Consider the following 44,817-nt stretch of genomic DNA (forward strand, 5'->3'; position numbering starts at 1 on the left):
CCATGGTTTAGCTTTATTTAGTTCTAGCTGAGAAGAGAGCTTTTCTTTTTGCTTAGCTAACGCATCGAGGGAAAAAGAGAAATACGGCGCGCGTGGTTCAACAATTTTGATACCTTGGTCTGTCAAAAACGCTCGGATAAGGTCTAGGTTGTATTCATATTCTGGCTTAGCACTTTGCGAGCGCTTTTGTTTGATACGTTTGTTATAGAAGATTTGCGCCAGCTTAGTTGCAGGGGCGAGTCGGTATGGGATTTTTGCTTTCCAAACCAATAAAGCGTTATATGTCGTTGAGAATAAATTAATCGATGCATCGAACTTCGCACCTTTCAAGGTATTCACGAGTGTCGCCTGAGTGCGTTTATCCGCCTTGTCTCCACAATCAATAATCACTTCATCAATCCACGGACAAGCTTTGGCTAAAGCGACAGTATAGCTTGGTACAAGCGCAGTAATACGGCATTCCGGCATAGACGCTTTGAGCATCGCAAAGCTCGGCCAGGCCAACATAAAATCACCGATTTTATCGTTTCGAACTACCAGAATGTTTTTCATGTGATCTTTCTCTTTATCTCGTATACCTAGCGACTCAAGGATAATAGCAAGTCATTGGATTAATGATAACTGTTGCGTGTCTGTTTGTTCGCATCTATAAAATGTTACACTGAACAAAATTTCTTACTAGAGCAAACATTGTGACCCAAAAGCGTTTATCTCGAGTTATCTACCCTGGTACATTTGACCCTATCACCAATGGCCACCTTGACCTTATTGAACGAGCGGCCACCATGTTTGATGAAGTGATCATCGCGATTGCCGCAAGCCCGAGTAAGAACACCATGTTTACACTTGATGAGCGTGTTGAATTCGCCCAAGAGGTGACCCAGCATTTGGACAATGTCTCTGTCAAAGGGTTTTCCGGCCTCTTGGTCAACTTTGCTGAAGACGAAAAAGCCAATGTGCTTATTCGTGGTTTACGAACCACTGTCGACTTTGAATATGAGTTCGGGTTGACCAATATGTACCGACGTTTGCTACCTGGTTTAGAGAGTGTATTTCTTACACCAGCAGAAGAGCATGCGTTCATCTCTTCGACCTTGGTTCGAGAAGTGGCCATACATGGTGGCGATGTCAGTCAATTTGTACCACCTCTGATTGAAGCTGCACTTCAAACTAAGAAAGTCGTTTAACATTTGAATTTTGTTTATAAAATTACACTCCCTAACAATAGATTGATTGCCAATTTATTGACCTACACTTAAAGAATGTGTGAGACTTCGTGAGTTTTTATTTGGCAGGATGATATAGCTATCATCCTGTTTTGTTTGTAACAGAAATCCTGTTATCTGTTTTGGCGACAAGTTGGAGCTAACAAAATGATTAATAAAGAGCGAGCGCTGTGGACCTTGCTGATTGGTGCGTTGCTCATCCGCCTACTTTCTCTTGGACTTTATCCTCTTATGGATACGACCGAGTCACGTTATGGAGAAATGGCGAGAATGATGGTGGAAACCGGAAACTGGTTAACACCTCTATTTGATTATGGCGTGCCTTTCTGGGGCAAACCGCCGCTATTCACTTGGATGAGTGCTGCGAGCGTTGAGCTGTTTGGTTTGTCTGAGTTTACGTTACGTCTTCCACACTGGATTGCTGGTGTGTTAGTGGTCTGGGCAGCAGCTTGGTTTGCTAAAAAGAATGGTTATAATCCACTTGTTGCAGCCGTTGTGTTATCGACAACTCTAGTATTCTCTATATCTGCTGGCGCTGTGATGACGGATATGGCGCTCACTGTAGGTCTAACACTAGCAATGATAGGCTTCTATCAATGCTGGCGCGGTGAGACACTATGGGGTTACGTTGGCTTTGTAGGCTTAGCGATAGGTTTGCTAGCTAAAGGGCCGGTTGCCATCGTATTGTTTGGTTTGGCTGTGTTCCCTTGGATGGTGATTCAGCACGGTATTATCGGTGCATTTGTTGAACTATGGCGTCGATTCCCCATCATAAAGGGCACATTGTTAATGCTCGCTATCGCCTTACCTTGGTACATCATGGCAGAGCGTGCTACGCCAGGTTTCATTGATTACTTTATTGTTGGTGAGCACTACAAGCGTTTTGTAGAGCCTGGTTGGACGGGCGATCTTTACGGCTCTGGTCATCAAGAGCCAAAAGGTAAAATCTGGTTCTTCTGGTTGCTAGCGGTTTTACCGTGGTCGATCATTCTGCCAATTTTGATGTTGGTTCGCGCTAAATTTGGTTGGGAACAAGCAAAGCAGAATCACGGTTTTACCAGTTTTGCAATTTGGTGGGCGTTGTCTCCGCTGATTCTATTTACTATGTCGAGCAATATCTTGCCAACCTATGTTCTCCCAGGCACGCCAGCTATCGGTCTTTTGTTGGCTATTTTCTGGAAGAAAAAGGACACCATTTGGTTAGCTATGGCATCACTAATCGTTCCAGTGGCGCTGATTGCAGCAACTTACATGTTGGCAACAGGAAAGGTTGCTGATAATAGTGATAAGGCGATCTTTGAAACTATCGATCCTAATGTACGTACTTTCTACGTCTACCCAAGGTCATACTCAGGTCAGTACTACAGTAACGGTCAAGCTAAGGTGTTTGAATCGGATGACCAAGTGAAAGGGTTAAACGAGTTCTACATCATTTCATTCAAAGATAGGCAACGTGACTTTATTCCATTTAAGGAAAAGTACGACTGTAGCAAGCAAGCTGTAGCCGAGAGTCACGATAGAATGGCGTTGCTTTGTAAAATAAAGCCAAGTAACTAAAAATAAAAAGGGTCGGTATGCAAACATACCGACCCTTTTTTAACTTTGCTATTGGTTAGATACCGTACTCAGCACGATAGGCTCTCACCGCCTCTAAGTGCTCAGCGTTATCACCTTTCTCTTCAAGGAAGGTCACAAGGTCAGTTAAGCTTACAATCGAAATGACCGCACAACCGAAGTCACGTTCTACTTCTTGAATCGCTGATAGCTCGCCTTTACCCTTTTCTTGACGGTCAATAGCAACAAGTACGCCTGCTAGATCTGCGCCGTTAGCTTTAATGATTTCCATCGACTCGCGAATCGCTGTTCCGGCGGTAATTACATCATCAACCAACATAATGCGGCCTTCTAATGGGCTGCCAACCAAGTTACCACCCTCACCATGGTCTTTTGCTTCTTTACGGTTGAAACAGTATGGAGTATCCACATCGTGGTGGTCAGCCAGCGCAACTGCCGTCGTTGTCGCAATAGGGATACCTTTATATGCCGGGCCAAACAGCACGTCATAGTCAATGTCAGAATCTGCTAACGCTGCTGCATAGAAACGACCTAAACGTGCAAGGTCGCGGCCAGTATTGAAAAGCCCAGCGTTGAAGAAATAAGGGCTTTTACGACCAGATTTAAGGGTAAATTCGCCAAATTTTAGAACTTCTTTTTCTAGTGCAAATTCAATAAATTCACGCTGGTATGCTTTCATTTTTCTCTCTCTTTAATTTTATTCACAATGTACGTCGCGTCACCCACGCAGTACAATCGTCATCCCCTTGAAAAAGGGAATCTCGTGCAACAAGTGACTCACATAATTTGAACACAGCACTCGCAGACAAAGATCTTCACTTTCGTGAGGATTACGTTTTTTTGATTAGTGTTTTCTTTACTCAAAAAAATAGCCCCCTTACGGGAGCTATCAATCAATCTTCTAATGCCAGCTTCTGAGCTGTCACGATCTCGGCAATACCTTTATTTGCTGACTCCAGCAATGCCATTAATTCTTTGTGGGTGAACGGTTCGCCTTCAGCGGTCCCCTGAATCTCAATCATTCGGCCGTCTTCAGTCATTACCACGTTCATATCAGTATCAGCAGCAGAGTCTTCGGTGTACTCCAGATCACATAGGATATCTTCGCCTAAGATACCAACCGATACCGCAGCAACATGGCCTTTCATTGGGTTCGCTTTTAGTTTGCCTTTAGCGACTAAATGAGCGAACGCATCCGCCATTGCCACACTTGCACCCGAAATAGACGCCGTACGTGTACCACCGTCTGCTTGAATCACATCGCAATCAACAGTGACCATGATTTCACCCATAGCCTCTAAATCAACAACAGCGCGAAGGCTGCGGGCGACTAGGCGTTGGATTTCCATAGTACGGCCGCCTTGCTTACCACTTGCTGCTTCGCGACGCATTCTCGAATGCGTTGAGCGTGGTAGCATGCCGTATTCTGCCGTTACCCAGCCTTTACCTTGGCCTTTTAGCCAACGAGGGACATTTTCCTCAACCGTTGCATTACACAACACTTTGGTATTGCCGAACTCGACTAATACAGAACCTTCTGCATAAGCGGTATAGTTGCGAGTAATTTTTATTGGGCGCACTTGGTCTGCTGCGCGATCATTTGGACGCATGGACATTACCTTTGTTGGGGAAGAGGATTTGGTTGGGCGAGGATTATAGCGAAGATGGCTTTACGGGTCTAGCATCCTAAGTGCTAGGGACAATTCAAAACATCTACCATTGGATATCTCAACGTGTATGACTTAGCGCACCTCACTATGCTAACATGAAGACAGTTTGAACAATTTATCAATCCAAGGAAATCAATCCATGATCTACAGCATGACCGCATACGCGCGTAAAGAAGTCAAAGGTGACTGGGGTAGCGCAGTATGGGAAATCCGCTCAGTAAACCAACGTTATCTAGAAACTTACTTCCGTCTTCCTGAGCAGTTTCGTGGTCTAGAACCTGTACTTCGTGAACGTTTCCGTAAACGCCTAGCACGCGGTAAAGTCGAATGCCACTTGCGCTTCGAAGCAAACCCTGCTGCAAAAGGTGAGCTAAGCATCAACGAGACACTGGCTCAGCAAGTGATTGGTGCAGCAAAGCAAGTTATGACAATGACAGGTGAAGATAGCCGCCTAAATCCATTCCAAGTGATGCAATGGCCAGGTGTAATGGAAACACCAGAGCAAGATATGGATACCATCAATAAAGCACTGCTTGAGGGTTTCGAACAAGGTCTTAGCGACTTCATCGATGCTCGTGCTAGTGAAGGTGAAAATATGAAGGCGCTAATCGTCCAGCGTCTTGAAGCGATCGCTACTGAAGTAGTTAAAGTCCGTGCTCGCATGCCAGAAATCCTTGAGTGGCAACGTGAACGCCTACTGAGCAAGTTTGAAGAAGCAAAAATCGAGCTTGATGCCTCACGCGTAGAGCAAGAACTCATTCTACTGGCGCAGAAATCAGACGTTGCTGAGGAACTGGATCGCTTAGACTCTCACGTAAAAGAGACAACCAACATCTTGAAGAAAGGAGGCTCTGTAGGTCGTCGTCTTGATTTCATGATGCAAGAGTTCAACCGTGAGTCGAACACACTGGCGTCTAAATCTATCAGTACAGATATCACCGCGTCGGGGGTTGAACTTAAAGTTTTGATTGAGCAGATGCGTGAACAAATTCAAAATATCGAGTAATATTAGCTTAAAGCTGACCCCATAAATAAACAGGCACAGATAATGAAAAATGTAGTTTACTCCACCACCCGTCAGTGGAATCCGGGAGATGAGTTTATCCTAATGGGTACCCAGTACTTACTTGAAAAGGTTATCGGTAAACACAACCCAATCATTTTTAATCGTAACCCACAGATTAGACGAGCTCGAAAATACGATTTCATCAAAAAAATCGATAACACCTTAGGCAAAGACTTTGTTGAAAAGTTTTTAGATAACTCGGTAAAAGATCGTATGCCTATGGACTACGCTGACTTTGCTGTCTTCGCAGGTTCACCAGAATGGCGAGGCTTAAGGACGAGAAAACTGTATCGTTCTATTTTAGAATATGATGTGCCAACCCTTTTTATGGGATTAGGTACAAGTAGTCCCGTTCACTTTGGAGATGAGAGCTTCTCTGAGGACGAACAAAAAGTCTTTAAGAAGGCAAAATTAATTACTTGTCGTGATAATGATAGTTACAACGGACTTAAAGAAATTGGCGGCCATCAATTACCATGCCCTGCGCTCTTTTCAAGTCGAGATTATAGAAAAGTAAACAAGGTCAAGAAAATTGGCATACTTTATGGTACAGCAAGTGCAGTTGCATGTAACAATGTCTCTCAGACAACCTATGATTTCATGATGAAGAGTTACCGAGCTATTCTAGAAAAGTATAGTCAAGATTATGAAATCGAGTTTGTAGCGCATTATATTGATGAGCTTTCCGAGTTTAAGAAAGATTTTCCTAATGAGACCCTTAGATACTCGTTTGATGCCAAAGACTATCGCGATATCTTCTCTGAGTACGACTTGATGATTGGCTATCGTGTTCATGGCATCGGAATGTGTGCCTCACAAGGTACTCCAGGAATTATGATTGCGCACGATCCACGAGCAAGCACTGTTAAAGGTTTTCTAGCAGAAATGGTTGATCTGAGTATCAGTACAGATGACTTCCTCAAGCTTATTGATTCTACAATAGAGAATATCGCAGATAAGAGTGAAGCATTATTGAAACATAGACACAATGTCGAAGAACAATATATCCAGCTCTTGACTAAGGCAATAGGCACAGAAGCTTAATCGATATCGAAAAGTCCCAGTTAACCAAAACGCCCTTTGCCCGCATAGGGCGTTTTGACATATTGAATTTGATTTGACAATAATTGAGCGAATCCTGTCTATTGTACTAAATCTGAGAGCTTAGTGTGCAGCATCCTCCCTACAACAGACACTTCTCTTTTTTCGATATTTCCACACCATAAGTGGAAATTGTTGTGGCCCACTCTCCTTTGTTTTCACTAAGAGCATATGAAACGAGAAAATCTAGATATCCGATTCCACCCCATAAATTGGTTTATGAATGGGACATTACTCAGCGCTATCGTGCGGTCAGTTTTTGTGAGCCTATTATTGGTTATTGCTGAAGCACTAGTAAGAGCCCATTATGATATTGTTCCAATAGGCGAACCTTACAATATCCCTTTGTTTGTTCTTATATTCGGTTTACTAATTAGCTACTCACGCTCCTGGTTTGCTGCAAGCATTTTAGGTGGATTCTTATTTTTATCTTATGCAATTCAGCTATTTAGCATCTCTAACTATGGTTATTTCATAACGCCAATAAAGCTGTGGTTGTTATTCGAGAAATTTCTGGAAGTACTAATATCTGGAAAAGATGCGGCTAAAACGATGGGGGTAACATTCTTCGCTATCTTTCTAGTCTTTTCGGGACTCGTTTTGTTATTTATGGGTCGTAAAAATATCCAAAATAAGAAACGCTGGGTAAGTATCATTGCAGTTGCTATCGTCCTTTTTTATCCCGTTCGACAGAGCATTAACCAATCTAACACTCTCGGTAGATTGCCAGTTATGTACCACTCCACTATAAAGAGCTCATTTTACACTTGGGGGTATTTCGCCGCCCGAGTGGTGCCAGAAGAAGTTTTTGGACTTTCTAGAGTAAAACCGTTTAAAAGCGAAGCACCGTCCTATGTTTCAAGCGGCAGCGCTCATAATATAGTCGTTATTATGGGCGAAAGTCTATCATCCGAATACATGAGCGTTTACGGCTATTCGGAACCTACAACACCATGGCTTGAAGAACAATCGAAGCAAACTAATCGCTTCATTGCAGAAGGTTACTCTGGAGGGCTCTTTACCGACGTTAGCCTGCCATTTTTCTTTAATGCTATAGCCAAACCGAATGGTGTGAAACAAATTGGTAGCGGCGATACCAACATCTTCCGTCTAGCAAAAGAAAATGGTTACCACACTCACTTCTATTCTACACAGGCAAATTATGGCTTAAGTTTAATGTCTTTACTTGGTAGAGGTTGGATCGATCATTATGATGACTCTTACAGCATAACGAGCAACAGTTATAAAGGGGTACTGGACGACGAATTATTGAATTGGTTAGATGGTGTGGACCTAAATGAAAAGAACCTCATTATTCTTCATCAAACGGGTTCACATATGCCATATGCAGAGAGAACGCCAGACAGCTACAAGCCTTTTGGATCTGATACTGACTATGCAGAATATATGAATAGTGTTCATTATACAGACGATCTGATTAAACAAATTCAAACTCGCCTAGAGCAAAAGGCTCCCGAAGATTGGGTACTTATCATGACATCAGATCATGGTCAGTACGTGACTAAGAGCACTGCTGGTCACGGAAACTTTAACCACGAGTCTAATTACAAAGTTCCAATCTACATTTCCTCAGATAAAAAGAGCAATATTGACTTGGCTGAAGTAACCTTAGCCAAATGCGATAGAGTCTTTCAGATTCAACTTTCTTACTATCTAACTGAGATGATAGGTTATAGCTATCCAGCCCCTCCGAGCTGTTCAAAAGGTTACGTTGCAGGTTCTCGTTTGACTGGCGATAACGGCTTCCTTAGAGTTGACAACAAAGGCGAGGAAGAATCAAAAATCGTGTTTGAGTAAACACCATCGAACCAACACATTATTTAATTAACAAAGCAGGCGTAATTGCCTGCTTTTTTTGCTAACTATGCTTGAAGAGTAATTATAACAACACCAAATACGCCATAAACACCACAGACAACACATAAATCACAGGATGCACCTGTTTCCCTTTCCCTGCCACAACCATACTAAATGCATAACTGATAAAGCCCATCGCCATACCGTTTGCTGGTGAGAAGCTTAATACGGTAAACATAATGGTGAAAAAGGCAGCGATGCGAGACTCTTTCTTTTCCCATTTAATATCGCCTAAGCGACCAATCATATAGATACCAACCACGACCATAGCTGGCGCTACCATTGCCGCAGAGAATAACGAGAACAACGGGTATAGGAAGAGTGATAACAGGAACAGACCCGCTACAACAACTGCCGCTAAGCCAGTTTTTGCACCTTGCGATGAGGCAATACCAGACTCTGAGAATGCCGTGACTGATGTGGTACCAAACATTGAACCCATTACTGTACCACCTGCATCAGCAATTAGCGCTGAGCGTGCATTAGGCACCTTACCGTCTTTATCAATGATGCCCGCATCACGACCTACCCCTACGATAGTACTGAGTCCATCGAAGAAATCGACAATCAAAAAGATGATCATAATAAACAGCAGATCAAACATCTTTTCTGCGGTAATTCCTGAGAAATCAAAGATGGCACCAAAGCTGCTCGCCATGCTTGGTGGCATTGCCACGAGTTGCTCTGGGATCGGTGCATTGTTGGTTCCCATAAAGGTATCAGCTAGAATCGTAAGCACGATGGCGGACACAAAAGAGATAAATGTCGCCAACTTAATATCGCGAACCATACAGCCTAATGCGATAAAGATACTGATATACGCGATGATGACTTTCGGATCAGAAATATCGCCCATACTGACGAGAATAATTGGGTTAGATATGATAATGCCCGCATTCTTGAGGCCAAGAAACGCAATAAACAAACCAAGAGAAACGGTAATAGCGAGTTTCAAATCTTCTGGAATCGACTCAATCATTGCTTTGCGTATTTTAGTTAGCGATAAAATGAGATAGATAACGCCCGAGAAGAAGATGCCAAGCAGCGCTTCATGCCAAACCAATGCCACTGAACCACTGAGCAACATACCTTTAAAGAAACCGTTCATGCTCATGCCGGGGGCAAGCATCACTGGGTAGTTACCGAAAATACCCATGATTAGCGTAGCGAAGGCCGCAGCCAAAGCCGTTGCCGTAAATACAGCGCCACGCTCCATTCCAGGTATATCACCCAAAATGGCTGGGTTTACCGCCAAAATGTAGCTCATAGCAAGGAAAGTGATAAAGCCAGCGTATACTTCGGTACCGATAGTGGACTTACGCTCACTCACTTTGAAGGTGGATTCGATGATAGAAGGGCTAGCTTGGCGTTGCCCGGTTAATTCTGCACTCACAGTAGGACCTATAGCGATAAAATGGGGGACGCAAACGTATGCGCGATGAAAATATTGGCGCGAATTCTAATCAGACTCAGGAATAAATCAATGCTTTTGTGAGTTATTTTTATCTCTTTAAAAACAAGGTGTTGATATTTAAGCAAACGTTTGCCCGCCAATCAAAAAGCACAGCATGCTTCTGCGATGTTATGCTCCCTTTTTAAATGCAGCCGCTCGTTACCTGAGCACTCACCGGATGACTTGTCGAGCTCCTAGTAAACATGATACTCTTCGCCTCCATTTTTCTGGCCGATTTTTAAACGTTTTGGTCAGTGAACGTATAGAATAGAAGTATCAAAGAACGATATTCTCTACCCCTTCAACCCAAGATGTGGACTCTGAAAAATGATAGGTAAAGGTACGCTTTATATCGTGTCAGCACCAAGCGGCGCTGGTAAATCGAGCTTAATTTCAGCAATGTTGGAAAAAAACCCGACATACGCAATGAAAGTATCAGTGTCTCACACGACTCGTGGTATACGTCCTGGTGAAGAAGATGGCGTTCATTATCACTTTGTTGAGAAAACCGATTTTGAATCGTTGATCGAGCAAGGTGCGTTTTTGGAATACGCCGAAGTCTTCGGAAACTATTACGGTACCTCTCGTCTATGGATTGAAGAGACACTAGAAAAAGGCATCGATGTATTCTTGGATATCGACTGGCAAGGTGCTCGTCAAATCCGTGAACAAATGCCAGAAGCGAAAAGTGTCTTTATTTTGCCACCATCTAACAGTGAGTTAGAGCGTCGCTTGAACGTACGTGGCCAAGACAGTGATGAAGTGATCGCCAAACGCATGAGCGAAGCGAAGTCAGAAATGTCTCACTACAATGAATACGACTACGTCATTGTCAACGACGACTTCGACGGCGCACTTGTCGATTTTAAAGCTATTTTGCGTGCTGAGCGTCTTAAACAAGACAAACAAGCGGTGAAATACAAAGGTATGTTGGACGCCCTACTCGCCGAGTAAGGTGGTTTTAACCACTTCCTTGCAAAGTGAGGCTCGAAATAGGGCCTCACCCTAAGCAAATAATGCAATAAACCAGAAGTAACAGTAGCTAATAGGATCATTTGTGATCTAGAATCTAAACGTAATAGCCTGTATACTTTCTCGTCATCAAAAATTTAGTTAACTATTGGAGTTCTTATGGCACGCGTAACTGTTCAAGACGCTGTTGAAAAAGTTGGTAACCGTTTCGACCTAGTTCTTATTTCGGCTCGCCGCGCACGTCAGATGCAAATCGGTGGTAAAGATGCATTAGTGCCAGAAGAAAATGATAAGCCAACGGTTATCGCACTTCGCGAAATCGAAGAAGGCTTGATCACTAAAGAAGTACTAGATGCACGTGAACGTCAAGAGCAGCAAGAGCAAGAAGCTGCAGAACTAGCGGCAGTAAGCAGCATTGCTCACACCCGTTAATTTCTAGTACCTAATCAGAGTTCCATCGACTTTCGGGCCTAAAATTTGTACCTATTCGATAGCCTTAAAGACGTTGCCCAAGAATACCTAACAGAGCCTCAAATTGAGGCTCTGCGTCAATCTTATGTGGTAGCAAGAGATGCCCATGAAGGGCAGACCCGCTCTAGCGGTGAACCATACATCATCCACCCAGTTGCTGTAGCTCGTATCCTCGCGGAAATGCGTCTGGATATTGAAACGCTACAAGCGGCACTGTTGCATGATGTTATTGAAGATACGGAAGTCACCAAAGAAGAGCTAGAAGAACAATTCGGTACGACGGTGGCGGAACTCGTCGACGGCGTATCTAAGCTCGATAAGCTTAAATTCCGCGATCGTAAAGAAGCCCAAGCAGAGAACTTCCGTAAAATGGTTCTCGCTATGGTGCAGGACATTCGCGTTATCCTTATTAAGCTGAGTGACCGTACCCACAACATGCGCACGCTTGGGGCTCTTCGTCCTGACAAGAAGCGTCGCATTGCTCGTGAAACCCTTGAAATCTATGCGCCACTTGCGCACCGATTAGGTATTCACAACATCAAAACCGAGCTTGAAGAGCTTGGCTTTGAAGCGCTTTACCCAAACCGTTATCGCGTACTAAAAGAAGTAGTGAAATCGGCACGTGGTAATCGTAAAGAGATGATTCAGCGAATCCATAGCGAGATTGAAGGACGACTGAATGAAGTTGGCCTCAACGTTCGCGTATTGGGACGTGAGAAAAACCTCTTCTCTATCTACAACAAGATGAAAACCAAAGAGCAGCGATTCCATACCATCATGGATATCTATGCTTTCCGCGTCATCGTAGATACTGCAGACACTTGTTATAGAGTTCTTGGTCAAGTCCACAGCCTGTATAAGCCACGTCCTGGTCGCATGAAAGATTACATTGCGGTACCAAAAGCGAACGGTTATCAATCCTTACACACCTCAATGGTGGGCCCTCACGGTGTTCCAGTAGAAGTACAAATTCGTACTGAAGACATGGATCAAATGGCGGATAAAGGTGTAGCAGCACACTGGGCATACAAGGGTAATGGCGACCGTACTGGCACCACTGCACAAATTAAAGCGCAGCGCTGGATGCAAAGCCTACTTGAGCTACAACAAAGTGCTGGTAACTCCTTTGAATTCATTGAAAACGTAAAATCGGATCTGTTCCCAGACGAAATTTACGTGTTCACACCAAAAGGTCGTATCGTTGAACTGCCGCTTGGCGCAACCGCAGTAGACTTTGCTTACGCCGTCCATACCGATGTGGGTAACACCTGTGTGGGTGCGCGAGTGGATCGTAATCCATATCCACTTAGCAAGGCACTGAAAAACGGCCAAACCGTCGAAATCATCAGCGCCCCAGGGGCAAGACCTAATGCTGCATGGCTTAACTATGTGGTGACTTCACGTGCCCGCACTAAGATCCGTCAGGTTCTGAAGACAATGCGCCGTGAAGAATCTGTAGTTTTAGGACGCCGCCTGCTGAACCATGCTCTAGGCCGTCACTCTGTTGATACTATCTACCCAGAAAACATCAACGAAGTGCTGACCGATCTCAAACTGGGCAGCATTGATGACCTGCTAGCCGCTATTGGTCTTGGTGAGTTGATGAGTATCGTTATTGCTCGTCGTCTACTTGGCGATACCGATGAACTGACACAAACCAGTTCAGTGCCAACGTCGGGTAAACGCTTACCGATCCGTGGTGCAGAAGGTATCTTGCTGACATTTGCGAACTGCTGTCACCCTATTCCAGATGATCACATCATCGCACACGTTTCTCCGGGCCGCGGCTTGGTGGTACACAGAGAAACTTGCCCGAACGTTCGTGGTCACCAGAAAGAGCCAGATAAGTACATGGCGGTTGAATGGAGTGACGATTACGAGCAAGAGTTTACTGCTGAGCTAAAAGTTGACCTGCAGAATCACCAAGGCGCGCTCGCAGAGCTGACCAACGTGATTGCTAAGACGGGCTCAAATATTCACGGTATCTCTACAGAAGAACGCGATGGCCGTTTGTACACCGTCACTGTACTGCTGACGACCAAAGATCGTGTTCACCTAGCTGGTATTATGAAGCGCATTCGCGTGATGCCACATGCACTGCGTGTTAGACGTCGTAAGAACTAGCACAACTGCTTGATCTAATACGGGTTCGATAATTATCGAGCCCGTTTTATTTGGAACCTATTGATGAACTTAGAACGCTACACTCGTATCCAAGAAGTGCTTAAGGCACGCCAACCTGACCTGACTTTACTGCTAGAACAAGTCCATAAGCCCAATAATGTCTCAGCGGTCATTCGTACTGCCGATGCTGCTGGGGTGCATAAGGTTCATGCTGTTTGGCCGGATGAGAAAATGCGCACTTTAAGTCACACCTCCGCTGGCGCTAGAAACTGGGTTGAGGTTGAAACTCACGATACTGTGGCTGATGCCGTTCTCACGTTAAAATCTCAAGGTATGCAGGTACTGGCCACTAACCTTTCCGAAAATGCTGTCGACTTTCGTGATATCGACTACACCAAGCCAACCGCGATTATTCTTGGTGGTGAGAAGCACGGTATCACTCAAGATGCGCTCACCGAAGCGGATCAAGACATCATTATCCCTATGGTAGGCATGGTGCAGTCCTTAAACGTTTCAGTCGCCAGTGCACTGATTTTGTTTGAAGCTCAAAGACAGCGCCAGAATGCCGGCCTGTACGATCGCGATGTCAGTGCTCTGCCCGAAGAAACAATCCATCGAATCCTATTCGAACGCGGCCACCCCGTACTAGCGAAAGTTGCCAAGAAAAAACGCCTCCCTTATCCACCACTCGATGACCAAGGCCAAATTGTGGCGACAGAAGAGTGGTGGCAGGAAATGCAGAAAAAATAGAACTGAGTATGGTTTAAGGCTGGTTTTATAGTTCCTTTGAAGCGCTTCGGCAATCACACACCAGACCTCGCTAAAAACTGTACAAAAAGACAGTAAAATGCTTGAATATCTGCATATAACATTTTGATGGATGGTAAATATGGCTCAGCTGTTATCGGCAATTTCTCTTTCTTCGCTTTCTGGCGTAGGAGCTAAAGTCGCTGAAAAACTGGCGAAAGTCGGCTTACACTCGGTTCAAGATTTACTGTTTCACTTACCTCACCGTTATGAAGATCGTACTCGTATCTATCCGATCGTTCGTTTGCATCCTGGCCTTTGGGGATCGGTGCAAGGGAAAGTCATGAGTAGTGATGTGGCTTTCGGGCGTCGCAAGATGTTGACGGTTAAAGTGAGCGATGGCAACGGTACTATTACACTACGCTTCTTCAATTTTACCGCAGCGATGAAGAACAACTTCTCTGAAGGTCGCCTTATAGTCGCTTATGGTGAAGTAAAGCGTGGCAACCATGGTCTTGAAATTATCCATCCAGAATACAAATTTCAAACCGAAGGTAAAGCACCAAAGTTAGAGCAAACCTTAACCCCTGTTTACCCAACCACAGAAGGATTAAGGCAGCTCACACTGCGTAATCTCACAGACCAAGCGCTTGAGCTCATGGACAAAGCAGCAGTAGACGAATTGCTTCCAAGTGGTCTGTATAACCAACAAATAACCCTCGCCGAGGCGCTACACACCATCCATCGTCCACCACCAACGATTAATTTGGACGACTTTGATGAAGGTAAGCACCCTGCTCAGCAGCGACTGATTATTGAAGAGTTGATGGCGCAAAACCTTTCTATGCTAGCGGTGCGCAGTAAAGGTCAACAAGATACAGCCATTGGCTTAGCGCCTGTTGAAAAACTGAAAGATCAACTTCTTGAACAATTGCCTTTCTCCCCTACGGGTGCGCAATCACGAGTGGTGCAAGAAATCGAAACTGACCTTGCTAAACCTATTCCCATGATGCGCCTAGTTCAAGGTGATGTGGGTTCAGGTAAAACCTTGGTAGCTGCGCTCGCTGCTGTTCGTGCGATAGAACATGGCTATCAAGTGGCTATGATGGCACCGACCGAATTACTTGCAGAGCAGCATGCCATAAACTTTGCAGGTTGGTTTGAAGCCATGGGGATACAAGTTGGTTGGTTATCAGGAAAACAAAAAGGCAAAGCTAAGGAAGCAGAGTTGGCACGTATTGCCAGCGGTGAAGCTCAAATGGTCGTAGGGACGCACGCCCTATTCCAGGAGTCGGTTGATTTTCACAACCTTGCGCTGGTTATTATTGATGAGCAACACCGTTTTGGTGTCCACCAGCGCTTAGAGCTGCGTGAAAAAGGTGCTAAACAAGGTTTCTACCCTCATCAGTTAATTATGACTGCCACGCCAATCCCAAGAACCTTAGCCATGACGGCATATGCCGACTTGGAAACCTCGGTAATCGACGAACTGCCACCGGGAAGAACCCCAATTCAAACCGTCGCCATTCCAGATACAAAACGCGACGACATCATTGAGCGTGTCAAAAATGCTTGCTTACACGAGGGTAAACAAGCGTATTGGGTTTGTACATTGATCGACGAGTCAGAGGTATTGGAAGCACAAGCGGCCGCTGAGACCGCCGAAGATCTGCAACGTAAACTGCCTGACCTGAAAATCGGTCTGGTTCATGGCCGAATGAAACCGGCTGAAAAACAACAAGTGATGAAGCAGTTTAAAAACAACGAACTACACCTTCTTGTTGCAACCACCGTCATTGAAGTCGGTGTGGATGTCCCTAACTCCAGTTTAATGATCATCGAAAACCCAGAGCGCCTTGGTCTCGCTCAATTGCATCAGCTACGGGGCCGTGTTGGCCGTGGTAGTGTGGCAAGTCATTGTGTACTGTTGTATCACTCCCCACTCTCTAAAACCGCTCAGAAGCGCTTAGGCGTACTGAGGGAAAGTAATGACGGCTTTGTTATTGCCCAAAAAGATCTAGAGATTCGTGGCCCTGGTGAGCTACTTGGCACCAAACAAACTGGACTGGCTGACTTTAAGATTGCTGATTTAGTGCGGGACCAAAGATTAGTACCGGAAGTTCAACGAATTGCGCGACATGTGCACGAACAGTACCCCGAGAATGCCAAGAAAATTATAGATCGCTGGTTAGGAGACAGAGAGTTTTACGCCAAAGCATAAGACGCCTGCTCTCTATATCATCGCCACTCTACAAAATAACGCCGTCATCCCCTTGAAAAAGGGGATCTTCTTCAGCACGCCGCTTACGTAAAGCAAACCTTCTGCACAACCTAGAAGTCCTCTACCTCAAACCATTCTTAGCTACAGGGAAACTTACTTGTGCCTTCAGTCCACCAGCACTGCGATTCGAAATACTCACTGAGCCGTGATGCTGACTAATAATCCGCTTCACAATCGCCAGCCCTAGACCTGTCCCTTCACTGCCTCGTGCGGTATCACCTCGTGTGAAAGGTTCGAATAGACGACCTATTTGGCTCTCTTCGATACCAGGACCATTATCTTCAATAGTGACCCAAGCCAGTTTGTTGTCCGCCGTCATACCTGTGGTTACTTTCACCCAACCATTGCCGTAACGAACCGCATTAACCACCAAGTTGGTAATAGCACGTTTAATCGCAATTGGACTGCCTTCAATATCTTTGATAGTTGCCATTGGGGCATATTCTATCTGGATCTCATATCCGCCTTCTGATGAGACAATATCAGAAGAAATGTCATTCAGGCTCATCGGTTCAAATGACTGAGTATTAACCGGTTTTAGGTAATCCATAAACTGGCCAATGATTTCATTACACTCTTCAGTGTCGCTGATGATGCCCTCTGCTAAATAGCTGTCTTCGGGCGACATCATTTCTGTCGCAAGGCGAATTCGCGTTAATGGGGTGCGAATATCATGGCTGATGCCCGCCATTAATAAGGTACGGTCTTGCTCAAGCTCTTGAATACCTTTTGCCATTTGGTTAAAGGCTCGCGTAACTGAGCGAATCTCCGACGCCCCCTTCTCAGGCAAAGGTGGCGGGATTTCCCCTTTACCTACCAAATTAGCGGCATTTTCGAGTGCGGTAAGTGGCCGGTTTTGCAAGCGGATGAATAGCCAGCCACCCGCAATCACCAATAGAGCCATAATCAAACTGTTTCTAAACAGCGGCGCAAAGTCTTCTTCCTGCAACTCTGACAGCGGAATGCGTATCAACGAGTTGGGTAGTGCATCTATCTTCATCCAGAGGATGTAGCTTTCAGCTCCAAGAATCAGCCTAACCTCAGTTTTTGAATCCAGCTCATCACTCATCTCCTCGCTCATCAGGTCGATAGGCATCGCATGGTTAAACTCGTTCGCCATCGCGCTGTCATCAGCATGAATAGTGACACCCAACTGCTCCAATACACGTCGGCGTAAAGGAGCATCCATTTCAAGCTGCTCATCAATCGCTTCATTGTCTTCCAAGAAAAACGATAGCTCATGCGCCAGTATCTTATTGAACTGCTGCAAACTAGGTACAAGAGCGTAGTTGTACACGGCGTAATAAGAAAAAACTTGGCTAGCAATCAAGAGTGTAAAAAACAGCAGAATGGATTGCGTGAAGGAGCTACGAAATCGCATAGGTTTTCCTTAGAGAGCGAAGATGAGAAGAATCTGAGGTAGATAATAAACAAAAGGCCCTGAATCCATCCAGAGCCTTATCGACATTTCTGATTATGCTTCTTTGCCGTCCGGCACAAACACATAACCTAGACCCCACACTGTTTGAATGTAGCGAGGTTTGCTTGGGTCGATTTCCAGCATGCGACGCAGACGAGAAATCTGTACGTCGATAGAGCGTTCCATTGCCGAGTATTCACGACCACGAGCCATGTTCATCAGCTTATCGCGGGACATCGGCTCACGTGCGTTGGTCACCAAGGCTTTTAGTACTGCAAATTCACCAGATGTTAGAGGCATTGCCTCTTCACCACGGAACATTTCACGTGTACCCAGGTTCAAACGGAAATCACCGAACTCAACCACTGACTCTTCTTGGCTTGGCGCGCCAGGAGCTTCAATAGTTTGACGACGTAATACCGCTTTAATGCGAGCAAGTAGCTCACGAGGGTTAAATGGTTTCGGTAGATAGTCATCCGCACCGACCTCTAGGCCGACAATACGGTCAACTTCATCACCTTTGGCTGTCAGCATCAGAATCGGCAACATGTTGTTGGCGTTACGTAAACGACGACAAATCGACAGGCCATCTTCACCTGGTAGCATTAAATCCAATACCATAAGGTGAAAGTTTTCACGGGTTAACAGGCGGTCCATCTGCTCACTGTTAGCAACACTGCGTACTTGGAATCCTTGCTCTGATAAGTAACGCTCTAGTAATGCACGTAGACGTGCATCATCATCAACAACTAAAATCTTGTGATTTTCTTGCATATTCGATTCCACCACTAAAAAGCAATTTACCGACCCCTCCGTCAACAAAAAGTGTGTCAGAAGAGTATCTGCACTAAATGTAACATTTCATGGCCAATAATTGCGCAGAGAATTGTTAACGTTTATTAATTATGGCTCATATCAGACACATTCGTCACTGCTCTAAGTGATATAAGTGATGTATATCTAATGTTGCCTAATTTTACTTGCTGCAACTTCGTTAACCTGTACGCTAACTATTCAACGTCTACTAACCCTTTGTAACGTTTTAAAATATGCTTTTGTGCGCCCCACCAAGCCCATGTCATATAACCTAAGTAAACTATCACTAGTTTATCGAGCTCAAGGAGAGATTATGACATTTGAAGCACAATCAGAGAGTCCGTTTTCACGCGATAACTTCGCACAAGCACTGAAGTATTGGCGCAATTTTAATGGCATGTCTCAATTGGAACTGGTTGAAGCGCTGAGCTTGTCCCATCGAGCATTTCAAGGGATAAACCAGCCAATGCTCAGTAAGTGGGAACATGGCAACGGACAGCCTTCATTGATGCGCCGAATCGGGGTCGCTACGTTTTTCCAGCAAAGTTACCATTATTCAGAAGATGAACGTCGTATCATTCAAGGGGTCGAAAAATATGACGACTTCTTTAGAGGGTTTGACACACTCTACCCTTATACGATTGATACATATGAAAACTATCGTTGGGATAATCTGCCAGAGCTTTATCGAGAGCAAATCGTCTACGCGCAAGAGCACTATCGCTTTATCACGTTTCAAGAGCTGATAGACGTCATGTCCATTCAAGAGATCAACGTGGTTCTTGCTAAGCACCGGGACGCAGTGGTTGGTCATATTGTGCATGGTAAGGATATAAACGGGCAGAACTGCCTACTTAGCTATGTCGCGCTTAATAAAGACTTGCATCGATTAGTGCATAACTACGCGTGTGAGTTGTTTGAAGGTAAAACCTTACTGATCACCGCGATCAAGCCTTACGCTAAAACTCTGATCTCGGATATCTATATTCCTGAAAAGTACCAAAGCGGTCATATTACTGTGTATGAATGCCAAGTCGACACGCTAGCCGCCAATCCGTTTTTCGACCAAATTCACGATGAAGGGCGAATCCTAACGTTACTGAGCCATCATCAGAAGATTCAACGTAACCGCCGCTCGGCACCCACACACAAAACGGACGAGTTAGCTTTGTCATAAATCACAGCACGCAATTTGAGCTCTCAAAGACATACCACTTTAGGAGCTCAAATCGCTCTATCTATTCAGAATGCTGTTGGTAAGTGATGGAGTTAATAAACCACTCTCTGTCTCCTTGAGGGGTCTTCACTACTACCTCATCATCCACTTGTTTTTTTAGCAGCGCCCTCGCCATCGGAGAATCAATCGATATATAACCTTTTGCATCACCGTAAATCTCTTCGGGACCAACAATCCGGAAATGCATGGTTTCACCTTCTTCATTTTCAATCTCCACCCAGGCACCGAAAAAGACCTTCCCTTCTTGTTGAGGTGAATAATCAACGATGGTGACCTCAGGTAAGAACTTGCGCAGAAAGCGAACACGGCGATCGATTTGGCGAAGCAAACGCTTATTGAAGGTATAGTCGGCGTTTTCAGAGCGATCACCTAGACTCGCCGCCCACGTCACTATCTTAGTGACTTCAGGACGTCGCTCATTCCAGAGGTAATCATGTTCTTGTTTCAGTTTGTTGTAGCCTTCACGCGTGATCAATTTGGTCTTCATTTTGCTCTCTATTAATAGCAACTGCTGCTGAGAGATTATAACGAACTATTTGACTTTGTATGAACCCAAAATCCTCCCTCCTTGTACACCAGCGAATTGCTGAAATGATAGTAAACCGTCAAAACACCATTTTAAACCACCTAATTATCAACATGGTTACCCAATGATTTATATCGTTTTTATTTTTTATTAGGACTTATTCTTTTACTTACCCCCTTGACTAATACCAATAATGAATTCTCAACGCATCACTTTCGAACATTCACTGTTAAGGAAAACATCATGTTTAGAAATAAAGCCTCTTTTCTACCTCCACTTAAACTTACCAAAAGAGATCTTCAATTAGAGGATATGGAGCAATTAGGCGTACATTTTGTTCATGGCACTAATTCAAGCGCTTTAGAAGGGTTGGTAAAATTCCGAGCGTTATTATCGGCTGAGGATATAGACTGTACCCCTTGGTTCCATCGAGCCGACGGACCAAAATCTGGAGAAAGGGGGAATACATTTAACAACTTGTATCGCAATCAACCCATAAGCCAAGGGGTTAGCCTTCATTACACTCGCAACTACCACGAATGTCTTAATCATTATGCCAAACTCGGATTACTCGGCGAGGACAACTATGAAGTACTAATCGGTTTAGACTCATTTGTCCCGCTGCGTGCTAAGTTTACCTCACATCCCGTTAGTATCGGTGGTATTAGCATAATGCGAATCTGCGCAATTTATGTTCCTGCACAATATGTTTCAGACGTAAGAGAGATGTTCCAAACAATTCCCTCTTTAGTCACCAAAGTACGAAGTTTTAGATAGTTGACCAACACTTTCGTGAAGATAAACCCCATAGAGTGCTGAAGATATCACTTCGCTTGGCACTCTTTCTTAAAAAGTCATTGACTTCTTTTTATTTATCAACTTTAGAAGCATCTTTCAAATAAACCCGCCAACCAACAACTAATCCAATTGTTGAAAAACCTCTCATATCAAACCACAAACTAATACCAAATTCTAATATTTAACTTTCAGTAGTTTCTCTCTCAAGTTTGTTTATTTTAGTGCAATAGGCTCTACAGCTGGCGAAAAGCTCAACATCAACAAGAATTAGTGCTGTATAAAAATACAATAGAAATTATAACCAACTGATATAGCTAACTTTTTATTTTTTATAATCATTTATTAGTTAACTAGGTTCCAAAAAAACAATAAATTCCATCTCGAATCAGAACACACTGACATTCATATTTAACTCATCTCAATTAACAAACTATTTAATCTGGAAAATAACTTATGACTTTCAACCTAAAAAAACAAACTCTAGCTAGCAGTGTTGGCCTTGTACTAGTGCTAAGTACATCATCAGCAATGGCTGTAGACCAATATGCGTTCAAAGAAGATTTATATGGTTCTCACGACAAAATAAATACTCGAAACGAGGAAAGTAAAGACATTGAATTAAACATCACAGCAAATGTTCAGTATGAAGGCGCTATTTGTTCATTTGATTTTGATAGTGGTGCCGGATTTGATGTTAATTTTGGCGATGTGACACTCAATAATGGAGAAGACAATACTCTTGATACTCGAGAAACAGGATTACAATTAACTGGTAATGGCTGTGAAATGGCATTTTTTAATATTGAAAATACATCAATGAAAGGAAAAAGTGCAGAAGAAGGGAAATTCGCCTGGCCCGTTGAAAATGCCTATTGGAAAGAAAATGGTCAGACTTGGTATGCACTAGGGGACGATATTGGTGTCTGGTTTACAACGGTTATCAAGAAACAAGACAGCGAGATTACAGCATCTATTGATGGCAATAAAAAAGTCAAGATTGAGAATGGCTATAAGATTGTAAAAGCAGGAGAAAAATCAGAATGGCACCGACTGAAAGACTTTGCTAAAGATAACACTCTTACATTAACAACGATTATGCATATTGACCATAGAAAGTACGCTATTTGGAATCACACGGCAGATAAAAAAGTCGATAAAGTGATGTCTTTTACTGCAAAGATTCAATAAAACTTATTTAATTCCTATCTTTGGAGTATTTATATACTCCAAAGATATAGAGATGTAAAAAATGAAAAAATATATATTACTAATGCTAATACTACCAAATATTTGCTGTGCTATTGCTATTCCCGGATCCAGGGTCGTTTATATTGAAGGGAATAAATACTTTCAAGGTGAAATCGTTAATAACTCAGATTCTGCGACATTAGTACAGCTTTCTATATTAGATGACAGCTTTGATGAAGAGAAGCTGCCGATAATAACACCGAATATCATTCTATCTAAAGCAGATAGTCGCTCAGGATTCAGAATCTATAATTTAGAGTCAGTAATGGACTCTAATGAAGTAGAAACATATCGGACTCTTAGTGCTGTCTCTATAAAAGAGCAGTCAGACACTCCATCAGATGTCGTTGCTGGCATGGATATGCATTACAAGTTATTTATCAGACCGAAATCTATTGCAACTCTAACCATGGCCGATGCAGTAAAGAAACTCGTCATTAACAAACAAGGCGATGATTTTGCAGTAAAAAATGAGTCTCCATTACACATCACGCTCATCTCTATTGAACAAAGAAAAGAAGAGACGATGGTAGTACAAATGATTGCCCCTTATCAGGAGATTACATTTACTAAACGTAGCAATTTTAACCCCAACAATTCTTTTGAATTAAATTACATCGACGACATTGGGTTACTTGCTAAAGATAAACGCTCGCTATAGATATATTACCCATGTTACGTTCCTTAATTCTGTTCATTCTGACTGCTCCCTTACTATCTTTTGCGGGAGGTTTTGATCTTTCTCTCCTTAATGGCATCTCTAAAGATGCCTCTCTCGGCAGCTTGGTTAATCACATCCCTGATGGTAACTATGACTTTAAAATTACCGTCAATAAAAGGCGAACGTATTTTGAATCCATTCTCTTCTACAGCAATGAGCAAGGAGAAAGCACGCCATGCTTCTCAGAACAACAATTAAGTGAGTTCGGCATTAAACCGGATATCAACTTAACACAAGGCGCATGTGTGCTAAGCAGCGAAATTGGCTTGGATATTGATTTTGGCAGTTTCGAAATAGCCATGAACATCCCTTCCAGATTTTTGCTGTCAGAAAAACAGTATGCTCTGACTCATTATGATGATGGCATCACAGCATTAATGTTGCCATATTCGGCTGGAATGACGACTAAGTTTGACGATAACTACAGAGCTTACGGTTCAGCAAGCCCACAATTCAATGTGGGACGGTTTCGCTTCAAGAGTAGCCTCTCGGCTTCTATGATGAATCAAGAGACGACAGTATCCAATGGATATCTCTATGGATATACCAACATTCCTTCACTGCGCAGCAAGTTTATGTTTGGTGAACTAAGTCAAAGCACAGCAGTCATGGGGGCGGTCGATATGCAAGGCGTTAGCTTGAGCAGTAATAGCCGTTTATATCAATCAGGGCAAATGACGGACACCACAACCATTCGTGCCAATGCGGAAACGAATGCCGAAGTGCGTGTTTATCAAGACAACGAACTGATTCACACTGAATACGTGGCGGCCGGCGAATTTACTATTAACGATATGAACATTCGCTCCAATAGTGATTTCGTGGTCAGCATTAAAGAAGAAGATGGACGTGAAGCGGTTTTTTCAGTTCCTAGTCAATTGGTACTCAGTGTCCTAAAGCAAGGCACTAGCGAACATAGCTTATTTACAGGGCTACAACGAACCAACTCACACGCCTTTTTAGGAGGAGAGTTGGTCTATGGTCTGACGGATACTCAATCTTTAACTACTGGGCTTTTCGTCGAGCGCGACTATAGCAACCTATCTGTGGCTAGTACGATGAATTTCGACCTATTAGGTGGTGTTCGCTTGTCGGCTGCCCATTCTACTTACCTTCCAACGGGTCAATCGGGGACTAAAATCAATTCAAGCTTAACCAAAAGCTTGCCATTCTGGTCGCTGAATTTTCAGACCTCTCTGAGTCATTTTTTGGGAAATGGGTACCGAGATATCAATAGTAGCCATATTGCCGATATGGTTAGAAAAGGCTATCAGTTTTCTACGTCAGCGAGTAGCGGCCTGCCCTTTCAACTTGGAAGCGTCAGTCTGTTTCAGTCTCTGGGAGGATCAGACAAAGCACAATTCCAAAGCTTTGGCTTAGGATACTCATTTGGTAATGAACACTATCGGTACTCCGTTAGCGCACTAAAAGCCTATTCTAAAGAGAGTAATCAGAATGACTTTGCCGTCGACAATCGCCTCTCGATGAATTTTTCGATGCCACTCAACTGGGGAAAATCGCGCGTAAGCCTATCTCGCTCACACAGCAGTGGTCGCCCTGCCAGTACCTCGTTGTCTAGTGGTATGCGGTTCGGCGACAGTAGCTCCGTATCAGGCTCTCTGCGTTTCGATGATAAGAAGGGCATTGTTGGGCATGGTTTGTCTTTATCAAGCAATAGTGAATATAACGATTATTCTCTGCAATACTCAAACTCTCAATCGGGTTCACAGGTTAGAGGCACCGTAAAAGGTGGCTTGGTCGTTGCTGAAAATACCGTGCTTCCAACTCGGCGTCTCTCCGACACCAATATATTGGTCAGAGTTGACGATGTTGAAGGGTTAAAAATAAGAAATGCCGGTAAAACAAACGCGGATGGCTTTGCGCTCATCCCTTCAGCCTCTGCGTACAGTCAAAATCGAGTTTCAGTCGAATCCAAGTCGATTCCTGATGGAGTCTACCTTGACAATACCGTCGCAAATACGATTCCAAGTGAAGGCGCTCTCACCTTAGTCACTTACAACGTTAAAAAAGGGCGCGACACCATGCTTAAGCTGAGGCAAGAGGTTTCATTAGGAACTAAGCTTTATAGTAATGATGCCCCGATTAGTAGCTACTTTGACAGTGATGGCCGTGTATTTATTGCGGCATTTGACAAAAATGAGGAACACCTAAGTGTTCCTATGCTCAGCTGTGACGTAAACATTATTGAAGACAGCTATATCGATATGTCTGGCTTAGATTATTATGAAGCCGAGTGTCTGTCCCCAAGTAATAGAAGCTAAATCATGACACCAACCACAAATATAACCTTGAACCCGAATAATGGTCACCTGGCGGAAGACGGGCTTACTATCGCCAAATTAAACAGCAGTGAGCGACTTATCCTAGAAGCTCTTTGCAATGCCCAAGGGCACCCATTAACCAAGCAACAGTTATTGGACGTTGGCTGGCCTGGCAAGATTGTTGTCGCTAATTCGCTCAATGTCGCCATCCGAAATATTCGGACAGCGTTGGATAAAGTTGGCTTAGTGATGTGCTTAGAAACCGTTCCAACTATTGGTTTTCGGTTAGACCCTAATGTCATTTTGATCACCAATGACGTGCCTTTTGTCAGCGTGAACGTAGGTTCAACCAACGCTAAGGCTAATGATGCTAGCTCTTCTGAACTAACCGCTCAGCCCGTCGAAGAATGCCCTTCACCTAACGACGCAGTTGCGACACCAACTCGGTTTGAGTTAGTCAAAAAGGTGCCTTTAATGGCACTTTATGCCGCCTTGTTGTTTTGTGCTTTAGTGATTTTTTACGTGTCATCGATAAAGCCAAGTATGCACACCTATAAGCGTGGCGACACCACTTTAATCGGTTCATTCTCTCTGCCAGATAACACGGTACACGCCCTGTCTCAAGAGACGGAGGGTCATGTGGTGTATTTTCGGGATACTTCTGATGAAGATGGCATTATTCGCTTGGTCCCAATAACACACTGAACCGAGATTTTAGCTTCGAATAGTAAGGAATACTGAATGCGCTCTACCAATGCTATGGCCAACCTGCGAACAATAGCGACATCAAAATGCTTCGTTGCTTTGCTGCTAATGGTTTCTGTTGTTTGGCTATTGTATCCCTTCGTTAATGGCTTGGGATGTAGCTATAGGTTTACTCATGATGGTGAGCTCAATTTGCAAAAAGGCAAATGCCGCTCAGGCGTGTTGTCTGTGTATATTGAAAATAAAGCCAGCGGGAGGGTCATTAATAAAACCATGCTTTGGGGTAAACGAGGGTCGGAGATTTACACGTTGTTTATCAGTCAGAGAGAGGTAAAACCTGCAGTGGCCGTCGATAATCAAGCGCTGTATGCCGATACGTTTTATGATAACCAGCTGTTGATTGTTGGGCTGCTGCTCGAGACAAAACAGCCTAATCAGTACGTCTCTGTGTTTGATTACCCATTTGATATCGGCTACGACATCGCCTTGTTTGGCAAGACCAGTTTTTTTGATTAAGACGAGAAGGTATTGAGTTTAGTTTGGTCGTTCTCAGGCTGGTCGTGGAAAACTTACCTGAGAACGCACTTTTCTATCCTGAAGGCGTACGCTAGATACTTACACCAATGTTACTGACTCCCTCTTCCTTAAGCTCAAGGCGAAGATCTTTAATCAGCTCTATATCACGCTCAGTGCAATCACGTAGTGGACGGAAAATAGCCCACTGAACATCCCACTCTTCACACACAGCTTCGTTTTCTTTTTGGTTCTCATTGGTGATTTCCACACCGGTTTCTGCTTGTTCAAGCTGAGCCACAGTCGCGACAGACTGTTGACTGATCTTAAGCGTTGATTCCAGTAAGTAATCACGATCGAGCAAACCATGCAATAGAGTCGATAAGGCAAAACACGCATCAATCGCTGGATAGACGCCGTAGATATCGAAATCTTCCGAATTCGGAATGACCTCTTCTAGCTTTTCAAGCTGCTTTTCGAAGTTGATTTTGGCGGTTTTCACCGTCAGCAGTTCCCATACTGCATCCAAAATATTGCGGTACACACGCGCTTCAGCAAACTCGGTTTGCTCACAGAACATAGCGAAGTTGGGGTACATACGCTCGCACAAACAGGTCATAAAAGTGATATGCTGCCAAGGCTCAAATTTTTCGATACGTACCTGAATAGGGTTCTTTAACATGGTCGCTCTGCCGTAGTGAATATAGTCTGCGGAAGTGTAACCAAACGGATAGGGAATAGCCAGAAATGACGACGCAAAAGCATCGCTTAGCACTTGTGACAGACAACAATGAACACTACCTGCCACTGCTCGAAGCAAGACAATTGCCTGATTTGGAGATTATCTCTGAGTTGAGTAATGCCACTATTGTGCTGGCAGCGCCGCCAAAGCTTGCTTCCGAACTCGATAGTGCTGAGCAGTTACAGTGGGTTCAATCTACCTATGCTGGCATTGATGCCTTACTTGGCGAATCTCTGCGTAAAGACTACAAGCTCACTAACGTAAAAGGCATTTTTGGTCAGCAGATCAGTGAGTATGTGCTGGGTTACGCCATCAATTACTTCCGTCATTTCGATCTCTATAAACAACAGCAGCAAAAACGTGACTGGCAGCCACACAGCTATCAATCGCTGATTGGCAAACGTATGGTGATTTTTGGTACGGGTGCGATTGGTAGTCATCTGGCGAATACCGTCAAAGTACTGGGTATTGTGCCTATCGGTGTTAATCGCACTGGCATTCCTCCTCGCCAAAGTGCGTTTGCAGAAACTTTTCATATCAATGAAGCAGAAAAAGCGCTGGAGCAAGCGGATATTATCGTCAATACCTTGCCCAACACCCCGACGACAAATGGACTGTTCAACGAACAACTCTTTGCAGCCTGCCGTCATGCTTTATTCTTCAATGTTGGTAGAGGCCAAACCGTTGATAGTAATGCCCTGCTTAGTGCGTTGGATAAAGGTCACTTGGTCCACGCTTTCTTGGACGTATTTATCAACGAGCCTATTTCTCAAGAGTGCCCTTACTGGCACAACCCAAATGTCACCGTAACCCCACACATTGCTGCAATCAGTTTTCCTGAGCAAGTGGTCGAGATTTTTGCCGAGAACTATTTGCGCTGGCGTGATGGGTTTCAGTTGCAGAATTTGGTGGATTTTGAGCGTGGGTATTAAGGGGGGATGCTTTAGTTTTATCAAGCATCATTCTCAAAAAGTTGTCACTCCTGCGAAGGCAGGAGTCCTCTCAACGCACGCACCAAGCCTCAAGTAGATTCCTGCCTGCGTAAGCGCACGGCTAGTGGAATGACGTAAGCTGTTGGTTCATCAAAGTCAAAATAGTCGTCACTCCTGCGTAGGCAGGAGTCTTCTCAACTCGCGCACCAAGCCTCTAGTAGATTTCTGCCTGCGCAGGCGCACGGCTAGTGGAATGACGTATGTGGTAAGCCCACCAGCCACAGATAAACTATCTCGTAGGGTATTCTTCAAACATCTTGTGCACCTGTTCTTGCACAAACACATTTCTATCCGCTGGCTCCATGGTTTCGGTCAATTGGCGCTGTGACACCGAGCGCCACACCACATCGTTCGATTTGGCATCAATAAGCTCAACGCTCAGTTTACCGAACTTCTTCTCTTTCACTCGAGTTGGCGTCCTTACCCCTACTCCATAAGCACTGTTGTACCCACCTGACCCGATACCGATACCGAAACTTGGCCCGTCCGCTAACAACTCTGTGCCCTCTAGGATGTCATAATGCACCAACACATCGGCATCTTTCTCCACCAACGTCAGTCCTCGCAATGCCATTTCATTGTCGACCGCTTTTTTGATGCGAGCTCCATCAAGGCTAACAGGATCTGCACTGTTTTCTTGATATTGATAAGTCTTGAATGCTGAGAAGTTAGTACTTGAGTCGTAATCCGTCGCCACGTCGGAGGCGCAACCAATGAGGAAGAACAGCGAAGTAAGGAATGGGGTGACCGCTTTAAACATAGTCAGTCCTCTTAACGAGTGCCTCTGTTTAGCTTAGTCAAAAATAGAAAAAAAGCCGTCATCTACTTAAGATGACGGCTTTATAAAAAACATTAACTCGATTTACTTGTGATACGGTTTAGATAACTCGTGCACCGCTTCAACAAATACACCTGCATTTTCAGGTGGAACATCTAGATGAATACCATGGCCTAAGTTGAAAACATGACCAGTGCCACCATCACCGAAGCCTTCCAGAATGGTCGCAACTTCTTCACGAATGCGCTCTGGCTGAGCGTAAAGCATTGATGGGTCCATGTTACCTTGCAGTGCCACTTTGTCGCCGATACGTACTTTAGCGTCCGCGATATTGATCGTCCAGTCTAGACCTACTGCATCACAGCCTGTTGCTGCGATTTGTTCAAGCCACATGCCGCCATTCTTAGTAAATAGTGTCACTGGAACGCGACGACCGTCGTTTTCACGAATAAGACCATCAACGATCTTGTGCATGTACTGTAGTGAGAACAGGTTGTAATCACGAGGCGTCAATACGCCACCCCATGTATCAAATACCATGACCGATTGCGCACCCGCTTTAATTTGGGCGTTAAGGTACTCAATAACACTGTCCGCTAACTTATCCAGTAGTGCGTGCAGAATTTGTGGCTCTGCGTACATCATCTTTTTGATCTTCGTGAAGGCTTTCGAACTGCCCCCTTCAACCATGTAAGTTGCCAGCGTCCAAGGACTGCCAGAAAAACCGATAAGTGGTACATCACCATTCAGGTCTTTACGAATTTGACGCACTGCATTCATTACATATTGCAGCTCGCCTTCTGGATCAGGTAAACCAATTTTGTCGACGTCCGCTTTGCAAGTAATAGGACGTTCAAACTTAGGACCTTCACCCGCTTCAAAGTGTAAGCCTAAACCCATCGCATCTGGAATAGTCAGGATGTCAGAAAACAGAATGGCAGCGTCGAGTGGGAAACGACGAAGCGGCTGTAGCGTCACTTCAGATGCTAACTCGGCGTTCTTACACAAAGACATGAAGTCTCCAGCCACAGCACGTGTTTCACGATACTCAGGAAGGTAACGTCCTGCTTGGCGCATCATCCATACTGGTGTGTAATCTACAGGTTGCTTTAACAACGCTCGAAGATAGCGATCGTTCTTTAATTCCGTCATTCTTTTTTCTCCAATTCGAAAGGCGTTAGTTTAACGCTAATCGTTGACCGTGTGCAGCCATAGATAACAATTCTTTTACCAAAATTTGAGGGCTATCCGGTCTTATGCTTGAACGCTCAAAAAAGAGCCACTTTGCAAGCCAGATCATATTATTAATGACCAATCTAATAGTGAATTTGCAACCCGTTAATAGGAATGTTAAAAGTTTGTTTGCTAGCGAAAATTACAATAATACAACTGAGTATCGCACTCAGCATCTCATAACGACATCTTACTTACCCCCTCCGCTTGCGGAGGGTTTTTTTTATCCTACTGAATTTGCTCTGCCGTGGCATTGATCAATGCTCGGGCAATGGTCCCTTCTGGCGCCACTAGAGGCAGTGCACTGGTTTCAAACCACTGCGCATCTTTCAACTCAGAGAAGTCTGGTTTAATCTCACCACTCTCATAATCGGCCAAAAACGCCATCATCATGCTTGATGGAAACGCCCAAGGTTGGCTGCCGAAATAGCGAATGTTACCCACCTTAATGCCCGTTTCCTCTTCTACTTCGCGTGCGACACATGTTTCTAGGGTTTCGCCCACTTCTAAAAAACCAGCAATCACGGTATACATGCCGCCAGCATGGCGATTATGCTGAGCTAATAGAATCTGCGACCCTTTGCGGACCGCCACAATAATGCATGGGAAAATTCGTGGATAGTGTAGAGTTCGACAGTCTTGGCATTGCATAGCCAGTTGATTGTGATTGAGATGATTTCGTCCACCACATTGAGGGCAAAAACGCATCGACTGACTCATGTAGCCATATTGGATAGCTTTGGATAACTGGTAAAAAAGCGCCTCTGGTAGATGCAGTAACTCACGTAGAGAAGTAAGTGATCGCTCACCGTCTAGATCTGAATCATTGAGCCACATTACCGGTGTACCTTCAAACTCTCCAACCTGAATAGCCTGGGTCGCTGGGAGTTGAAATTGCTCCGCCGAACCTTGCGGTACCTCACCGTCTACAAGCCATAGTTCGCTCCCTGACACCACACACCAATAAGCTTGATGAATGTGGCTTTCACTTTTTTTTAACATCATGAATCCTCATTGCTTGCAGTTCGACCATTTTACTGGCAATCTAAATTCATACCAGCTAGAAAAACGAAATTCTAATTCTGGTACCATGAGAAACGATTTCTCAGTAACTCTTTGTCATTACAAAGCTAGAGACCGCCTATTGCGGTCCCGATCATGAGGACATGGTCATGTTAAATAAATTCAAACAAGTACAAGAACAATGGGGTGGCTCCAGCGAAGTCATCGACCACTGGCTAGAAACTCGCCAAGCGCTTATCGTCGAATATTGTAAGCTTGGTTCTCTGCAACCTTCTCAAGCTCAATCCAACGTCGTCGAGCTGCCTTCTCCTAAAGACATCGGTTCCTTTTGCGATCACCTTGTCGACTATATCTCTGAAGGGCATTTTAAGATCTACGATATGGTCATGGATAAGTGGAAAGCGACTGGCTTCAAGACCAACGATGAGATTGATGCAGCTTACGCCAAGATTGTCCTGACCACTGATCCACTGCTTGAATTCAACGATAAGTACAAGAAAGTGGATGATGAGATGCCTAGTTTCGAACAGGACATGTCAAAAGTTGGGGAAATCTTAGAGTTACGCTTCGCGGTAGAAGATAAGCTGATCCAACTGATTGCCGATAGTTTAGCGATTCCACCAGGGGCATAGAGGACGCTATTGTAAGCAGCAATAGGCTATACTATAGCTTTGACAGACCCGCAAGCTGGGTCTGTTCTGCTGCGTATTCTCCGGCTATACCATCGTCATCCAAGACTCTCGTCCCCCGAAGACAAGGGTCTACCCAACATGAATCACCAAGCCTCAGCTAGATTTCTATCTACACAGGAATGACGATAGATTACAATTTCAGATACAAAAAAGGCGCCTTTCGGCGCCTTTTTTCATTTCTTTCTACGATTACTCGTCAGAAGAGAAACCTGCGTTTAGTAGCGCAGCTAGGTTATCCGTCGCTTGTTCAGCTGATGGACCTTCCTGAGCTTCGTCACGCTTAGCTTGACGGTCTTGGTGATACGCAAAACCAGTACCAGCTGGGATCAGACGACCCACGATAACGTTCTCTTTCAGACCACGTAGGTCATCACGCTTACCAGATACCGCAGCCTCTGTTAGTACGCGCGTCGTTTCTTGGAACGATGCCGCAGAGATAAACGATTCTGTTGCTAGAGATGCCTTAGTGATACCTAGTAGGTCACGTTCAAAGCGAACCAGTTCTTTACCTTCTGCTTCTAGAGCACGGTTAGCAATCTTAACTTGAGAATACTCAACTTGCTCACCAGGTAGGAACTCAGAATCACCTGCATGCGTGATTGTACACTTACGTAGCATTTGACGAACGATAGTCTCGATGTGCTTATCGTTAATCTTAACACCCTGTAAACGGTATACTTCTTGAACTTCGTTCGCGATGTATTGAGTCACAGCGTGGATACCACGTAGACGTAGAATGTCATGCGGAGTTTCTGGACCATCAGCAATAACGTCACCACGCTCAACACGTTCACCTTCGAACACGTTAAGCTGACGATGCTTAGGAATCATCTCTTCGTAGTTGTCACCACCATCACGAGTGATGATCAGACGACGCTTACCTTTCGTTTCCTTACCGAATGAAACGGTACCCGAGTGCTCAGCAAGAATTGCAGGCTCCTTAGGCTTACGAGCTTCAAATAGGTCAGCAACGCGAGGTAGACCACCGGTGATATCTTTGTTACCGCCAGATTTTTGAGGAATACGCGCTAACGTATCACCCACGCCTACTTCAGCACCATCTTCGATGTTTACAATCGCTTTACCAGGTAGGAAGTAAAGTGCTGGCATTTCAGTACCAGCGATCATTACGTCTTTACCTTGCTCATCAACAAGCTTGATTGCTGGACGCATATCTTTACCTGCTGCTGGGCGAGCGGCTGCTTCAGTCACTTCGCTTGAAGATAGACCTGTTAGGTCATCAGTTTGGCGAGATACTGTTACACCATCGATCATGTCAACAAATTGGATGCGACCTGCTACTTCAGTGATGATAGGTAGTGTGTGCGCTTCCCAGTTCGCTACTGTTTCACCAGCTTGAACTGCATCGTTGTCACCCTTAGTTAGCATCGAACCGTAAGGAAGTTTGTGCTTCTCTTTAGTACGACCAAACTCATCGATAATCGTCATTTCTGACGCACGAGAGGTGATAACCAGCTTCTTGTCTTTGTTGATTACGAACTTAGCATTATGAAGTTTCACAGAACCTGTGTTCTTCGCTTGGATGCTGTTCTCTGCTGCTGCTGTTGATGCCGCACCACCGATGTGGAACGTACGCATCGTAAGCTGTGTACCCGGCTCACCGATAGACTGAGCAGCGATTACACCTACTGCTTCACCTTGGTTTACTAGGTGACCACGTGCAAGGTCACGGCCGTAACACTGCGCACAACAACCGAAGTCCGCGTCACAGGTAACTACTGAGCGCACTTTCATGCTATCTACAGAGTTATCTTCCATGATCTGACACCACTTCTCATCAATCAGAGTATTACGCGGGATCAGAACATCTTCAGTACCTGGCTTAAGAACGTCTTCTGCAACTACACGACCTAGTGCCAACTCAGAAAGCGCAACTTTAACGTCACCACCTTCGATGTGAGGCATCATGTCAACACCTTCATGGGTGCCACAGTCATGTTCGTGAACTACAACGTCCTGAGCAACGTCTACTAGACGACGAGTTAGGTAACCCGAGTTTGCTGTTTTCAGTGCTGTATCCGCAAGACCCTTACGAGCACCGTGCGTTGAGATAAAGTACTGAAGAACGTTTAGACCTTCTTTAAAGTTCGCGGTGATTGGCGTCTCGATGATTGAACCATCTGGACGTGCCATCAGACCACGCATACCAGCAAGCTGACGAATCTGAGCTGCAGAACCACGAGCGCCCGAGTCAGCCATCATGTAGATGCTGTTGAATGACTCTTGTTGCTCTTCTTCACCTTCACGGTTAATAACCGTTTCAGATGATAGGTTGTCCATCATCGCTTTCGCTACGCGATCGTTGGTCGATGCCCAAATATCGATCACTTTGTTGTAGCGCTCACCCGCGGTTACCAGACCAGATTGGAACTGATCTTGAATTTCGCGAACTTCTTCTTCTGCTGATTCGATTTCGTCGTACTTCGCTTGAGGTACCACCATGTCATCGATACCAACCGATACACCAGAAAGTGCAGCGTATGCAAAACCTGCGTACATTACTTGGTCAGCGAAGATTACTGTGTCTTTCAGACCCAGCTTACGGTAAGCCTCGTTCAATAGGTTAGAGATTTGCTTCTTACCTAGCTTTTGGTTTACCAAGCTGTATGGAAGACCAGCTGGAACGATTTGCCATAGCATTGCACGACCAACAGTCGTATCGACCATCTTAGTCTCAGTTGTGCTGTTGCCGTCTTCGTCAACTACAGTTTCAGTGATACGTACTTTTACGCGAGCATGAAGCTCTGCGCTCTTAGTACGGTATGCCTTCTCAGCCTCTTCAGGGCCAGCAAGGTACATACCTTCACCTTTCACGTTGATCTTGTCACGTGTCATGTAGTACAGACCCAATACAACGTCCTGAGAAGGTACGATGATCGGATCACCTGACGCTGGCGACAGAATGTTATTTGTCGACATCATCAGTGTACGAGCTTCAAGCTGTGCTTCTAGAGTTAGAGGCACGTGTACCGCCATTTGGTCACCATCGAAGTCCGCGTTATACGCCGCACACACAAGTGGGTGTAGCTGAATCGCTTTACCTTCGATTAGTACTGGTTCGAACGCCTGAATACCAAGACGGTGAAGTGTTGGTGCACGGTTCAATAGTACTGGGTGTTCGCGGATTACTTCGTCTAAGATATCCCAAACGATCGCTTCTTCGCGCTCTACCATCTTCTTAGCGGCTTTGATTGTCGTAGCCATGCCACGAGTTTCTAGCTTGCTGTAGATAAATGGTTTGAATAGCTCTAGTGCCATCTTCTTAGGAAGACCACACTGGTGCAGACGAAGGTATGGACCTACTGTGATTACAGAACGGCCAGAGTAGTCTACACGCTTACCTAGAAGGTTCTGACGGAAACGACCTTGCTTACCCTTGATCATATCAGCAAGAGATTTCAGAGGACGCTTGTTCGAACCTGTGATCGCACGACCGCGACGACCGTTATCTAGAAGGGCATCAACAGACTCTTGCAGCATACGTTTTTCGTTACGTACGATGATGTCCGGAGCCGCTAGCTCTAGAAGACGCTTCAAACGGTTGTTACGGTTGATCACGCGACGGTATAGGTCGTTCAGATCAGAAGTCGCAAAACGACCGCCATCTAGAGGTACTAGAGGGCGTAGATCTGGCGGAAGTACCGGAAGCACAGTTAGGATCATCCACTCAGGGTTGTTACCTGATTGGATAAATGCTTCAACTAGCTTCAAGCGCTTAGTGATTTTCTTACGCTTAGTTTCTGAGTTAGTAGACTCAAGCTCTTCGCGCATCATCTCTGCTTCAGCGTGCATGTCCATAGTAGACAGCAGATCTTTGATCGCTTCTGCACCCATCTTAGCAGTAAATTCATCACCCCATTCTTCTAGACGATCAAGATACTCTTCTTCCGTTAGCATCTGACCTTTTTCTAGATCCGTCATACCCGGCTCAGTTACTACGTACATTTCGAAGTAAAGAACACGCTCGATATCACGTAGCGGGATGTCCATTAGCAAACCGATACGAGATGGTAGCGATTTTAGGAACCAGATGTGAGCGACAGGAGACGCAAGCTCGATGTGGCCCATACGGTCACGACGAACTTTAGTTTGCGTTACTTCAACGCCACACTTCTCACAGATAACACCACGGTGTTTCAGACGCTTGTATTTGCCGCAAAGACATTCGTAGTCTTTAACTGGGCCAAAAATACGCGCACAGAACAGACCATCGCGCTCAGGTTTGAACGTACGATAGTTGATCGTCTCAGGTTTTTTAACTTCACCAAAAGACCATGAACGAATCATGTCTGGTGAAGATAGACCGATTTTGATTGCATCAAATTCTTCGGTCTTATGCTGTGCTTTTAGAAAGTTTAATAAGTCTTTCACAATCAGCTCCTGTAAGGAGTTTAAAAAGGTGCTCGCTTGGTCAGCAAACCTGCGCGAGCCCCTTTTCTACCAGATAATCCTGATGGATTATTCGTCTTCTAGCTCGATGTTGATACCTAGCGAGCGGATCTCTTTCAACAGTACGTTGAACGATTCTGGCATGCCAGGTTCCATGCTGTGGTTACCATCGACGATGTTCTTATACATCTTCGTACGGCCGTTAACGTCATCAGACTTAACCGTTAGCATTTCTTGAAGCGTATATGCTGCACCGTATGCTTCTAGTGCCCATACTTCCATCTCACCGAAACGCTGACCACCGAACTGAGCTTTACCACCAAGTGGTTGCTGAGTTACTAGGCTGTACGAACCAGTTGAACGAGCATGCATCTTGTCATCAACAAGGTGGTTCAGTTTCAGCATGTACATGTAACCTACAGTTACAGGACGCTCAAACGCATCACCAGTACGACCGTCAAACAGAGTTAGCTGACCAGATTCTGGTAGATCACCCAGTTTTAGAAGTTCTTTAATAGACTTCTCAGACGCACCGTCAAAGACAGGTGTAGCAATCGGTAGACCGCCACGTAGGTTCTTAACCAGAGTACGTACTTCGTCATCAGACAGTGATGCAATATCAACGTTCTGACGAGTACCACCTAGATCGTAAACCTTCTGCAGGAATTCGCGGAATTTCGCTAGTTCTTGCTGCTCTTTCACCATCTGGTTGATCTTGTCACCGATACCTTTCGCTGCCAGACCTAAGTGAACCTCAAGGATCTGACCGATGTTCATACGCGAAGGTACACCCAGTGGGTTAAGTACGATGTCGACAGGTTGACCCTTCTCATCGTAAGGCATGTCTTCAACAGGGTTGATCTTAGAGATAACACCCTTGTTACCGTGACGACCCGCCATCTTATCACCAGGCTGGATACGACGTTTAACCGCTAGGTAAACTTTAACAATCTTAAGAACGCCAGGCGCTAGGTCATCACCTTGAGTGATCTTACGACGCTTAGTTTCAAACTTCTTATCAAAGTCTGCACGTAGCTCGTCGTACTGCTCTGCAAGTTGCTCAAGCTGAGATTGCAGTGCATCGTCTTCTAGCGTTAGTTCTAGCCACTTCTTACGATCGATAGTATCTAGTTTAGCGTCAGAGTAACCACCTTGAAGTAGTACAGCTTTCACACGGTTTAGAAGGCCACCCTCAAGAATCTGGAATTCTTCAGTTAGGTCTTTCTTCGCTTCTTTCAGCTGCATTTGCTCGATTTCTAGAGCACGCTTGTCTTTCTCTACGCCATCGCGAGTGAAGACTTGAACGTCAATGATGGTACCTGAAACAGAGTTAGGTACACGTAGTGAAGTATCTTTAACGTCAGATGCTTTTTCACCGAAGATCGCACGTAGTAGCTTCTCTTCAGGAGTTAGCTGAGTTTCACCTTTAGGCGTTACTTTACCAACTAGGATGTCGCCACCCTTAACTTCAGCACCGATGTAAACGATACCTGACTCGTCTAGTTTAGACAGAGCAGACTCACCTACGTTTGGAATATCCGCTGTGATCTCTTCAGAACCCAGCTTAGTATCACGTGCCACACAAGAAAGCTCTTGGATGTGGATAGTCGTGAAGCGGTCTTCTTGAACTACGCGCTCAGATACTAAGATCGAGTCTTCGAAGTTGTAACCGTTCCAAGGCATGAACGCGATACGCATGTTTTGACCAAGCGCTAGTTCACCAAGGTCTGTTGAAGGACCATCAGCAAGAACGTCACCACGTGCTACTGGCTCACCAGGTAGTACAGTTGGGCGCTGGTTAATACAAGTGTTCTGGTTAGAACGCGTGTATTTAGTCAGGTTGTAGATGTCGATGCCTGCTTCGCCAGGGATCAGCTCGTCTTCGTTAACTTTGATAACGATACGAGAAGCATCTACAGACTGAACTGTACCGCCACGTTTAGCTACTGCTGTAACACCAGAGTCAACCGCTACATTGCGCTCGATACCAGTACCAACTAGAGGCTTGTCAGCCTTAAGTGTTGGAACAGCCTGACGTTGCATGTTCGCACCCATCAATGCACGGTTCGCATCATCGTGTTCTAGGAACGGGATAAGCGAGGCAGCGATAGATACTACTTGGTTTGTCGCAACGTCCATGTAGTTAACATGGTCGCGTGGGTGAAGACCAGATTCACCTTTTTGACGTGCAGTGATTAGCTCGTCAGCGAAAGTACCTTCTTCAGTTAGCGCAGCGTTAGCCTGTGCGATAACGAATTGGCCTTCTTCGATTGCTGATAGGTAATCAACTTCGTCAGTTACTACACCATCTACAACGCGACGGTATGGCGTCTCTAGGAAGCCGTACTCGTTACAACGCGCAAACGCAGATAGCGAGTTAATTAGACCGATGTTCGGACCTTCAGGTGTTTCGATAGGACATAGACGACCGTAGTGAGTTACGTGTACGTCACGTACTTCGAAGCCAGCGCGCTCACGAGTAAGACCACCAGGACCCAATGCAGAAATACGACGCTTGTGCGTCACTTCTGAAAGCGGGTTGTTCTGGTCCATAAACTGAGATAGCTGTGAAGAACCGAAGAATTCTTTAACTGCCGCAGAAATAGGCTTAGCGTTGATTAGGTCTTGAGGCATGATTGCATCAAGGTCACCTAGGCTCAAACGCTCTTTTACTGCACGTTCAACACGTACAAGACCAACACGGAATTGGTTCTCAGCCATTTCACCTACAGAACGGATACGACGGTTACCTAGGTGGTCGATATCATCAACTTCACCAATACCGTTACGGATCGCGATAAGCTTCTTCATCACTTCGATGATGTCTTGCTCATCAAGCGTACCCTGCTCTAGGCCATCTTCACGACCGATAGAGCTGTTAAACTTCATACGACCAACAGTCGATAGATCATAACGCTCTTCAGAGAAGAATAGGCTTTCGAATAGTGCTTCTGCAGCTTCTTTTGTTGGCGGCTCACCAGGGCGCATCATACGGTAGATTTCTACTAACGCAGAGATGCGGTCTACCGTGCTGTCGACACGTAGTGTGTCAGACATGAACGGACCGTGGTCTAGATCGTTCGTAAATAGAACTTCTAGTTTCTTAACGCCTGCCTGAGATAGGTTCGCTAATGCTTCTAGGCTGATCTCTTGGTTTGCACCAACGATGATCTCACCTGTCGCTTCATTGATGTAGTCTTTAGACGCTACTTTACCTACGATGTACTCGACAGGTACTTCAATGAACTCAACGCCATCTTTTTCAAGTTGACGGATGTGACGAGCAGTAACACGACGACCTGTCTCAACATAAGTCTTGCCATTGCCTTCGATATCGAATGAAGCAGTCTCACCACGTAGACGCTCAGGCACCAACTCCATAAGTAGAGTTTGGTCTTTTACTTCGAAGTTAACTTTTTCGAAGAAGATATCGAGGATTTCTTCCGACGTCTTACCTAGTGCACGAAGAATAATCGATGCTGGTAGTTTACGACGACGGTCAATACGTACGTATAGGTTATCTTTCGGGTCAAACTCGAAGTCGAGCCATGAACCACGGTAAGGAATAACACGTGCGTTATAAAGAACTTTACCTGAAGAGTGAGTCTTACCCTTATCGCTGTCGAAGAACACGCCTGGGCTTCGGTGCAGCTGGGATACGATAACCCTCTCGGTACCATTGATAACGAAGGTACCATTGTCTGTCATAAGCGGAATTTCGCCCATGTAGACTTCTTGTTCTTTAATGTCTTTTACAGTACCTGCCGGTGCGTCTCTATCAAAAATAACTAGGCGCAGTTTTACGCGTAGTGGTTTTGAATAGGTAACGCCACGAATTTGACATTCTTTAACGTCAAATACTGGCTCACCAAGACGGTAGCTAACGTATTGCAGCTCAGAATTGCCGTTATAGCTCTGAATCGGAAATACAGAACGAAAAGCAGCTTCAAGTCCATATTGTCCTTCAGGATCCTGTTCGATAAATTTGTCGAACGAATCGAGCTGGATCGATAGCAGGTATGGAATGTCCAAAACTTGTGGACGAGTACCAAAGTCCTTACGGATGCGCTTTTTCTCGGTATAAGAGTAAACCATGGGGTTCCTCAGCTCGCTGATAAGTGACCCAAACTGCCCGTCCATCCTAGTTACTTAAGGTGGAGTATGGGGCAGTGACTAACAACTGTTTACTGTAGTGACGTTAACTCAAGCGTCGAGCAACGTTTTTTGCATGGTGCGTAGATGCTTAAACAGCAGGAAAATTCATCTACGCCCTACAGCGCAAAAAGGCCGGTGGTCAATAAACCACCAGCCATTAGCCTGTTAGGCTAAGAAATTAAGTAATAATTACTTAACTTCAACAGAAGCACCAGCTTCTTCTAGCTGAGCTTTAAGAGCTTCAGCTTCAGCTTTGTCAACGCCTTCTTTTAGAGGTGCTGGAGCTGAGTCTACAAGACCTTTAGCTTCTTTAAGGCCTAGACCTGTTGCGCCACGTACCGCTTTGATAACAGCAACTTTGTTACCGCCAGCAGCAGTTAGGATTACGTCGAATTCAGTTTGCTCAGCAGCAGCTTCGCCACCAGCAGCACCGCCAGCTACAACAGCAGCTGCAGCAGATACGCCGAATTTCTCTTCCATAGCTTCGATAAGCTCAACAACTTGCATTACAGACATTTCTGCAACTGCGTCTAGGATTTGCTCGTTAGTAATAGACATAACAATTCTCTTTTAAGTCAACAATAAGTTTATTTTGCAACCAGTAAAAAGCAAGCTGATTAAGCAGCTTCTTCTTGCTTCTGGTCGCGTAGTGCAGCGATAGTACGTACCAGCTTGCCTGCAGAAGCTTCTTTCATGCACATCATTAGGCGTGCAATTGCTTCGTCGTAAGTTGGTAGTGTCGCTAGTACTTCAGCATCAGTAACCGCGCCTTCAAATGCAGCAGCTTTGATCTCGAATTCTTTGTTCTCTTTAGCGAAGTCTTTGAAAAGACGCGCTGCAGCACCTGGGTGCTCGTTAGAGAATGCAAGTAGAGTTGGACCAGTGAAAGTGTCAGTTAGACACTCATACTCAGTACCTTCTACTGCACGGCGTGCTAGAGTGTTACGAACAACTCTCATGTAAACACCCGCTTCACGCGCTTGTTTACGTAGAGAAGTCATCGCGCCTACTTCAACGCCACGAGAGTCAGCTACAACTGCAGAAAGTGCACCACTGGCTGCTTCGTTGACTTCAGCAACAATTGCTTTTTTGTCTTGAAGGTTTAAAGCCATCTTGGATTTACTCCTGGTTGTTTTTACACCACCCGAAATCTTCACGATTTTGGGAGTTCATACGGTGCTTTTTCCAGAAGAAAGATAAACGTTACGTTCAACTTCCTTTCAGTCTGGCACCATCTACGTAGGTATGATTAAGTTCTTTTCAGAACGCCTACGGTCTTGGACGGAGGCTAAATTCCTTAAGGAGTTTCAGCCCCAACCACAAATTTGATAGGCGCAAAATTATACATAATTTTTGCGCCTATGCAAGCAATTAAGCTTGAGTGTTTAGTGTAGATTGATCTACAGAAACACCAGCACCCATAGTAGTAGAGATGCTTACTTTCTTCAGGAAAGTACCTTTCGCTGAAGACGGCTTCGCTTTCTTAAGCGCAACTAGTAGAGCTTCTAGGTTCTCTTGTAGTTGGTTCGCTTCGAAGTTCACTTTACCGATAGTAGTGTGAATGATGCCGTTTTTGTCGTTACGGTAACGAACCTGACCAGCTTTAGCGTTCTTAACTGCTTCAGCAACGTTAGGAGTTACAGTACCAACTTTAGGGTTTGGCATAAGACCGCGAGGACCTAGGATAGTACCTAGTTGACCAACAACACGCATTGCATCTGGAGAAGCAACAACTACGTCGAAGTTCATTTCGCCTTTCTTAACTTGCTCAGCAAGATCTTCCATACCAACGATGTCTGCGCCAGCTTCTTTAGCTGCTTCAGCGTTTGCACCTTGAGTGAACACTGCAACGCGGATTTCGCGGCCAGTACCGTGAGGTAGTACAGTTGCACCACGTACGTTCTGGTCAGATTTACGAGCATCGATGCCTAGGTTAACAGCAACATCTACAGACTCAACGAATTTAGCCGTTGCTAGTTCTTTAAGAAGAGCTACAGCTTCGTTGATTTCGTATTCTTTAGTTACTTCAACTTTTTCGCGGATAACGCGCATACGCTTAGTAAGTTTTGCCATGATCTTAACCCTCTACCACTAGGCCCATTGAACGAGCAGTACCCGCAATAGAACGCTTCATCGCTTCAATGTCAGCACCAGTCATATCAGCAGCTTTAGTTTCTGCGATTTCTTGGATTTGAGCGTCAGTCACTGTACCCACTTTTTCAGTGTTAGGACGACCTGAACCAGACTTAACGCCAGCAGCTTTCTTAAGAAGAACAGCAGCAGGTGGAGTCTTAGTTACGAACGTGAAAGAACGGTCGTTGTAAACAGTGATAACTACTGGAGTCGGTAGACCTTTCTCAATAGATTCTGTTTTTGCGTTGAACGCTTTACAGAATTCCATGATGTTCACACCGTGTTGACCTAGAGCAGGACCAACCGGTGGACTTGGGTTTGCCATACCAGCTGCAACTTGCAGTTTGATATAAGCTTCAACTTTCTTAGCCATGATATTTCCTAATTTTGGGTTCAAACGCTATCCGAGTGGAAAGCTCCCCGTGTTTTGATAAAACTTTCTACAGCCAGTGCTGTAAAAAGGCGCGAAATTATAAGCATAATTCGCGCCCTATTCAACCCTAAAAAGGTGATTTTTTATACTCTTTAAAATCGAGTATTAATCAAGCTTATCCACTTGACCGAATTCAAGCTCAACTGGTGTTGCACGACCAAAGATCGATACAGACACTTTTACGCGGCTCTTATCGTAATCCACTTCTTCAACAGTACCGTTGAAGTCAGCAAATGGACCTTCATTGACACGTACCACTTCACCCGCTTCGAACATTGTTCTTGGACGAGGAGCTTCACTAGCCTTCTCTAGACGATTTAGGATAGCGTCAGCTTCTTTATCAGTGATAGGTGCAGGACGGTCAGAGGTACCACCAATGAAGCCCATGACACGTGGCACACTGCGTACTAAGTGCCAAGACTCATCGTTCATGATCATCTGAACAAGAACGTAGCCTGGGAAGAACTTACGCTCGCTTTTACGGCGTTGGCCTGCGCGCATTTCCACAACTTCTTCAGTCGGTACTAGCACTTCGCCAAAGTACTCTTCCATTGCGTGCATTTTGATATGTTCGCGAAGAGACTGAGCCACACGTCCTTCAAAACCAGAAAAGGCTTGAACTACGTACCAGCGTTTTTTCGGAGCTTCACTCATGAATTAACACCCTCTATAACCCGGTTATGAATGCAACAAGACGAACCATAATGCCGTCGATACCCCATAACGCAAGCGCCATTACAATACTTACTGCAAGGACAATCAGCGTAGTTTGCATTGTTTCTTGGCGTGTAGGCCAAACTACTTTGCGAACTTCTACGCGAGCTTCACGTGCGAACGTGATCGCTGCCTTACCTTTTGTTGTTGTAGCTGCTACACCAAGTGCCGCAGCAATCAATACAACTACACCTGCAGCGCGAAGAACTACAGAAAGTTCTCCATACAGGTAATTACCCACAACAGCGGCGGCTAGCAGAGCAAAAGCGACAATCCACTTCATTACATCTGCTGCATTTGAGCTATCAGGAGTTTCAGCGTTTGCTTTCATAAAACCAACCTGTGACAAGTCTAACTAGACGACAACAACCCCGCTGCTGCAGGGCTTATTCCTTTAATGTTGATTAAATTTGAGTCAAACCAACATTTTAGCCAAAGGCTCAGGTAGAAATTACTTTCCAACTCAACCCTTAAAATCCTTTCTAAATTCATACAATGAGCAGTCACTGAATGAATTTTGCGCCTCTATATATAGTAGCGCAGAAAAAGGGCATCAAATGATGCCCTTTTTAGCATTGCTTAGTCAAATCTTATTCAAAGATTTTCCCAGAGCTTGCGACAATTCTAAGAATTAGTCGAAGATCTTAGCAACAACACCAGCACCTACTGTACGGCCACCTTC

The 44,817-nt window shown here is 44.8% G+C and carries 38 protein-coding genes (1 of these 38 running past the window's edge); 19 read left to right on the top strand and 19 right to left on the bottom strand.

The genetic code is table 11. The features are described 5' to 3' along the window. Positions 1-552: the 5' portion of a glycosyltransferase family 9 protein gene (locus tag AWH66_RS17065; RefSeq protein ID WP_063603899.1), read on the bottom strand. Its footprint begins 483 nt before the window's first position; only the first 552 of its 1,035 coding nucleotides appear in the window; its start codon is at positions 550-552; its stop codon lies off the left edge, out of view. Between the two features lie 140 nt (positions 553-692). Between AWH66_RS17065 and coaD the strand changes: the two genes are divergently transcribed. Both coaD and AWH66_RS17075 read left to right on the top strand, forming a co-directional pair. Beyond that, positions 693-1,187 carry a pantetheine-phosphate adenylyltransferase gene (gene coaD / locus AWH66_RS17070; RefSeq protein ID WP_063603898.1) on the top strand — a complete coding sequence of 165 codons (495 nt, stop codon included), beginning with the start codon at positions 693-695 and terminating at the stop codon, positions 1,185-1,187. Between the two features lie 186 nt (positions 1,188-1,373). Further along, a complete protein-coding gene (locus AWH66_RS17075) occupies positions 1,374-2,783 on the top strand; it encodes an ArnT family glycosyltransferase (protein ID WP_063603897.1) in 1,410 nt (469 codons plus the stop codon). Between the two features lie 55 nt (positions 2,784-2,838). On the opposite strand, the gene pyrE is transcribed toward AWH66_RS17075, so the two are convergent. Next, positions 2,839-3,480, bottom strand: coding sequence for an orotate phosphoribosyltransferase (gene pyrE, locus AWH66_RS17080; protein WP_063603896.1), 642 nt, complete (start codon positions 3,478-3,480; stop codon positions 2,839-2,841). A gap of 214 nt (positions 3,481-3,694) precedes the next feature. After that, positions 3,695-4,411: a ribonuclease PH gene (gene rph, locus AWH66_RS17085; RefSeq protein ID WP_063603895.1), complete on the bottom strand. Its 717-nt coding sequence runs from the start codon at positions 4,409-4,411 to the stop codon at positions 3,695-3,697. Positions 4,412-4,610: 199 nt separating this feature from the next. Here rph and AWH66_RS17090 point away from each other — a divergent pair, with 199 nt between their 5' ends. From AWH66_RS17090 to AWH66_RS17100, 3 genes are all read left to right on the top strand, one after another. After that, positions 4,611-5,477: a YicC/YloC family endoribonuclease gene (locus tag AWH66_RS17090; RefSeq protein WP_063603894.1), complete on the top strand. Its 867-nt coding sequence runs from the start codon at positions 4,611-4,613 to the stop codon at positions 5,475-5,477. A 42-nt stretch (positions 5,478-5,519) separates the two neighbouring features. Continuing rightward, positions 5,520-6,581 (top strand): polysaccharide pyruvyl transferase family protein, encoded by a 1,062-nt coding sequence (locus tag AWH66_RS17095; protein ID WP_063603893.1) that lies wholly within the window; start codon positions 5,520-5,522, stop codon positions 6,579-6,581. 228 nt (positions 6,582-6,809) lie between these two features. Continuing rightward, complete coding sequence (locus tag AWH66_RS17100; RefSeq protein ID WP_038222279.1) at positions 6,810-8,456, top strand: phosphoethanolamine transferase; 1,647 nt, start codon at positions 6,810-6,812, stop codon at positions 8,454-8,456. A gap of 82 nt (positions 8,457-8,538) precedes the next feature. On the opposite strand, the gene AWH66_RS17105 is transcribed toward AWH66_RS17100, so the two are convergent. Next, positions 8,539-9,909, bottom strand: coding sequence for an NCS2 family permease (locus tag AWH66_RS17105; RefSeq protein WP_063603892.1), 1,371 nt, complete (start codon positions 9,907-9,909; stop codon positions 8,539-8,541). A gap of 390 nt (positions 9,910-10,299) precedes the next feature. On the opposite strand from AWH66_RS17105, the gene gmk reads away from it, so the two are divergent. The 5 genes from gmk to recG all read left to right on the top strand — a co-directional run bounded on the left by gmk (position 10,300) and on the right by recG (position 16,504). Beyond that, the gene (gene gmk / locus AWH66_RS17110; protein WP_063603974.1) at positions 10,300-10,923 is read left to right on the top strand and encodes a guanylate kinase; all 624 of its coding nucleotides are present in this window, start codon (positions 10,300-10,302) and stop codon (positions 10,921-10,923) included. 177 nt (positions 10,924-11,100) lie between these two features. Next, positions 11,101-11,373: a DNA-directed RNA polymerase subunit omega gene (gene rpoZ, locus AWH66_RS17115; RefSeq protein ID WP_063603891.1), complete on the top strand. Its 273-nt coding sequence runs from the start codon at positions 11,101-11,103 to the stop codon at positions 11,371-11,373. A 45-nt stretch (positions 11,374-11,418) separates the two neighbouring features. Then, positions 11,419-13,536, top strand: coding sequence for a bifunctional GTP diphosphokinase/guanosine-3',5'-bis pyrophosphate 3'-pyrophosphohydrolase (gene spoT, locus AWH66_RS17120; protein ID WP_006071270.1), 2,118 nt, complete (start codon positions 11,419-11,421; stop codon positions 13,534-13,536). A 63-nt stretch (positions 13,537-13,599) separates the two neighbouring features. Then, positions 13,600-14,286 (top strand): tRNA (guanosine(18)-2'-O)-methyltransferase TrmH, encoded by a 687-nt coding sequence (trmH, locus tag AWH66_RS17125; RefSeq protein WP_063603890.1) that lies wholly within the window; start codon positions 13,600-13,602, stop codon positions 14,284-14,286. A 139-nt stretch (positions 14,287-14,425) separates the two neighbouring features. Continuing rightward, positions 14,426-16,504: an ATP-dependent DNA helicase RecG gene (gene recG / locus AWH66_RS17130; protein WP_062462363.1), complete on the top strand. Its 2,079-nt coding sequence runs from the start codon at positions 14,426-14,428 to the stop codon at positions 16,502-16,504. A 121-nt stretch (positions 16,505-16,625) separates the two neighbouring features. Here the strand turns inward: recG and envZ are convergent, their stop codons facing one another. After that, a complete protein-coding gene (gene envZ / locus AWH66_RS17135) occupies positions 16,626-17,945 on the bottom strand; it encodes a two-component system sensor histidine kinase EnvZ (protein ID WP_006071275.1) in 1,320 nt (439 codons plus the stop codon). Positions 17,946-18,038: 93 nt separating this feature from the next. Beyond that, positions 18,039-18,758, bottom strand: coding sequence for an osmolarity response regulator transcription factor OmpR (ompR, locus tag AWH66_RS17140; RefSeq protein ID WP_006071277.1), 720 nt, complete (start codon positions 18,756-18,758; stop codon positions 18,039-18,041). Between the two features lie 355 nt (positions 18,759-19,113). Here ompR and AWH66_RS17145 point away from each other — a divergent pair, with 355 nt between their 5' ends. Next, entirely contained in the window at positions 19,114-19,977 is an 864-nt protein-coding gene (locus AWH66_RS17145; RefSeq protein ID WP_038231050.1) for a helix-turn-helix domain-containing protein, read from the top strand. Between the two features lie 61 nt (positions 19,978-20,038). Here the strand turns inward: AWH66_RS17145 and greB are convergent, their stop codons facing one another. Next, positions 20,039-20,524, bottom strand: a complete 486-nt coding sequence (greB, locus tag AWH66_RS17150) for a transcription elongation factor GreB (protein WP_038231051.1) — start codon at positions 20,522-20,524, stop codon at positions 20,039-20,041. A gap of 282 nt (positions 20,525-20,806) precedes the next feature. Between greB and AWH66_RS17155 the strand changes: the two genes are divergently transcribed. From AWH66_RS17155 to AWH66_RS17180, 6 genes are all read left to right on the top strand, one after another. Next, positions 20,807-21,340 (top strand): hypothetical protein, encoded by a 534-nt coding sequence (locus AWH66_RS17155; RefSeq protein ID WP_063603889.1) that lies wholly within the window; start codon positions 20,807-20,809, stop codon positions 21,338-21,340. Between the two features lie 474 nt (positions 21,341-21,814). Further along, complete coding sequence (locus AWH66_RS17160; RefSeq protein WP_063603888.1) at positions 21,815-22,549, top strand: hypothetical protein; 735 nt, start codon at positions 21,815-21,817, stop codon at positions 22,547-22,549. 61 nt (positions 22,550-22,610) lie between these two features. Continuing rightward, positions 22,611-23,270: a fimbrial biogenesis chaperone gene (locus AWH66_RS17165; RefSeq protein ID WP_063603887.1), complete on the top strand. Its 660-nt coding sequence runs from the start codon at positions 22,611-22,613 to the stop codon at positions 23,268-23,270. Between the two features lie 11 nt (positions 23,271-23,281). After that, on the top strand, positions 23,282-25,612 hold the full coding sequence (locus AWH66_RS17170) for a fimbria/pilus outer membrane usher protein (protein WP_063603886.1): 2,331 nt from the start codon (positions 23,282-23,284) through the stop codon (positions 25,610-25,612). Between the two features lie 3 nt (positions 25,613-25,615). Further along, complete coding sequence (locus AWH66_RS17175; RefSeq protein ID WP_063603885.1) at positions 25,616-26,317, top strand: winged helix-turn-helix domain-containing protein; 702 nt, start codon at positions 25,616-25,618, stop codon at positions 26,315-26,317. Between the two features lie 36 nt (positions 26,318-26,353). Then, positions 26,354-26,833, top strand: a complete 480-nt coding sequence (locus tag AWH66_RS17180; RefSeq protein WP_063603884.1) for a hypothetical protein — start codon at positions 26,354-26,356, stop codon at positions 26,831-26,833. A 91-nt stretch (positions 26,834-26,924) separates the two neighbouring features. Here AWH66_RS17180 and AWH66_RS17185 read toward each other — a convergent pair whose 3' ends face one another. Continuing rightward, the gene (locus AWH66_RS17185) at positions 26,925-27,512 is read right to left on the bottom strand and encodes a YjaG family protein (RefSeq protein ID WP_006071293.1); all 588 of its coding nucleotides are present in this window, start codon (positions 27,510-27,512) and stop codon (positions 26,925-26,927) included. Between the two features lie 65 nt (positions 27,513-27,577). Here AWH66_RS17185 and AWH66_RS17190 point away from each other — a divergent pair, with 65 nt between their 5' ends. After that, positions 27,578-28,504 carry a D-2-hydroxyacid dehydrogenase gene (locus AWH66_RS17190; protein ID WP_063603883.1) on the top strand — a complete coding sequence of 309 codons (927 nt, stop codon included), beginning with the start codon at positions 27,578-27,580 and terminating at the stop codon, positions 28,502-28,504. A gap of 289 nt (positions 28,505-28,793) precedes the next feature. Here the strand turns inward: AWH66_RS17190 and AWH66_RS17195 are convergent, their stop codons facing one another. From AWH66_RS17195 to nudC, 3 genes are all read right to left on the bottom strand, one after another. Beyond that, positions 28,794-29,324 carry a DUF4136 domain-containing protein gene (locus tag AWH66_RS17195; protein ID WP_063603882.1) on the bottom strand — a complete coding sequence of 177 codons (531 nt, stop codon included), beginning with the start codon at positions 29,322-29,324 and terminating at the stop codon, positions 28,794-28,796. Between the two features lie 102 nt (positions 29,325-29,426). After that, positions 29,427-30,494, bottom strand: coding sequence for a uroporphyrinogen decarboxylase (gene hemE, locus AWH66_RS17200; protein WP_063603881.1), 1,068 nt, complete (start codon positions 30,492-30,494; stop codon positions 29,427-29,429). Positions 30,495-30,803: 309 nt separating this feature from the next. Beyond that, entirely contained in the window at positions 30,804-31,577 is a 774-nt protein-coding gene (gene nudC / locus AWH66_RS17205; protein WP_063603973.1) for an NAD(+) diphosphatase, read from the bottom strand. 164 nt (positions 31,578-31,741) lie between these two features. Between nudC and AWH66_RS17210 the strand changes: the two genes are divergently transcribed. After that, positions 31,742-32,230 carry an Rsd/AlgQ family anti-sigma factor gene (locus AWH66_RS17210; protein ID WP_031493852.1) on the top strand — a complete coding sequence of 163 codons (489 nt, stop codon included), beginning with the start codon at positions 31,742-31,744 and terminating at the stop codon, positions 32,228-32,230. A 249-nt stretch (positions 32,231-32,479) separates the two neighbouring features. Here the strand turns inward: AWH66_RS17210 and rpoC are convergent, their stop codons facing one another. The 8 genes from rpoC to secE all read right to left on the bottom strand — a co-directional run bounded on the left by rpoC (position 32,480) and on the right by secE (position 44,466). Next, positions 32,480-36,682, bottom strand: coding sequence for a DNA-directed RNA polymerase subunit beta' (gene rpoC / locus AWH66_RS17215; RefSeq protein WP_063603880.1), 4,203 nt, complete (start codon positions 36,680-36,682; stop codon positions 32,480-32,482). An 87-nt stretch (positions 36,683-36,769) separates the two neighbouring features. Next, the gene (rpoB, locus tag AWH66_RS17220) at positions 36,770-40,795 is read right to left on the bottom strand and encodes a DNA-directed RNA polymerase subunit beta (protein ID WP_063603879.1); all 4,026 of its coding nucleotides are present in this window, start codon (positions 40,793-40,795) and stop codon (positions 36,770-36,772) included. A 249-nt stretch (positions 40,796-41,044) separates the two neighbouring features. Then, complete coding sequence (gene rplL, locus AWH66_RS17225) at positions 41,045-41,413, bottom strand: 50S ribosomal protein L7/L12 (RefSeq protein ID WP_031493851.1); 369 nt, start codon at positions 41,411-41,413, stop codon at positions 41,045-41,047. 59 nt (positions 41,414-41,472) lie between these two features. Continuing rightward, entirely contained in the window at positions 41,473-41,967 is a 495-nt protein-coding gene (gene rplJ / locus AWH66_RS17230; RefSeq protein WP_038231063.1) for a 50S ribosomal protein L10, read from the bottom strand. Between the two features lie 259 nt (positions 41,968-42,226). After that, positions 42,227-42,928: a 50S ribosomal protein L1 gene (gene rplA / locus AWH66_RS17235; protein ID WP_031496662.1), complete on the bottom strand. Its 702-nt coding sequence runs from the start codon at positions 42,926-42,928 to the stop codon at positions 42,227-42,229. Positions 42,929-42,932: 4 nt separating this feature from the next. Further along, positions 42,933-43,361: a 50S ribosomal protein L11 gene (gene rplK, locus AWH66_RS17240; protein WP_008078231.1), complete on the bottom strand. Its 429-nt coding sequence runs from the start codon at positions 43,359-43,361 to the stop codon at positions 42,933-42,935. A 165-nt stretch (positions 43,362-43,526) separates the two neighbouring features. Continuing rightward, on the bottom strand, positions 43,527-44,075 hold the full coding sequence (nusG, locus tag AWH66_RS17245) for a transcription termination/antitermination protein NusG (protein ID WP_031496663.1): 549 nt from the start codon (positions 44,073-44,075) through the stop codon (positions 43,527-43,529). Between the two features lie 13 nt (positions 44,076-44,088). Next, the gene (secE, locus tag AWH66_RS17250) at positions 44,089-44,466 is read right to left on the bottom strand and encodes a preprotein translocase subunit SecE (RefSeq protein WP_031496664.1); all 378 of its coding nucleotides are present in this window, start codon (positions 44,464-44,466) and stop codon (positions 44,089-44,091) included. Between the last annotated feature and the right edge of the window lie 351 nt (positions 44,467-44,817).

Origin of the sequence: Vibrio barjaei (assembly GCF_001639065.2) — a bacterium.
GTDB classification, from domain to species: Bacteria; Pseudomonadota; Gammaproteobacteria; order Enterobacterales; family Vibrionaceae; genus Vibrio; species Vibrio barjaei.

What these genes read in the sequence shown, in the direction of transcription:
- AWH66_RS17075 (WP_063603897.1), top strand. Translation starts at nt 1,374, where the DNA reads ATGATTAATAAAGAGCGAGCGCTGTGGACCTTGCTGATTGGTGCGTTG.
- pyrE (WP_063603896.1), bottom strand. Translation starts at nt 3,480, where the DNA reads ATGAAAGCATACCAGCGTGAATTTATTGAATTTGCACTAGAAAAAGAA.
- rph (WP_063603895.1), bottom strand. Translation starts at nt 4,411, where the DNA reads ATGCGTCCAAATGATCGCGCAGCAGACCAAGTGCGCCCAATAAAAATT.
- AWH66_RS17090 (WP_063603894.1), top strand. Translation starts at nt 4,611, where the DNA reads ATGATCTACAGCATGACCGCATACGCGCGTAAAGAAGTCAAAGGTGAC.
- AWH66_RS17095 (WP_063603893.1), top strand. Translation starts at nt 5,520, where the DNA reads ATGAAAAATGTAGTTTACTCCACCACCCGTCAGTGGAATCCGGGAGAT.
- AWH66_RS17100 (WP_038222279.1), top strand. Translation starts at nt 6,810, where the DNA reads ATGAAACGAGAAAATCTAGATATCCGATTCCACCCCATAAATTGGTTT.
- rpoZ (WP_063603891.1), top strand. Translation starts at nt 11,101, where the DNA reads ATGGCACGCGTAACTGTTCAAGACGCTGTTGAAAAAGTTGGTAACCGT.
- trmH (WP_063603890.1), top strand. Translation starts at nt 13,600, where the DNA reads ATGAACTTAGAACGCTACACTCGTATCCAAGAAGTGCTTAAGGCACGC.
- recG (WP_062462363.1), top strand. Translation starts at nt 14,426, where the DNA reads ATGGCTCAGCTGTTATCGGCAATTTCTCTTTCTTCGCTTTCTGGCGTA.
- envZ (WP_006071275.1), bottom strand. Translation starts at nt 17,945, where the DNA reads ATGCGATTTCGTAGCTCCTTCACGCAATCCATTCTGCTGTTTTTTACA.
- ompR (WP_006071277.1), bottom strand. Translation starts at nt 18,758, where the DNA reads ATGCAAGAAAATCACAAGATTTTAGTTGTTGATGATGATGCACGTCTA.
- AWH66_RS17145 (WP_038231050.1), top strand. Translation starts at nt 19,114, where the DNA reads ATGACATTTGAAGCACAATCAGAGAGTCCGTTTTCACGCGATAACTTC.
- greB (WP_038231051.1), bottom strand. Translation starts at nt 20,524, where the DNA reads ATGAAGACCAAATTGATCACGCGTGAAGGCTACAACAAACTGAAACAA.
- AWH66_RS17155 (WP_063603889.1), top strand. Translation starts at nt 20,807, where the DNA reads ATGTTTAGAAATAAAGCCTCTTTTCTACCTCCACTTAAACTTACCAAA.
- AWH66_RS17160 (WP_063603888.1), top strand. Translation starts at nt 21,815, where the DNA reads ATGACTTTCAACCTAAAAAAACAAACTCTAGCTAGCAGTGTTGGCCTT.
- AWH66_RS17165 (WP_063603887.1), top strand. Translation starts at nt 22,611, where the DNA reads ATGAAAAAATATATATTACTAATGCTAATACTACCAAATATTTGCTGT.
- AWH66_RS17170 (WP_063603886.1), top strand. Translation starts at nt 23,282, where the DNA reads ATGTTACGTTCCTTAATTCTGTTCATTCTGACTGCTCCCTTACTATCT.
- AWH66_RS17175 (WP_063603885.1), top strand. Translation starts at nt 25,616, where the DNA reads ATGACACCAACCACAAATATAACCTTGAACCCGAATAATGGTCACCTG.
- AWH66_RS17180 (WP_063603884.1), top strand. Translation starts at nt 26,354, where the DNA reads ATGCGCTCTACCAATGCTATGGCCAACCTGCGAACAATAGCGACATCA.
- AWH66_RS17185 (WP_006071293.1), bottom strand. Translation starts at nt 27,512, where the DNA reads ATGTTAAAGAACCCTATTCAGGTACGTATCGAAAAATTTGAGCCTTGG.
- AWH66_RS17190 (WP_063603883.1), top strand. Translation starts at nt 27,578, where the DNA reads ATGACGACGCAAAAGCATCGCTTAGCACTTGTGACAGACAACAATGAA.
- AWH66_RS17195 (WP_063603882.1), bottom strand. Translation starts at nt 29,324, where the DNA reads ATGTTTAAAGCGGTCACCCCATTCCTTACTTCGCTGTTCTTCCTCATT.
- hemE (WP_063603881.1), bottom strand. Translation starts at nt 30,494, where the DNA reads ATGACGGAATTAAAGAACGATCGCTATCTTCGAGCGTTGTTAAAGCAA.
- nudC (WP_063603973.1), bottom strand. Translation starts at nt 31,577, where the DNA reads ATGTTAAAAAAAAGTGAAAGCCACATTCATCAAGCTTATTGGTGTGTG.
- AWH66_RS17210 (WP_031493852.1), top strand. Translation starts at nt 31,742, where the DNA reads ATGGTCATGTTAAATAAATTCAAACAAGTACAAGAACAATGGGGTGGC.
- rpoB (WP_063603879.1), bottom strand. Translation starts at nt 40,795, where the DNA reads ATGGTTTACTCTTATACCGAGAAAAAGCGCATCCGTAAGGACTTTGGT.
- rplL (WP_031493851.1), bottom strand. Translation starts at nt 41,413, where the DNA reads ATGTCTATTACTAACGAGCAAATCCTAGACGCAGTTGCAGAAATGTCT.
- rplJ (WP_038231063.1), bottom strand. Translation starts at nt 41,967, where the DNA reads ATGGCTTTAAACCTTCAAGACAAAAAAGCAATTGTTGCTGAAGTCAAC.
- rplA (WP_031496662.1), bottom strand. Translation starts at nt 42,928, where the DNA reads ATGGCAAAACTTACTAAGCGTATGCGCGTTATCCGCGAAAAAGTTGAA.
- rplK (WP_008078231.1), bottom strand. Translation starts at nt 43,361, where the DNA reads ATGGCTAAGAAAGTTGAAGCTTATATCAAACTGCAAGTTGCAGCTGGT.
- nusG (WP_031496663.1), bottom strand. Translation starts at nt 44,075, where the DNA reads ATGAGTGAAGCTCCGAAAAAACGCTGGTACGTAGTTCAAGCCTTTTCT.
- secE (WP_031496664.1), bottom strand. Translation starts at nt 44,466, where the DNA reads ATGAAAGCAAACGCTGAAACTCCTGATAGCTCAAATGCAGCAGATGTA.